50 protein-coding genes, 2 rRNA genes and 1 pseudogene (1 of these 53 running past the window's edge) are annotated in these 57671 nt (G+C 49.8%); 31 read left to right on the top strand and 22 right to left on the bottom strand.

Annotation, left to right across the window (positions count from 1 at the left end):
- Positions 1-146: the start of a methionine aminotransferase gene (locus tag M2404_RS13390; RefSeq protein WP_259240256.1), read on the bottom strand. The gene continues 1000 nt to the left of window position 1, outside the view; 146 of the gene's 1146 nt are visible here — the first part of the coding sequence; it begins with the start codon at positions 144-146; its stop codon lies off the left edge, out of view.
- Between the two features lie 105 nt (positions 147-251).
- On the opposite strand from M2404_RS13390, the gene M2404_RS13385 reads away from it, so the two are divergent.
- The 5 genes from M2404_RS13385 (at position 252) to M2404_RS13365 (ending at position 3937) form a co-directional block, all read left to right on the top strand.
- Positions 252-884: a methylthioribulose 1-phosphate dehydratase gene (locus M2404_RS13385; RefSeq protein ID WP_259240255.1), complete on the top strand. Its 633-nt coding sequence runs from the start codon at positions 252-254 to the stop codon at positions 882-884.
- 3 nt (positions 885-887) lie between these two features.
- A complete protein-coding gene (mtnC, locus tag M2404_RS13380; RefSeq protein ID WP_259240254.1) occupies positions 888-1571 on the top strand; it encodes an acireductone synthase in 684 nt (227 codons plus the stop codon).
- Entirely contained in the window at positions 1568-2110 is a 543-nt protein-coding gene (locus M2404_RS13375; RefSeq protein ID WP_259240253.1) for a 1,2-dihydroxy-3-keto-5-methylthiopentene dioxygenase, read from the top strand. Before mtnC ends, M2404_RS13375 begins: the two co-directional genes overlap by 4 nt.
- Positions 2111-2362: 252 nt before the next feature.
- The gene (locus M2404_RS13370; RefSeq protein WP_259240252.1) at positions 2363-3247 is read left to right on the top strand and encodes a LysR family transcriptional regulator; all 885 of its coding nucleotides are present in this window, start codon (positions 2363-2365) and stop codon (positions 3245-3247) included.
- A 165-nt stretch (positions 3248-3412) separates the two neighbouring features.
- A complete protein-coding gene (locus M2404_RS13365; RefSeq protein WP_259240251.1) occupies positions 3413-3937 on the top strand; it encodes a tetratricopeptide repeat protein in 525 nt (174 codons plus the stop codon).
- Positions 3938-4308: 371 nt separating this feature from the next.
- Here M2404_RS13365 and mtnA read toward each other — a convergent pair whose 3' ends face one another.
- The gene (gene mtnA / locus M2404_RS13360; RefSeq protein WP_259240250.1) at positions 4309-5334 is read right to left on the bottom strand and encodes an S-methyl-5-thioribose-1-phosphate isomerase; all 1026 of its coding nucleotides are present in this window, start codon (positions 5332-5334) and stop codon (positions 4309-4311) included.
- 87 nt (positions 5335-5421) lie between these two features.
- Here mtnA and mtnK point away from each other — a divergent pair, with 87 nt between their 5' ends.
- On the top strand, positions 5422-6624 hold the full coding sequence (gene mtnK / locus M2404_RS13355) for an S-methyl-5-thioribose kinase (protein ID WP_259240249.1): 1203 nt from the start codon (positions 5422-5424) through the stop codon (positions 6622-6624).
- 17 nt (positions 6625-6641) lie between these two features.
- A complete protein-coding gene (locus M2404_RS13350; protein WP_259240248.1) occupies positions 6642-7556 on the top strand; it encodes an exo-alpha-sialidase in 915 nt (304 codons plus the stop codon).
- Here the strand turns inward: M2404_RS13350 and M2404_RS13345 are convergent.
- Both M2404_RS13345 and M2404_RS13340 read right to left on the bottom strand, forming a co-directional pair.
- Positions 7553-8152 carry a redoxin domain-containing protein gene (locus M2404_RS13345; protein WP_259240247.1) on the bottom strand — a complete coding sequence of 200 codons (600 nt, stop codon included), beginning with the start codon at positions 8150-8152 and terminating at the stop codon, positions 7553-7555. The two genes, M2404_RS13350 and M2404_RS13345, sit on opposite strands and share 4 nt — an antisense overlap.
- 37 nt (positions 8153-8189) lie before the next feature.
- The gene (locus M2404_RS13340) at positions 8190-10283 is read right to left on the bottom strand and encodes a protein-disulfide reductase DsbD family protein (RefSeq protein WP_259240246.1); all 2094 of its coding nucleotides are present in this window, start codon (positions 10281-10283) and stop codon (positions 8190-8192) included.
- A gap of 253 nt (positions 10284-10536) precedes the next feature.
- On the opposite strand from M2404_RS13340, the gene M2404_RS13335 reads away from it, so the two are divergent.
- From M2404_RS13335 to msrA, 3 genes are all read left to right on the top strand, one after another.
- Positions 10537-12780, top strand: coding sequence for a TonB-dependent receptor (locus M2404_RS13335; RefSeq protein ID WP_259240245.1), 2244 nt, complete (start codon positions 10537-10539; stop codon positions 12778-12780).
- 315 nt (positions 12781-13095) lie between these two features.
- Positions 13096-14178 (top strand): low-specificity L-threonine aldolase, encoded by a 1083-nt coding sequence (gene ltaE / locus M2404_RS13330; protein WP_259240244.1) that lies wholly within the window; start codon positions 13096-13098, stop codon positions 14176-14178.
- Positions 14179-14256: 78 nt separating this feature from the next.
- Positions 14257-15528: a peptide-methionine (S)-S-oxide reductase MsrA gene (msrA, locus tag M2404_RS13325; protein WP_259240243.1), complete on the top strand. Its 1272-nt coding sequence runs from the start codon at positions 14257-14259 to the stop codon at positions 15526-15528.
- Here msrA and M2404_RS13320 read toward each other — a convergent pair whose 3' ends face one another.
- The 4 genes from M2404_RS13320 to M2404_RS13305 form a co-directional block, all read right to left on the bottom strand.
- Positions 15529-16416 carry a DMT family transporter gene (locus tag M2404_RS13320; RefSeq protein WP_259240242.1) on the bottom strand — a complete coding sequence of 296 codons (888 nt, stop codon included), beginning with the start codon at positions 16414-16416 and terminating at the stop codon, positions 15529-15531.
- 123 nt (positions 16417-16539) lie between these two features.
- The gene (ppc, locus tag M2404_RS13315; protein ID WP_259240241.1) at positions 16540-19170 is read right to left on the bottom strand and encodes a phosphoenolpyruvate carboxylase; all 2631 of its coding nucleotides are present in this window, start codon (positions 19168-19170) and stop codon (positions 16540-16542) included.
- A gap of 164 nt (positions 19171-19334) precedes the next feature.
- Positions 19335-21845: a TonB-dependent receptor plug domain-containing protein gene (locus M2404_RS13310; protein ID WP_259240240.1), complete on the bottom strand. Its 2511-nt coding sequence runs from the start codon at positions 21843-21845 to the stop codon at positions 19335-19337.
- 236 nt (positions 21846-22081) lie between these two features.
- On the bottom strand, positions 22082-24997 hold the full coding sequence (locus tag M2404_RS13305) for a TonB-dependent receptor plug domain-containing protein (RefSeq protein WP_259240239.1): 2916 nt from the start codon (positions 24995-24997) through the stop codon (positions 22082-22084).
- Positions 24998-25346: 349 nt separating this feature from the next.
- On the opposite strand from M2404_RS13305, the gene M2404_RS13300 reads away from it, so the two are divergent.
- Together M2404_RS13300 and M2404_RS13295 are read left to right on the top strand one after the other, a co-directional pair.
- Positions 25347-26090, top strand: coding sequence for a LytR/AlgR family response regulator transcription factor (locus tag M2404_RS13300; protein ID WP_259240238.1), 744 nt, complete (start codon positions 25347-25349; stop codon positions 26088-26090).
- 67 nt (positions 26091-26157) lie between these two features.
- Complete coding sequence (locus tag M2404_RS13295; RefSeq protein WP_259240237.1) at positions 26158-26871, top strand: VC0807 family protein; 714 nt, start codon at positions 26158-26160, stop codon at positions 26869-26871.
- Here M2404_RS13295 and M2404_RS13290 read toward each other — a convergent pair.
- On the bottom strand, positions 26858-27694 hold the full coding sequence (locus M2404_RS13290) for an ion transporter (RefSeq protein ID WP_259240236.1): 837 nt from the start codon (positions 27692-27694) through the stop codon (positions 26858-26860). The genes M2404_RS13295 and M2404_RS13290 overlap by 14 nt on opposite strands.
- 292 nt (positions 27695-27986) lie before the next feature.
- Between M2404_RS13290 and M2404_RS13285 the strand changes: the two genes are divergently transcribed.
- The 3 genes and pseudogenes from M2404_RS13285 (at position 27987) to M2404_RS13275 (ending at position 30546) form a co-directional block, all read left to right on the top strand.
- Positions 27987-29444 (top strand): pectate lyase family protein, encoded by a 1458-nt coding sequence (locus tag M2404_RS13285; protein ID WP_259240235.1) that lies wholly within the window; start codon positions 27987-27989, stop codon positions 29442-29444.
- 409 nt (positions 29445-29853) lie between these two features.
- Positions 29854-30060 (top strand): annotated as a pseudogene (locus tag M2404_RS13280) (glyoxalase superfamily protein).
- A gap of 249 nt (positions 30061-30309) precedes the next feature.
- Positions 30310-30546, top strand: coding sequence for a hypothetical protein (locus M2404_RS13275; protein WP_259240234.1), 237 nt, complete (start codon positions 30310-30312; stop codon positions 30544-30546).
- 259 nt (positions 30547-30805) lie between these two features.
- Here M2404_RS13275 and M2404_RS13270 read toward each other — a convergent pair whose 3' ends face one another.
- Positions 30806-31978, bottom strand: coding sequence for a cystathionine beta-lyase (locus M2404_RS13270; RefSeq protein ID WP_259240233.1), 1173 nt, complete (start codon positions 31976-31978; stop codon positions 30806-30808).
- A gap of 216 nt (positions 31979-32194) precedes the next feature.
- Here M2404_RS13270 and M2404_RS13265 point away from each other — a divergent pair, with 216 nt between their 5' ends.
- The 5 genes from M2404_RS13265 to M2404_RS13245 all read left to right on the top strand — a co-directional run bounded on the left by M2404_RS13265 (position 32195) and on the right by M2404_RS13245 (position 37878).
- On the top strand, positions 32195-34690 hold the full coding sequence (locus tag M2404_RS13265; protein ID WP_259240232.1) for a TonB-dependent receptor plug domain-containing protein: 2496 nt from the start codon (positions 32195-32197) through the stop codon (positions 34688-34690).
- Positions 34691-34906: 216 nt separating this feature from the next.
- Positions 34907-36397 (top strand): 4-hydroxy-3-polyprenylbenzoate decarboxylase, encoded by a 1491-nt coding sequence (ubiD, locus tag M2404_RS13260; RefSeq protein WP_259240231.1) that lies wholly within the window; start codon positions 34907-34909, stop codon positions 36395-36397.
- Positions 36394-36672 (top strand): 2Fe-2S iron-sulfur cluster-binding protein, encoded by a 279-nt coding sequence (locus tag M2404_RS13255; protein WP_259240230.1) that lies wholly within the window; start codon positions 36394-36396, stop codon positions 36670-36672. Before ubiD ends, M2404_RS13255 begins: the two co-directional genes overlap by 4 nt.
- A 26-nt stretch (positions 36673-36698) precedes the next feature.
- Positions 36699-37406 (top strand): NAD(P)H-flavin reductase, encoded by a 708-nt coding sequence (gene fre / locus M2404_RS13250; RefSeq protein WP_259240229.1) that lies wholly within the window; start codon positions 36699-36701, stop codon positions 37404-37406.
- 61 nt (positions 37407-37467) lie between these two features.
- Positions 37468-37878: an acyl-CoA thioesterase gene (locus M2404_RS13245; RefSeq protein WP_259240228.1), complete on the top strand. Its 411-nt coding sequence runs from the start codon at positions 37468-37470 to the stop codon at positions 37876-37878.
- On the opposite strand, the gene M2404_RS13240 is transcribed toward M2404_RS13245, so the two are convergent.
- The 8 genes from M2404_RS13240 to cyaY form a co-directional block, all read right to left on the bottom strand.
- Positions 37879-38604, bottom strand: a complete 726-nt coding sequence (locus M2404_RS13240) for a hypothetical protein (RefSeq protein WP_259240227.1) — start codon at positions 38602-38604, stop codon at positions 37879-37881.
- A 76-nt stretch (positions 38605-38680) separates the two neighbouring features.
- Positions 38681-39199, bottom strand: coding sequence for a DNA-deoxyinosine glycosylase (locus M2404_RS13235; RefSeq protein ID WP_259240226.1), 519 nt, complete (start codon positions 39197-39199; stop codon positions 38681-38683).
- A 6-nt stretch (positions 39200-39205) separates the two neighbouring features.
- The gene (locus tag M2404_RS13230; RefSeq protein WP_259240225.1) at positions 39206-40285 is read right to left on the bottom strand and encodes a heme biosynthesis HemY N-terminal domain-containing protein; all 1080 of its coding nucleotides are present in this window, start codon (positions 40283-40285) and stop codon (positions 39206-39208) included.
- A complete protein-coding gene (locus M2404_RS13225; RefSeq protein ID WP_259240224.1) occupies positions 40282-41418 on the bottom strand; it encodes a uroporphyrinogen-III C-methyltransferase in 1137 nt (378 codons plus the stop codon). The genes M2404_RS13230 and M2404_RS13225 overlap by 4 nt, the downstream gene beginning before the upstream one ends.
- Positions 41415-42182, bottom strand: a complete 768-nt coding sequence (locus tag M2404_RS13220) for a uroporphyrinogen-III synthase (protein ID WP_259240223.1) — start codon at positions 42180-42182, stop codon at positions 41415-41417. Before M2404_RS13220 ends, M2404_RS13225 begins: the two co-directional genes overlap by 4 nt.
- Positions 42179-43108 (bottom strand): hydroxymethylbilane synthase, encoded by a 930-nt coding sequence (gene hemC / locus M2404_RS13215; protein ID WP_259240222.1) that lies wholly within the window; start codon positions 43106-43108, stop codon positions 42179-42181. Before hemC ends, M2404_RS13220 begins: the two co-directional genes overlap by 4 nt.
- A gap of 1 nt (position 43109) precedes the next feature.
- Entirely contained in the window at positions 43110-43790 is a 681-nt protein-coding gene (locus M2404_RS13210) for an alpha/beta hydrolase (protein ID WP_259240221.1), read from the bottom strand.
- 26 nt (positions 43791-43816) lie between these two features.
- On the bottom strand, positions 43817-44134 hold the full coding sequence (cyaY, locus tag M2404_RS13205) for an iron donor protein CyaY (RefSeq protein ID WP_259240220.1): 318 nt from the start codon (positions 44132-44134) through the stop codon (positions 43817-43819).
- A 71-nt stretch (positions 44135-44205) separates the two neighbouring features.
- On the opposite strand from cyaY, the gene lptM reads away from it, so the two are divergent.
- Genes lptM through xerC form a run of 5 tightly spaced genes read left to right on the top strand, consistent with a single transcriptional unit; the run spans position 44206 to position 48055 of the window.
- Complete coding sequence (gene lptM / locus M2404_RS13200) at positions 44206-44394, top strand: LPS translocon maturation chaperone LptM (RefSeq protein ID WP_215398829.1); 189 nt, start codon at positions 44206-44208, stop codon at positions 44392-44394.
- Positions 44381-45637: a diaminopimelate decarboxylase gene (gene lysA / locus M2404_RS13195; protein WP_259240219.1), complete on the top strand. Its 1257-nt coding sequence runs from the start codon at positions 44381-44383 to the stop codon at positions 45635-45637. The genes lptM and lysA overlap by 14 nt, the downstream gene beginning before the upstream one ends.
- 12 nt (positions 45638-45649) lie before the next feature.
- Positions 45650-46480, top strand: a complete 831-nt coding sequence (dapF, locus tag M2404_RS13190; RefSeq protein ID WP_259240218.1) for a diaminopimelate epimerase — start codon at positions 45650-45652, stop codon at positions 46478-46480.
- The gene (locus tag M2404_RS13185) at positions 46477-47133 is read left to right on the top strand and encodes a DUF484 family protein (protein ID WP_259240217.1); all 657 of its coding nucleotides are present in this window, start codon (positions 46477-46479) and stop codon (positions 47131-47133) included. The genes dapF and M2404_RS13185 overlap by 4 nt, the downstream gene beginning before the upstream one ends.
- Positions 47120-48055 (top strand): tyrosine recombinase XerC, encoded by a 936-nt coding sequence (gene xerC / locus M2404_RS13180; protein ID WP_259240216.1) that lies wholly within the window; start codon positions 47120-47122, stop codon positions 48053-48055. Before M2404_RS13185 ends, xerC begins: the two co-directional genes overlap by 14 nt.
- Positions 48056-48059: 4 nt before the next feature.
- Here the strand turns inward: xerC and M2404_RS13175 are convergent, their stop codons facing one another.
- Complete coding sequence (locus M2404_RS13175; RefSeq protein ID WP_259240215.1) at positions 48060-48389, bottom strand: hypothetical protein; 330 nt, start codon at positions 48387-48389, stop codon at positions 48060-48062.
- 109 nt (positions 48390-48498) lie between these two features.
- Complete coding sequence (locus M2404_RS13170; protein WP_259240214.1) at positions 48499-48945, bottom strand: DoxX family protein; 447 nt, start codon at positions 48943-48945, stop codon at positions 48499-48501.
- Positions 48946-49104: 159 nt separating this feature from the next.
- Between M2404_RS13170 and M2404_RS13165 the strand changes: the two genes are divergently transcribed.
- The 6 genes from M2404_RS13165 (at position 49105) to M2404_RS13140 (ending at position 57233) form a co-directional block, all read left to right on the top strand.
- The gene (locus tag M2404_RS13165) at positions 49105-50019 is read left to right on the top strand and encodes a LysR family transcriptional regulator (protein ID WP_259240213.1); all 915 of its coding nucleotides are present in this window, start codon (positions 49105-49107) and stop codon (positions 50017-50019) included.
- A 5-nt stretch (positions 50020-50024) separates the two neighbouring features.
- The gene (locus M2404_RS13160; RefSeq protein WP_259240212.1) at positions 50025-50723 is read left to right on the top strand and encodes an HAD-IA family hydrolase; all 699 of its coding nucleotides are present in this window, start codon (positions 50025-50027) and stop codon (positions 50721-50723) included.
- Between the two features lie 20 nt (positions 50724-50743).
- Positions 50744-51979 carry a multidrug effflux MFS transporter gene (locus M2404_RS13155; RefSeq protein ID WP_259240211.1) on the top strand — a complete coding sequence of 412 codons (1236 nt, stop codon included), beginning with the start codon at positions 50744-50746 and terminating at the stop codon, positions 51977-51979.
- 83 nt (positions 51980-52062) lie between these two features.
- On the top strand, positions 52063-54234 hold the full coding sequence (gene uvrD / locus M2404_RS13150) for a DNA helicase II (protein WP_259240210.1): 2172 nt from the start codon (positions 52063-52065) through the stop codon (positions 54232-54234).
- Complete coding sequence (locus tag M2404_RS13145) at positions 54235-56334, top strand: tRNA(Met) cytidine acetyltransferase TmcA (RefSeq protein ID WP_259240209.1); 2100 nt, start codon at positions 54235-54237, stop codon at positions 56332-56334.
- Positions 56335-56423: 89 nt separating this feature from the next.
- Positions 56424-57233 carry a hypothetical protein gene (locus M2404_RS13140; RefSeq protein WP_259240208.1) on the top strand — a complete coding sequence of 270 codons (810 nt, stop codon included), beginning with the start codon at positions 56424-56426 and terminating at the stop codon, positions 57231-57233.
- Positions 57234-57354: 121 nt separating this feature from the next.
- Here M2404_RS13140 and rrf read toward each other — a convergent pair.
- Positions 57355-57469, bottom strand: a 5S ribosomal RNA gene (rrf, locus tag M2404_RS13135).
- A gap of 126 nt (positions 57470-57595) precedes the next feature.
- Positions 57596-57671: ribosomal RNA gene (locus tag M2404_RS13130) — 23S ribosomal RNA — on the bottom strand; the annotation flags it as partial.

Raw genomic sequence — 57671 nt, 5'->3', positions numbered from 1 at the left:
TCACTCAGGTACTGCAGCAATAAATTGTCGGGGGCAAAATCGGGAAACCCCTGAGATAAATTAATAGCTTGTTGCTGCGCAGCCAGTTGCGACATCTGGCTGAAGATAGTAGTACCAACGGTTGGCAGTTTGCTTTTGAATGTCATGCGGGCAAGAAAAAGTTGCTAAAACCGGCTTGAATGCTATCATTTAGCCCGTTTTATGTATAGACATCTAAACGTTCAAACGTGTAATAACCAGGTCTGAGAATAATGAACGACTCTGCGCAGCAGCATCAGCTTAACCCCAATGCCATCGCTTTATGCACGTTAGGCCGGTGGATCGCCAACCGGCACTGGGTGCCTGCTACCGGCGGCAATTTCTCTGTTCGCAGTACCGGGCACAGTGCCCTGATTACTGCATCAGGCAAAGACAAAGGCGAGTTAAGCCCGCACGATTTACTTCCTGTTAGCTGGCTAAATGGCCAGTTAACCTGCCCGGGTACCCCCTCTGCCGAAACAGCCCTGCATGCACAGCTTTATCAGCTGGACAGCCGGATTAAAGCCGTGTTGCATACACACTCCGTGCACGCTACCGTGTTTTCGCGGCTAATAAACCACGACAACTATGACTTTCAGGGCTACGAAATGCAAAAAGCCATTAGCGGGAATAGCAGCCACGAAACATCCTGCCCGCTGGCGCTGTTTGACAATACCCAGGATATCCCGGCACTGGCACAACAAGTGGCTAAGCGCTGGCAACAGCAACCTCTGAATTTTGCTTTATTAGTGCGTGGCCATGGCCTCTATGTTTGGGGTTACAGCCTGGAACAGGCAAAAAGGCATTTAGAAGGCTGGGAGTTTCTTATAAACTGCGAGCTGGAACGATTAAAGCTAGCAAGGTAAACCGTGAAGTATTCCGCCATTATTACTGATATTGAAGGCACTACCAGCCGGATAAGTTTTGTCACTGATATACTCTTCCCCTATGCCGCACGCGAATTGCCCGCCTTTATCCGGGCTAATGCTACACAGCCAGATGTTGCAACGGCACTGACCGCCTGCCGCGAGCTGATGCAGCAACCTGCCGCTGGCACAGAGCAAATTATTACCAAGTTGCTGCAATGGATAACCGACGATAAAAAAGTGACGCCACTAAAAGCTTTACAGGGTATGGTATGGCAGCATGGCTACCAAAGTGGGGCTTTTACCGGTCATTTGTATGCCGATGCGGCCACGCAGTTGCAATACTGGCATAGCAAGGGTATTAAGCTTTATGTCTATAGCTCAGGCTCCGTGCAGGCACAGCAATTATTGTTTCAGTACAGCGATTATGGCGATTTAACAACATTATTTAACGGCTATTTTGACACCCGTATTGGCGCCAAGCGTGAGATTTCATCTTACGCCGCTATTTTGCAGCAATTGCAGCTACCGCCGAAACAGGTGTTGTTTTTGTCTGATGTTGTAGCCGAACTTGATGCTGCCAGAGCACTGGGTATTGCCACAGTGCAGTTAATCCGCGAGGGCCAGCCTACAGCCAATCACCCTGTTGCCCATAGCTTTGATCAGATCCGGGAGCAAATGTCATGAGCCGCCTCACCGTTTATAGTAGCGACAACGCTGCTTACCCATTGTTTGACAGCAACAACAGCCAGCATATCAGCACTGAGCTGGCCAAAGCCGATATCCGCTTTGAACAATGGCAAGCCGGCGCCCTTGTAACCGCACACAGCAGCAATGAAGACATCCTGCAGGCTTATGCGGCAGATATTCAGCGGCTAAAAGCCGAACGGGGTTATGTTACGGTTGATGTCATTTCACTTAGCGCTAGCCACCCTGATAAAGCTGCGCTCAGGCAAAAATTTCTGGCAGAGCATACCCATAGTGAAGACGAAGTGCGCTTTTTTGTCCGTGGCCAGGGTCTGTTTTGTCTGCATATTGCCGGTAAGGTCTATCAGGTATTGTGCCAACAAAACGATCTGATTAGCGTACCTGCCGGTACCCCACACTGGTTTGACATGGGCAGCGAGCCGGAATTTACCGCCATCCGGCTGTTTAATAATGCCGACGGCTGGGTAGCAAACTTTACCGGCAGTACCCTAGCCAGCAACTTTCCGTTACTGACATAAATCAGCGCCAGCATACTGATTTAAACAACAATTTATCTACATCTTTTATGGCCAGCAGCTGCATTTTAATGCAGCCGCTGCGCTAAACTGGCGCAATCAGCAACCATCGCAAATCACTAAACTATGATTTTACTGATGATCCGCTTTGGTGCAGTTTATGCAGTATATTAAGCAGGAATTCAGTGTTGTTAATGATAATGCAACCTTCATCTACTAAAACCAGCGATACCAAATGAGATCGAGTGCCACATAATGCCAATGCATACACCCATGCGCGGCCTGCGTTGTTTTTGTGTCGCAGCAGACTGTTTAAGCTTTAAAGAAACAGCAAAACGGCTGTACCTGACACCCTCTGCAGTAAGCCACCAGATTAAACAGCTGGAAGACAACCTCAACCTGCAGTTATTTGAACGCCAAACCCGCGCCATAGTGCTGACAGAAACCGGAACGCGCTTTTATCAGTCTATTCAACCTCTTATGCAGCAACTGGCGGCTACAATAGGCGAGTTCAGCCAGGCACAGCGCATGCAGGAAGTCAGCATTTCGATGCCGGAATTTTTTGCCAGCGAATTGTTTGTGCCGCGGCTTATTGGCTGGTCAGAGCAATATCCCAACATTAACCTGAAACTGGAGACGGTAAAATCACGCCGCGACAGCCAGAAATATACTGATTTGTCGATTATCCTGTCGGGCAAAAAGCCAGAAGAAAACATCGCCTACGACTTATTCCCCATAAGCTATGTGCCAGCCTGTAATGCCCAGCAGTACCAGCAGTGGCACAGTAAAGGTTATCGCATTCTGGAAAAGGTACCGCTGCTATTGCATCAGGCCCGCCCCTACGCCTGGCATCGCTGGGCAGAGCACGTCGGTTACCACAATTTCAGGCCAAAACAAATTATTCAGCTGGACAGTATGTTCAGTGTCGCCCGCGCAGCACAACAGGGCTTAGGCGTAGCGCTAATCCCGCTGCCTATCAGCAACGGCTGGTTTACCAACGGCAGCCTGCAGCGCTTATTCGAGCAAGAATTGCTTAGCAGAGACCGCTACTATCTGGTTCGCCACGATAACGATCCTACCCGCGATGAAATTCAGTTATTAATTGACTGGATCCTGCAGAGTTTTCATTTAGATAAGTAAATCCCTGCCATCTCAGGCTGTATGACAAACATTAGCGACTCATAGGTGAATTTTTTTCACCTGTCGCATTTTTTTTTATCGTTTGTCAAGTTTAGTGCTTTTGCTCAAACTTACATCTGCAGACCGATAGCGGCTGCCTGGATGGGAAATTGGGAGCAACACACTATGAAAGCGAGATCAGTTAAATTAGGCAGTTCTTTGGCGTTGATGCTGATGGCCTCGGGTTCATTTCTCGCATCAGCCAACACCAATGGCTATAAAATGGTACTTATTGAAGATACTCCTGGCGTAGCCGCCTTACAGGCTGGTCAATTTGATCAGGGTATCAGCGAAACCTTAAACAGCAATGCTGAAGTGGATAACTTCTCACGCCAGATGAGCCTGTGCGTTGGCTTTACCAAAAGCGGCAAACTGGAGCAGGCATCAGGTGCATGCGACAAAGCGGTATCAGCAGCTCAACAGTTTAATCACGTTAGCAGCAGCGACAAGCGCGAAATGCGTGCTTACGCTCTGACTAACCGCGGTGTACTGCGCCTGTTGCAAAACAACAACCTGGCCGCACTGTCTGATTTTAGCCGCGCAGCTGAGTTAAGCCGTAGCGACGTTAACCTGCACAACCTGCAGCGTTTAGAGTTAGCACTGAACAAAGCCAACAATGGTTTAGACATCGCGATGGTGTCAGCAGAGTAAGTAACTTCTGCGATGTAACAGCAACAAAGGTTATTGCAGAGTAAGCGCCTGCATTAACCTGTAAGGAACCCCGGCAGTAAACAGAGTAAGCGCCTGTTCACTGCAACAACGATTACACTCCCCCGTGTATGCAGAGTTACTACTCCCCGGTGTAACTCTGCTTTTTTTGCGTCGGAATTTACGCGATAGCGAACAGCTGGAACCTCGAATTGGGCGTCACAGAATGTCTGAGTGAGCGCGCCAGCGCGAGCGACAAATTCGTCGGGAATGAATTTGAACAGCTTTAGCTGGCTTGCGTAGGGCAGGAAGCCCGAAGTAGTTGCTGTGACGAGCCAAGGCGAGTGTTGTAGCTGTTGCTGTTGTTTCTGTAATTAAGCAAACTGCTTTAACACCCCAGCGGCGATATCAGCTTGTGAATATACGCCGGTATCCAGCACCCAGCCTGTTACCAACGCTGCGGGCGTTACGTCAAACGCCGGGTTAAATACCGCCGCATCTTCCGGTGCCCAAATCGCTGTGCCAAAAGCCCCGCTAACACCGCGAACTTCATCAGCATGGCGCTGCTCAATCGGTATGGCACTACCATCTGCGCAGGCTAAATCTACCGTGGTGTGGGGTGCAACCACATAAAATGGCACTTTATGATAGTGCGCCAGCACAGCCAGCGAGTAAGTGCCGACTTTATTGGCAAAATCACCGTTGGCAGCGATGCGATCTGAACCGACAAAAATGCAATCAACCTGACCTCGGGCCATCAGCATCGCCGCCATATTGTCGCAAATAAGCTGATAAGGAATACCCAGTTGCCTACATTCCCATGCAGTTAAGCGCCCGCCCTGTAACAGTGGCCGGGTTTCATCTACCCAAAGGCGGATATTTTTGCCCTGCTGATGAGCCAGATTAACTACTCCAAGCGCTGTACCTACACCTGCTGTGGCCAGGCCTCCGGTATTGCAGTGCGTTAACAACTGTTCGCCATCCTGTACCAGTGCGGCACCATGGTGTGCCATATTCAGGCATAGCTGCACATCTTGCGCAAACAGTTGCCCGGCACAATCAATGGCGGCCGTTTTAAAATCGGCTTGTTGCAGTGCCGCTATCATGCTGTCAAGGTTATTCATCAGGTTAACTGCCGTAGGCCGGGCTGCGCGCAGCACTTCGGCATCAAGCAGCAGCTGCTCACGGCTGTCGCCCATGCTGGCGCGATATGCCAGTAACAAGCTTGCACCTATACCAATGGCTGGGGCACCACGTAACTGTAACGCTTTAATCATGGCAACCATGTCTGTAACTGTCTGGCAAGGCAGCCATTTTTGTTGTTGTGGCAGTAAAGTCTGATCCAGCACATACAGCTCGCCCTGTATCGTTTTCAGGCTCAGTGCTGTTAAGTTTTTCATAGCTTATTCCTGTTTGGCGTTGCAGACGTCTATAAGGTTTGCGATTATGCAGCCCTGCTATTTTCAACACAAGCAATGAGAACCAGGATGACAGACTACCGTACCTTTACCACTGACGATGCAATACACTTTGCCGATGAGTACAGCGGCTTGTTTGGCGATCACAGTAAATTAAGCTGTGAAGAATTCGGTGATGGTAATCTGAACCTGGTATTCCGGGTTGAAAATGACAAAGGCACCAGCCTTATTGTGAAACAGGCGCTGCCCTATGCCCGCTGTGTAGGCGAAAGCTGGCCGCTGACTGTAGACCGGGCCCGTATTGAAGCCGAAGTGTTGTTAGAACACCGCAAACTGTGCCCTGATCATACTGTGGAAGTACTGCATTACGACGCTGGTCTTGCCGCAATCCTGATGGAGGATTTAAAAGACTACCGCATTGCGCGTGCTGAGCTGATAGCTGGCAACCAATTTCTACACCTGGCACCACAACTGGCAACCTATCTGGCAAATACACTTTACTACACCAGCGATTTCGCACTCACAGGCCCGAATAAGAAGCAGCAGGTTGGCCAGTTTTTAAACCCGGAACTGTGCCTGATTACCGAGGATTTATTCTTTACCGATCCATACTGCAACCACGAGCGCAATAATATTCACAGTGAAATACGTAACGATGCTCTGCAACTATGGCATGACGAAGCCCTACAAGCCGAAGTAGCGCAGCTAAAAGCCGGTTTTCTGTCTAAGCCCCAGGCGTTACTGCATGGCGATGTGCACACCGGCAGCATTTTTATTAACGATGATAATTGTAAACTGATCGACGCTGAATTTGGTTTTTATGGCCCTATTGGCTTTGATGTTGGTAGCCTGATCGGTAATTTGTTGCTTAACTACCTTGGTCATTTTGGCCTGACACAGGATACCGCCGCACGCCAGCGACATCAGGACTACCTGCTATCACAGGTGCAAACCCTGTGGCAGGAGTTTGAGAAACAGTTTAAACAACTAATGAGCAATGAATGCCGCGAACCCACGCTGCAAAACAGCCTGTATCAGCAACACTTTATACAGCAGGTATTTACCGATACTCTGGGGTATGCCGGGTGTGAGCTGATCCGCCGCACTGTTGGCCTGGCACATGTTGCCGATTTAGACAGTATCAGCGACGATACCCTACGCGGGCAAAGCGAGCGCAAAGCGCTGAAACTGGGCCGCGAACTGATTTTGCAGCGCAACGAGCTTGCCGGTATAGAGCAAGTGCTTACACTGGTACGATACCAGCAAAACTAACCCGCGGAGCCAGCCAGATGACATCGCTTATGCTGCAAAGTGTTAAAAACATCTGGCAACAGGCAGCACACAATGCCTTTACGGATCTTATAGCCTTTAACGGCGCGCTGTGGTGCGTATTTCGCGAAGGCAGCGACCATGTCTCGCCCGATGGTGCTTTTCGCATTTTACAAAGTACCGACGCTGTTCAGTGGCATAGTGTTGCACTTATCAGCATGCCAAACGCCGATTTACGCGATGCAAAATTCAGTGTTAGCCCGGCAGGCTCTCTGTTGCTGTTGGGTGCAGCAGCCTTACATGATAAAACCCGCTGCAGCCATCAGTCATATATCTGGCAATCTGCCGATGGTATTTACTGGCCTGAGCCGCAAGCGGTAGGTGAGCCCAATATCTGGCTATGGCGCATGGCATGGCAGCAAAAGCTGTATGCAATAGGTTATAAGGTGGGCCAGCCCCGTTTTGTCCGGTTGTATAATAGTATGAACCACAAAAGCTTTACTGCCGTTAGTGATATATACAGCGGCAGCTATGCCAACGAAAGCGCACTGTTATTTGAAACCGATGGCACGGCACTGTGCCTTCTGCGCCGTGATCCGGAACATGGCCTGTTTGGCATCAGCCAGCCGCCCTACACCCGTTGGCACTGGCAAGACAGTGGCTGTCGTATTGGTGGCCCGCAGTGCGTACAACTACCCGATGACCGACTGCTGGCCTGTGTGCGTTTATACGATAACAAAGTACGCACCAGTTTATGCTGGATTGACCGGCAAACCGGCAAGCTGAGTGAGGCCCTGGCGCTGCCCTCCGGCGGCGATTGCAGTTACGCCGGTATGGTACTGCAGGGCAATACACTGTATGTCAGTTATTATTCGTCACATGAAACAACCACAGCCATTTATCTGGCTGTGGTTACCGTGCAGGCTGCTAATTAGTACTTAATACTACAACCATAAGGCTTGGTCACAGCCGGGTCGGGTTTTTCACCGGCCAGCACAGCTTTGGCGGCATTGGCAAAGTAAGGCGTTGCTTTGCTGATATCGTCCACTTTGGCCGACGGAATACTGTCAATTCCGCCCATATATTGCAGTACACCGGCTTTATCGATGACATACATATGCGGCGTGGTTTTGGCGTCATAGGCTTTGCCTACCACACCGCTTTCATCAAATACCACAGCCGTAGGTGCTGCATCGCGGCTGGCAGTAAGCTCATCTGCTTTAGCCTGGCTAACGTGGCCCTGCTTGCCCGGTGCCGATGAAATAACAGTAAGCCATACCACATCCTGTGCTGTCAGGTCACCCTGCAGTGTCTGCATATTGCCGCTGTAATGTTTTACGACAAAGGGGCAATCATGGTTAGTCCATTCCAGCACCACATTTTTGCCGGCAAAATCTTTTAAACTATGGCTGTTACCTTTGGTGTCCACTACGATAAAGTCAGGGGCCGGTGCACCCACCTGCGGTGCAGCGCTTAAGCCCAGCGACAATAAAGCTGCCGAGGCAGCCAGTACCAGATGACGTAATTTCATAGTGTTTACTCCTTTATTATACGGGCCTGCAGGGCCTTTAAGGTTGACTACTTAGCTGCGCTAACGTCTGCGGCAAAGTGTCTGGGGTTAAAATCTGTGGCAACACTTGTGGTGGCTGCCCCGGCCAGTACAGCACATACAATGGCACACCATCGCGCTGATACAAGCGTAAGTACTCGGTTATGGCGCTGTCACGCAGTGTCCAGTCGCCTTTTAAGTAAGTAACATCGTACAGCGCCAACGCGGCTTTACTGCTGTCGGTATTAAGCGCCACCCGCTCGTTTACCAGGCAGGTAATGCACCAGTCGGCTGTCATATTAACCAGCACCGGCTTACCCTGCTCCCGCAATTGCTTAAGTGTAGCGGCAGACCACGGCTGCCAGTGCTGCGTAGCGCTGCTTTGCGCCTGCTGTGTTGCCGGTTTGGGCGCCAGTACAGGTAACGCCAGTGCCAGCAATACCAGTAATAACGCTATACCTGCACCAACCCGGCCCGCCTGAGCCAGTTGCTTGCGGCCCCATAACCAGCATGCGCCGGCCACACACACCAGGCCAATTAACAGCAATGCCTGAGCATCAACACCGGCCTGGCGACTATAAACCCACAACAACCAGACAGCGCTTAAATATAACGGATATGCCAGTACCTGCTTTAAGGTGTCCATCCAGGCACCGGGCTTGGGTAAAATGCCGGCAAAGCCCGGTATAAACGCCAGCAGCAAGAACGGCAATGCCATACCCAGCCCCAGGGCAGCAAACACCAACAGTGCCACTGGTGCACTTTGGGTTACCGCATAACCCAAAGCTGAGCCCATAAAAGGAGCCGTGCATGGGCTGGCGACTATTACTGCCAGTACACCGGTAAAAAACGAACCTTTGCTACCTTTAGCCGTGGCAAGTGCGCCGCCGGTATTCATCAGCCCCAGGCCAAACTGCACAACGCCGGATAAACTTAACCCCAGCGCAAACAGCAAATACACCAGCAACGCCACCATATACGGGCTTTGTAACTGAAAACCCCAGCCAATCGCGGCTCCGGCGGCACGCAGCATAATAAGCAGCAGCGCCAGGGCAACAAAACTGAGTACCACACCAGCACTGTAAAATAATGCATCACGCTTTTGCTGTGCCTGTTGTGTGCTGTTGGCGGCAATAGTCAGCGCTTTTAGCGACAGCACCGGAAATACGCACGGCATTAAGTTTAAGATCAGGCCGCCGGCAACTGCCATCAGTAAAATTAACCATAGCGGCGTGCTACTTTGCTGGCCCTGGGTTACCAGAATTTCAGCTGCAGTTTTCCCATTACCTGCCGGTTGTACGCTTTTTGTCAGTTGCACGCTGTAGGCAGTATCTGCACTTACCAATACCAGTTCAATTTGATCAGCCACACCGGAAAAATAGGTATTCAGCGGTTGCTGCAACAACAACTGTGTCCCCTGCTGGCTGATTTGCTGTGCAGCCGCATGATCAACCAACTCTGTTGCAGCCACAAAAAAAGCGCTTATACCTGTCGGCTGCTGCCAGTTAATCAGCGCAGAAAAAGCCCCGCCAGAGGTATCAAACTGGCCGCTGATATTCAGCGGCTGTGGCAGTTGCTGCTCTGCCCGGCGAAATAAAGCGCTTTGCTCATCGGCTAAAATAGCGTCGCTGCCTACGGCTAGTGTCAGGCTAAATTGTGCTTCAGCCGGAATACAGATTTCTTCACATACCAGCCAGTCGGCCTGCAACTGAATAGCGATAGTGTCCAATGCATAATCAGCTGCAATGCTAAGATCTGACAGCAAAACCGTGCTGCCTTCAAAGCCATAATTTACCAACGGCGGTATGGCAATAGCGTGCGGGGTTGGCCATTGAATATCGCCAACTGTTACACCATCGGGTAGTTGCCAGCTTAAACTGGTCGCCAGGCCGGAATCGCCGGGGTTTTGCCAGTAGGTATGCCAATGTTCATCCGGCACAAAACGCAGCGCCAGCCGCACCGTTTGCCCTGGCGTTACCTGCTGATACTCACTGACCAGTTCAGCTTTAAGGTGTTTTGCCGTTTGCCAGCCAGTGGTTGCTGCATGCCCGTTTGTTAGCATACTGCTGATCAGTACACTACAGTAAAACAACAACAAAACTACCCTGCGCATAATGTTCTCTTGCATAGCTCTCTCATATATATCGCTCTCACATAGTGCATCTGTGTATCGATACGAGCCTACACGGCTTTTGCTCAAACTGCCGACAAATTAACCGCCAAACTACGCTAAGTTGAGTATTTTTTGCGACAAAATGCTATATTAAGCCGGTATAAACGCAACAAATGCTGTGGTCACTCCAGCAAAGTGTTCGTTACAACACGCATACAAAACAATCGTAATCCTCAATAAAAGGTTCACCTTAATGAAGCTATTTACTAAGTCGGTATTGTCAGCGGCCATTCAGGCCGGCCTGTTTAGTGCAGCTGTTGGTTTTTCTCCTGTGTTACTGGCACAGGAAAGTGACAAAGACCAAGGCGGCAAACAACAGGAACTGGAAACCATTACTGTTACCGCGCAAAAGCGCAGCCAGAGTATTCAGGAAGTGCCAATCTCTATTGCCACCCTGTCCGGCGAAAAGTTTGACACCATTTTCTCTTCCGGTGATGACATTACCGCGCTGGCCATTAAGGTGCCGGGCCTGTATGCCGAAACCTCTAACGGCCGTGCTGCACCACGTTTTTATATCCGTGGTTTAGGTAATACCGATTTTGACTTAGCTGCATCACAACCGGTATCCATTATTATGGATGACGTGGTGATGGAAAACGTGATTTTAAAAAGCTTCCCGCTGTTTGACGTGCAGCAGGTAGAAGTGATCCGCGGCCCGCAAGGTACACTGTTCGGCCGTAATACGACGGCCGGTATTATTAAATTTGACAGCGTAAAGCCAAGCCAGGATTTTGATGCCTATGTGAAAACCACTGCCGGCACCCTCGGCCAGTTTAACCTCGAAGGAGCGGCCGGTGGCGGTTTAACCGACGAACTCTCTGCCCGTATTTCTTTGTTATCCCAACACCGTAGCAACTGGGTAAGCAACAGCTACACCGGCGAAAGCGACGTTATGGGTGGCTACAATGAGCGCGCCGGCCGGTTGCAGTTTTTATATGAAACAGCCGACTTCGATGCGCTGTTAAATGTACACTCCCGTAACTACGATGGTACCTCCAGCCTGTTTCGCAAAAATATACTGACACCGGGCAGCGACAAGTTAAACGAAAATTACGATCGCGATACTGTGGCTTATGATGCGCCCGGCTACAACCGCCAGAGCTACGACGCCTGGGGTGCTTCACTGAAGTTTGACTTCCGCTTTGATGGCATGACACTTACCAGTATTTCAGCGCTGGAACGTGCAGATGGTGGCGGCATCGGTGATATTGACGGCGGCAACCCCGGTCAGGCCGGTGCTGCTAACCCTGATAACGCAGTAACTGAAGATCAGTTAAAAGATTTAAAGCAGTACACGCAGGAAATACGGCTGGCCAGCGACACAACAGGCCCGTTGAGCTGGCAAGCCGGTGGTTTTTACTTCGATTCAACCTTTGGCGTAAACAGTATTGACGGTTTCTTTGGTGCCACCGAGGTGTTCCACGGCAATACCAGCTGGGCGCTGTTTGGCCAAACCACCTATAAATTTACCGATAAACTGGACGTTACTGCCGGTATCCGTTATACCGACGATGTAAAAACCTTCTCGGTAGGCCAGCAGAACGTTGACGGCTTTGCTCTGGTTATTGGTGCTGCACAAATTCAGCAGTATGACCCGATCAAAGTATCTGACGACCAAATAAGCTGGGAATTAAGCGCCAACTATCGTTTAACCGATAAAACCAGTTTATTTGCCCGCGTAGCTGAAGGCTTTCGCGCCCAGTCTATTCAGGGCCGTGACGTGGCATTTGAAGCACCGCCATCAGTCGCCGATTCAGAAACCATCACCTCCTTTGAAGTGGGTGCTAAATCAGACTTACTGGACAACACCCTGCGTCTGAACGGCGCGGTGTTTTATTACACCATTGACGATATTCAGTTATCTGCCATTGGTGGTGAAACCCAGGGCAACCAGCTGATTAACGCCGACAAAGGTGTAGGCTATGGCTTTGAGGTTGACTTTGATTACCGCGTACTGGCCAACCTGAGCCTAGGCGGTGGTTTTAGCTACAATAAAACTGAACTGAAAGACGACAGTTTAACTGTAGCACCGTGCGGCTCTGGCCTGTGTACCGTGCTGGACCCACGTAACGCGCAGGATTTAGCCTTAATTAACGGTAACCCCTTCCCGCAGGCGCCAGAAACTATTCTGACGTTAAACGCACGCTATGATTTCCCGGTACAGGGTGGTGAGATTTATATTTACGGCGATTATCAGTTACAGGGTAAAACCAACCTGTTTTTGTATGAGTCAGCCGAGTTTAAATCAAACAATAACTACGAAGCCGGTTTACGCATAGCCTATGTTAATTACGACAGTAATTACGAAGTAGGCCTGTTTGGCCGCAATATTACTGATCAGGACAACCTGAAAGGTGCTATCGACTTTAGCAACCTTACAGGGTTTGTTAACGAACCACGAACCTTTGGTGTCGATTTTAAAATCAGCTTTTATTAATTGCTGAGTTAGTACGAATCGACTTGCTCTAAGTCAACCGTTGAAGGCAGGGATGCTGACAAATTCGTCAGGAACGAATTTGAACAGCTCCGCTAGCCCGCAGGGTGAACTTCAGGATGAAGTTCATAGTCGAGCCCCCACGGAAGGGTTTACGGCGCGTTGACGTGGGCAAGCCGGTTCGTACTATTCTTTCTGGCTTGCTTCTGCTTTTAGTCACTCCTTTCCGGCGAAAAAACCTGCGCTTTAACCTGTTCTGATTGCACAAGCGGCAGCATCGTTTTACGCTGAGCATCTTCTGTTACCGCGGAGCATAAAATGCCGGATTTTCGCAGCGATACCGTAACCCAACCCTCCCTTGCCATGAAAGAGCGTATGTTTAACGCGGCTTTAGGCGATGACGTATTTAACGACGACCCCACCACACTGGAACTACAACGTTACGCTGCCGACATGCTTGGCTTTGAAGCCGCACTGTTCGCGCCCAGTGGCACCCAAACTAACCTTATTGCCATGATGAGCCATTGCCAACGTGGTGATGAGGCCATTGTTGGCCAGCAGTGGCATACCTACAAATGGGAAGGCGGTGGTATGGCCGTATTGGGCTCTATTCAGCCGCAACCGCTGGAACTGCAAAACGACGGTACCTTGTTGCTAAGCAATATTACCGCAGCCATAAAACCTGACGATCCGCATTTTGCCCGCACCCGCTTAATTGTTATCGAAAACACCGTTGGCGGTAAGGTATTACCGCTTAGCTATATGCGCAGTGTGGCAACACTGGCAAAAGATAAAGGCCTGGCCTGCCATATAGACGGGGCCCGGTTGATGAATGCCGCTGTAGTGCTGGCACCGCAACATAATGTAACGCCACAACAAATGGCGCGCGAGCTGTGCACGGGGTTTGATTCGGTATCGCTATGTTTATCTAAAGGTTTAGGCTGCCCGGTAGGGTCGTTATTGCTGGGTTCAGCTGATTTTATCGCACGGGCAAAACGGGTGCGCAAAATGCTGGGCGGCGGTATGCGCCAAACCGGCATTCTGGCCGCCGCTGGCCTGTATGCGCTGGAAAACAATATTAACCGGCTGGCAGACGATCACGCCAATTGCCAACGCCTGGCCGATGGCCTGGCCGTATTAGCAGCGCAGCTACCGGCACTGCAGGGCCAACTTCGCGTGTTGCCGGTACAGAGCAATATTTTATTTACCGACATCAGCCTTGAACTGGCAGATCGGTTGCTACCCTATCTGGCAGAGTGCGGCATCAGGCTTACCAGCAGCAATTACCAAAGTACCAACGGTGCTATTAAACGCGTACGCTGGGTGTGCCATTTACAAATAAGCAGCGACGATATTGAACAAACCCTGCAGCATGTTACCGATTTCGCCAGACTGACTTAACCTCCAATCTGAAAGCAAATGCACCTTTTGCCTGTCTGTTACGTAAGCAGTAAAACGTAACAACAGGCAGAGGTAATTATGGCCCGATCCACGTTATTAAAACTCTTTACAGCGTTAATGCTGCTTGGCAGCACCGCACAGGCGCAGGATAGCACTGTACCGGCCACAAACCACAGCGACACTATCGTTGTGGGTGCCGGCTGTTTCTGGGGCGTAGAAAAACGCTTTGAAGCTATGGAAGGCGTAATAGATGCCGTATCCGGCTATGCCGATGGTAATGGCGTACAGCCCACCTACCGCGCCATTACCCAAAAGCGCAACCAGCATAACCCCAACAACCATGCCGAAGTGGTGCAAATTACCTTTAACCCGGCCGTAATCAGCCTGAATACTTTGCTGCAACACTACTTTGAAATGCACGACCCCACGCAGCTAAACCGCCAGGGTAATGATATTGGCACCCAATACCGCTCTGTTATTCTTACCAATAGCCAGGCACAGGCTGACACCGCAACACAGGTGCAAGCCGCGTATCAGTTATTACTGAGCATAGCCGGTTACGGTGCCATTACCACGCAAATAAAACCGCTACGTGAATTTTTCCCGGCCGAGCAGTATCACCAGGACTATATCGCCAAAAACCCCAACGGCTACTGCCCCGATCACTCAACCGGCGTACGTTTTGCCAGCGACAATAACAGCCAAACTGCCGCGATGGATAACAGCGCTTTGCTCAGCGGCAAACACATACTGGTAATAGATTCTGAAAACTATTGCCCGTACTGTGAAAAATTTAAGGCTGAGGTAGCAAACCATTATCAGGGTGATATCCCGCTGCATTTTCGCTATGCTAACGCCGTCAATGGCTTAACGCTAACAACCCCAACCTGGGCTACACCTACTATTATTTTGCTGCAAGATGGCAAAGAAGTATTTGGCCGCCAGGGCTACTTAAGCCCGGACGAGTTTTATTTGTTACTGGGTAAGTTTAAGCTGGGCGACACCGAGGCTTTTGATGTCGCGTTTGATAAAGGCACCGACAACCGCTTTTGCCAGCAATATGAAATTTTTAAAAATACGCCAGATGGTATTTTTACCGATAAGCTAAGCGGCGCGGCTCTGTTCGACACCCGCGACCGTTTTGATTCCGGCACCGGCTGGCTGTCCTTTACCAAAGCAGTAAACGGCGCAGTAATTGAGAAACCGGACAACAGCTACGGCATGCACCGCACGGAAATTCGCGCCAAAGTGTCGGGTATTCATTTGGGCCATGTATTTAACGACGGCCCAAATGGCAGGGCGCGCTATTGCATTAACGCAACGGTATTGGATTTTGTGCCACGCAGCTAATTAAAGCCGGATAGCCTCAGCAGCAGCCACTACCGCCTTAGCTGGCTTATGCCGCAGTGCCAGTGCTAAACCGGTAATAATAATCAACAGCACACCGCCAAGTTGCAGTGTGCTTAAACTTTCGTTAAACAGCCACCAACCGGCCAGAATAACCGTAACCGGCTCCAGATAAGCCAGCGTAGCATAAACACGGGTGGGTAAATGCTGTAGTGCAATGATGGCACAGTAAATAGCAATAAAACCGGGGAAAATACCGGCCAGGGCTATCCAGATAATATCATCCGGCTTGGGTAAGCTTATGCCGGTAAGAAGTGGTAGCACACAACAGGCCCCTATCATCAGCTGGTAAAACGTGCGCTGCAATTGTGAATGCGCAGGCAAAGCGCGGCGGTTTAGTAGTAAAAAACCGCTGTAAGCAAATAGCGACAGCAAGCCAAAAATAAGGCCCGGCAGCTGAGCGGCGTCTAACACCAGATCAAATTTAAATTGCTGCAACATGGCAAAACCAAAAAATGACAGCACAATCAGGCTGCTGTCGGGTAAATCGAGCCTTTCCTGTAGCAACCAGTGGGCAATAAAAGCCGACAAGGGTGGCGCCAGGTACACCAGCATAATGGCATTAGCCAGGCTGATATATTCAATAGCCGTTAAAAAGCTCAGCATAAAACCAGCCAGCAGCACGCCGTTAACCGCCATACGCCAGTCGGGCTTGCCTTTTAGTGCAGCCAGCTTGCCGGTAAACGTAACAAACAGCAATAAACACAAGCCGCCGACAAATAGACGATAAAAAGTCAGCTCTGCTGCAGCTAAGCCACTAAAGCGGGCAATAATACCGCTGCTGGCCATCGCTACTGCTGATACCAACGCGAGAAAAACGTATAAACCCATCGTAACGACAACCTGTTGCTTGGGAGGGATAAGATTTACGGCGTGTCAGTGTGAGTAAATGTTATCCCTGAGCTAAAGAAACCGGCAGATTATGCCGGTTTTTCTGGTAACACACGAGAGTCTCTAGCCTGAATTTCGCATACCGGCGGCAATGCCAGCGATAGTCACCATTAACGCCCGGCTAATCATCGGGTTTACCCGCTCAGGCTGGTGCCGCACGCGGTGCAGCAGTTCAGCTTGCAGAATATGCAGCGGGTCTACATAAGTATTTCGCAGCATGATCGACTCTCTAATCCAGCTTTCTTTTGCCATTAACGTATCACTGTGAATAAGCTTGAGCAGCAACTGGCGATCATCAGCCAGTTGGCTGCGCAGGCTTTGGCCTAAATGCTTCAGATCGTCTGGCACCAGCACTTTGTCATAATAAGCTGCTATTTCACTGTCGGCTTTTAAAAATACCATTTCCAGCATCGACATACGGGTAGCAAAAAACGGCCATTGTTGTTGCATTTCATCCAGCAAAGCGGTTTTATCCTGCTTGGCAGCGTTGGCTAAAGCCCCGCCCGCACCTAGCCAGGCGGGCAACATTAAGCGGTTTTGCGACCAGGCGAAAATCCACGGTATGGCCCGCAGGCTTTCCACACCGCCGCTAGGGTTACGTTTGGCCGGGCGGCTGCCAAGCGGCAATTGGCCCAACTCCTGCTCGGGCGTGGCAGCACGGAAATAGGGCACAAATTCTTTATTATGCCGTACCACACCGCGGTAAACCTCGCAGGAGTCATCTGCCAGTTGCTGCATTAAATCGCGCCAGCTTTGTTTTGGCACCGGTGGCGGCAATAACATACCTTCGAGCACGGCGCTGGCGTACAACGCCAGGCTGCGTTCAGCTAATTTGGGCAGGCCGAACTTAAAGCGAATCATCTCGCCCTGCTCGGTTACCCGCAAGCCTCCGGCCAGTGACCCCGGCGGTTGCGATAAAATAGCGGCATGCGCCGGGCCGCCGCCACGGCCAATAGTACCGCCACGGCCGTGAAACAACGTAAGCTGCACCTTGGCTTGCTGGCAAATAGCAACCAGCGCTTCCTGAGCACTGTACTGCGCCCAGGCTGCAGCGAATACCCCGGCATCTTTGGCTGAATCGGAGTAGCCAATCATCACTTCCTGTTTGCCGTTAATATAACCACGGTACCAGTCGATGCTGAGCAGCTTGCGCATACAATCCGGCGCATTTTGCAAATCGCTTAACGTTTCAAATAATGGCGCTACCGGCATCGGGAAGCTTATACCGGCTTCTTTTAACAGCAGTTGTACTGCCAGCACATCTGACGGTTTACCGGCCATAGAAATAACATAGGTGCTTAGTGCTTCGCTGCCATGGCGGGCAACAATGTCGCAGGTATCCAGCACTTCCTGCACATCAGCTGACGGCTGCCAGCTTTTCGGAAACAACGGCCGCCGATTTGCCAGCTCGGCCAGCAAGAACGCCTGACGGGCGCCTTCATCCCAGGCGGCATAATCCCCCAGCCCCAGGTGCCGGGTTAATTCAGAAAACACCTGTGCATGACGGCCTGCATCCTGGCGGATATCAAGTTTCAGCAGGGTTAAGCCAAAAGCATAAGCACGGCGGATGGTATCAAGCAACCGGCCGTTAGCGATAACCGCCATACCGCAGTCAAGTAATGACTGGTAGCACAGCAGTAACGGCTCAAGTAATTGCTGATTGTGCCAGATTAAATCCTGCGGCCGCTGTAAACGGTCATGTTTTAATGCTTCGGTTAACCAGTCACGGCTGTGCAGTAAACCAGCCCGCAGTTTATTCAGGATATAACGATAAGGCTCACTGGCCTCGCCTGCAGCTTCGCGCAGTGCCGGGTTAGCCTGGTACATAGACAGCTCACTACCAAGCATATCCAGATCTTTAGCGAATAAGTCTGCCGCTTTCCAGCGGCTGAGCAACAGCACCTGCCGGGTAACTTTTGCGGTAACAAAAGGGTTACCGTCACGATCTCCGCCCATCCAGGACGAGAATTTTACCGGTGCTGCATCCAGTGCCAAACCTTTGCCGGTGGCATCGACTAATTTGGTATCCAGTTCACGCAAAAAGTCCGGTATGGCCTGCCACAATGAACTTTCAATCACGGCAAAGCCTGATTTGGCTTCATCTACCGGCGTTGGCCGCTGCTCGCGAATTTCATTAGTGTGCCAGGCCTGGGCAATCAGCTCACTTAAACGCAGTTCTACTTTTTGCTGCTGCGCTGTGCTTAATTCTTGCTCCAGCTGCGTTAAACAGGCGGCGATTTCGGTAAGTTTATGAATAAGGGTACGGCGCGATACTTCGGTCGGGTGTGCAGTAAGCACCAGTTCTATTGATAAGCTGGCTACGGCCTGCTCAACTTTGGCCTGGTCCAGCTGCTTTTGCTGCAGCAGGCTGAACAACTCATCCAGTGGCTCTGGCTTTTCAATGCTGGCATGGCCAATACGGCTGACAGTATAGTGTTGCTCGGCCAGGTTAGCTAAATTTAAAAACTGCGCAAAAGCCCGCGCAACCGGCAATAGCTCGTCATCAGTTAGGCTGCGTAGTACCTGTTTAAGTTTATCTGCCTGCGTTTCATCGCCCTGGCGCGCTGCCTTAGATAATAACCGGATCTGCTCTACCCGCTCCAGTACAGCCTCGCCCAGCTGACCACGAATAGTGTCGCCCAGCTTTGTTCCCAGTAAGCCAACATTGGCTTTCAGTGCTGCGTAATGATCCATTCTCGTTGCCTCTGTTACCCATGTTGCACCACCCTAGCGCGTTATGTTCAGGTACTCAACAATGATTGATTACAAAATGGGCTACGAAATTGGTAATACCAAATAACCACAAAGTTAAAAACAAAAAACCCGCCATCACGGCGGGTTCAGTATTACAACAAAACTTAGAACTTGTACGTTACGCCACCGTAGATCTGACGACCGATAGTGTCGAATACTTCCGGCACGGTGCCACCATCGCTGCCGTTGGCAACGCGTGATGGCTCTTCGTCGGTCAGGTTTTTCACACCCAGCGACACACTCAGGCCATCAGTAATAAAGTAGCTGGCAGCAATATTGTGATACAGCACGGCATCAATACGTGAACCGTCGGCTAAGTACTCTGTTTTACCGATATAACGGTTAAAGTAAGTTACGCTCCAGTCACCCTGGCCTGCCTGAATGCTGAAGTTATTACGCAGTTCAGCATAGCCACCGAAGTTACCATCGATAGTATTGGTGTAATCCAGACCATCTTGCTTAAACTTCAGTAACCAGGTGGTGTCGTTATTGATATTCCAGGTTAAGCCTAAACCTTCAAAACGATAGGCAATGTTTACGTCTATACCGCTGGTATCCTGATCACCTACGTTGGTTAACGGGTTAGTGAAGTTAGATAAATCGCCCTGTGGCGTAATCTTAAAGGTTTCACAGGCAGTAACGTCACCGGCAAAACAGTTATTTAAACCGGCTTGTGCATCTAAACGCGTAATAGCGTTTGATACTTTAAAGCGCCAGTAATCTACTGTCATTGACAGGCCTTCAATTTGCGCAGGTGATAACACCACACCGGCAGTGAAAGATTCTGACTCTTCCGGTTCAATGTTAGCATCTGAGGTGTAGTTCACCAGAATTTGCGGGTCTTGCTCGTTGCCCCATGGGTCGTCCAGGTAATCATAAGAACCTGTGTTACCACCAAACAGCTCGCTAACGTTCGGTGCGCGGAAACCGGTAGCGGCTACACCACGGAACATAATTTCGTCAGACAGTTCATAGGTTAAACCTACTTTCCAGGTGCTGGCTTTACCGAAAGTAGAATAATCATCAAAACGCAGCGCAAATTCACCGGTTAGTTTTTCAGTGAACGGTACACTCACTTCCTGATAAAACGACACAACATCGTAGCTGCCATTGGTAGGATCTTGCTGAGCCGCAGTACCTTCACCAGCCACAATTACCGGGTCTGGGTTGTAGTAGCCGCTGTCACGGCGGTACTCCGCACCAACAGCAAAACCCACAGCACCAGCGCTTAAATCAAATAAATCGCCGCTTAATACACCGGCAACGATATGCTGTTTATTACCGCCGTTGGCCTGCTCCAGATAACCAATTTCGTCAACAATTGCCGGCGTTAATGGCGCACCGCTAAACCAGGCAGCCTGATTAGCATAAACAGAATCAGCCATATTTACAGCGTTAATTGAATTGGCTACTGAGGTGTCGGCTTTGTTCTTACCAAAGGTGTAAGATACATCCCAGTTCATACCGGTATGTACGTCAAGCGTACCGGCTAAACCGGCAGATAAACGCAACGTGTCAGTGTCTTGCTCATATACGCGTGGGCCAACATCATTAGTACGGCGGCGGTAATTAATACGGCCGGTTTCGTCTGCTGCCAGGCCACCTGCAGTCATCGCGGGTGTCAGTGTAATACATTGCACCAGATCAGCACCCGGCGCACCGCATACATCCAGCATAATATCGCCTGGCTGAGGAGCTAGTTGCTGGTCTGATTTACGTTTGGTATACAGCGCATCGGCAGTAAACACCAGGTCGTTCCCCAGCTCTTGCGTAGCGTTAGCAAACAAGCTGTAACGCTTGCTTGGTGTTTGATACCAGCTGTCTTGAGTAAAATCATAGCCGGTGCTGCGATCTACCCACTGGCCCTGGGCATTCTGCACTTTGCCACCTAAAGTACCGGTAGGAATAAATGAACTGCTACCTGCTTCAGTCCAGTCGCGATCTGCCTGAATAACACCTTTACGATCTGAATACGCCGCACCAAAGGTATAGTTACCACGGTCAGTGCTAAAACCATATAACGCACTTAGCTCGCCGGTTTCGCCGTCGCCTTTGTCTGTGCTGCTGCCGTTTAAATCTACCTGAAAGCCTTCAAAATCTTTTTTGGTAATAATATTTACCACACCGGCAATGGCATCAGAACCATATACCGCAGAAGCGCCGTCTTTTAAAATTTCAACCCGGGCGATCATCGCAACCGGAATTGAGTTTAAGTCTACTGCGCTATCAGCGCCTGAACCTGAGTTAACCATACGGCGGCCGTTCAGCAATACCAGCGTGCGCTGTGAGCCCATACCGCGTAAGTCTACCTGAGCAACACCGTCAGCACCGTTGTTGGTGGTTGAACCTACTGCAGCGCCCGCCATAGAGGTTTGCGCCTGTAATAATTGGTCAACCGACGTAAAACCTTCCATACGGATAGCCGCAGCATCAATTACCGTAACAGGTGATGCCGTTTCCATATCCTGACGCTGAATGCGCGAACCGGTTACTTCAATACGTTCAACCTTGGCAGTTTCTTCCTGCGCTACGGCAGCAGAGCTAAAGCCTACGGCAGATACTGGCGCAGCCAGCAAAGCAAAGCGTACTGCTTTGCCAATGATAGATTTTTGCATGTTATTCCCCCTGGAAGCCTTCGCTGAGGCTACCGTTGTTATAAGTGGTGGTTTTTCCGGCGCTGACGCTACTGCGCTTTTGTTGCCAATACCAGCACAAATACGCGGCAGTCATGCATTAAGGGTTAAGCGGAGGGTAAGCAGTATTTTGCGGTATAAACTGTATTTATTTGTGCAAGCCAGTAAAAAGGCTTCCGCAGGGAAGCCTTTGTTTTGAACATTAAAACCACAGCTGATTAGAAGCTGTAATTAACGCCTACGGTTAACCGGCGGCCTAACGAGTCGTAGTAACCATTGCTGTTGTTAAAGGCAAATGGTGACGTTGGCGGTACACGGTCAAACATATTCAACACACCCAGCCTTAGCTGTAAATCGTCAGTCACATTGTAGCGACTGGTTAAGTCGAACTGCGTGTATGAAGCAATGTCGTTGTAATTGTTTTGGCTCGGTGTCCACTCTCTGTCATTAACGGTACTGCTGCGGTGCGTTACTGTTAATACTGCAGAGAAATCTCCGTAATTGTAGCTCGTGGTAAAGCGATGACGCCAACGCGGACGGCCTTGCTCACCGGTAGACACGACTAAATCTTCTGCCACACCGGTGGAATTGAATTCACGCTTTTCCAGATAGGTGCTGATTAAACGGAAATCCACTTTACCAATGGATGAATCAAAGCCATAAGCAGCTTCAATATCAACACCAGAGGTTCTGCTGCTGGCCGAGTTGATTGGCGATTCAAAGTAATTGTCTATTTCAAATGTATCAGTATTACGCTCTATCAAATCGCAATACAGGTTATTAATGCTATCTCCCTGGTGGCAGTAACGCACTACGTCCGGCCCGGTAAAACTTTGGATCATGTCATTAATATCAAACTTCCAGTAGTCGACAGTGATACTTAAGCCATCAATATAGGACGGTGTGTAAACAAAACCAACGGTGATATCATGTGCCGTTTCGTTAAATAAGTTCTCATTACCGCGAATGTAACCAGAGTTATTTGATTGCTTCCAGGTATCTGACGGTTCCCAGTCTGTTGGAATGCCCAGCGCCGCACAATTAGCAACAATATTGGCTTTGTAAGTGGCATTAGCGGTAGCAATCTCGCTGGCTGCACATGGATCTCTGAACGCGCGGAAGGTTTGGCCTGGTGGCGCATACAGTTCGCTGATGTTTGGCGCACGTACTGATTTTGATTTGCCGACACGAACACGCAAGTCATCATTTACTGCCCAGTTTAAACCTAGTTTCCAAGCGTTGTCGGAACCAGATGTGGAGTAGTCCATGTAGCGAATGGCCGCATCTAAAGTCAGTTGATCAACCAGATACACGCCTTCGACTAATGGTACCGAGAACTCAGCAGAGATTTCAGCAACGTTAAAATCACCATCCAACGGCTCTGAGCGGTTACCAAACAACTCGCCTGCACGCATTGCCGGGTCAGGTAAGGTTGAAGCACGCTCGTCACGATATTCAGCGGTAAATGCTGCTGACATATAACCTGCTGGCAGTTCAATAATGTCACCGCTTACTGAAGCACCAACCACAGTTTGACCAATCGAAGAACGGCGTGACGCATCAGTAGAGATGGCAGCATAAGCCTCTTCGCTATATAAACCTTGGCCAAAGATATTCAATGGCGTGCAACCGGCTTTCGCGCCGACTACATCACCCTTTTTGTAATTAACTGTTTCACCGTCAATTTCGCGGCTAAAGTCAAAAGCAGCACGATCAGCACATACGATATTGCCGTTCAGATTTACAGCATCAATTGCATCGTAAAAGCGCTGCTCATATAACTCACCATACCAGGTAGAATCGGCTTGTACACGTGCAGTAGTAAGGTAAGCGTCGTAACTCCATGAATCGTTAATAGCACCCTCAAAACCTACGGCCACACGTGCCAGAGTGCGATCCTGATCGTATACCCGGTTACCAAAATCTGCCGCAAGATAGTTAAAGTTAACACTCTTATTGTCGGTTGAGTTGATCAGATCACGGGCATCCTGCGGTAAAAACGCATTTTCTCCCGAAACAGAAAACGCCAGAAACGCCGGAGAGCTTTCACCGTAGGCACGGGTGCGGGAGAAGTTAACATCGACCGTCATACTATGGTCTTGGTTAAACTCATAATTAGCAACGGTAGCAAAATTTAAGCGCTTTAATGGCGTTCTCAGGTAAGTATGCGAAATGCTATCATAGCCGTCACCGTCACGGCCTAAATAGTTGTTTTGGTTGGTCGTTCCCGGAATGCCCGCAGGAGGCAGCTCACCTTCAGCAAACGGCTTCAGATTACCGTCTTTATCAAAAGTATAGCGCTGGCCGGCAACTGCAAAGTTACCAGTCTTACTCCAGTTACGGATTGAGGTAGTACCGGTGCGCCAAACAACGCGACCAGGTAATACATCATCACCGGTGTAACCGACTAACGCCGGGTTAGCAATGGTAATTGGCCCGTTTAACATAAAGTCGCGCTGATCGCCGCGTAACTGATGCTGTCGACTAATGTTTACGTTAGTAATGAAGCTGGCTTTGCCCACGTCAGAGCCAAAAGTGAAAGACGCGAACTCTTCTTCGCCACCGCTTTGTTCAGTTCTCACAGTAGAAATATCAACTTCAACACCGTCAAAACTTTTTTTGGTAATAATGTTTACTACACCCGCAATAGCGTCAGAACCATAGATAGCTGATGCACCGCCGGTTGTAATTTCCATACGCTCAATCATCGAGGTAGGAATGTTGTTTAGGTCTACTGCACTGGAGCCCGGAGCACCGGCAATAAAGCGACGGCCATTAACCAATACCAAAGTACGGTTGCTACCTAGCCCACGTAAATCAGTGTTATTTAAGCCACTGGCGAAAATAGTATTGTTGGTAGTTTCCGGCGCTAAACCTACAGAAGTGCCAGGTAACTTGTGCAGTAAGTCTGCAACGTTAGTTACACCTGACTCCACTATAGTCTGTCCGGTAATAACGGTTACTGGCGTTGGCGCCAGCTCACCAATCCGCTTAATGCGCGAACCGGTTACTTCGATACGTTCAACCTTTTGTGCTTCCAACTCAGCAGCGGCAGTCCCCGGAGTTGCGCATAATAGCAGCGGCGAAGTCATTAGGGTAATGCGCACAGCGTGTGTCAGTTTATTCGTTCTCATTTTGTCCCTCTGAATGCCTGTAAAACAGCATTTACGTAATTTATTGTTATTAATACGGAACTTTTTCAGTTCCTTGTTGACGCTAGCCTCACCAAGTACCCAAATCAACCACAATGACACAATGGCGAGCTTTTTAGTGACGGAAGGGGTTATTCACGAAACAAGAAAATGTTTTGTGTAAAAGTGTTAACTGCCATGCGATGAAACACCGTTTTTGTACTGCCAATACAGTGCAACCATCGGCATTGTTTTGCTACACTGCGCGCCCTTTAAGCCCCATGGGACAGGGAACTGACGCTTATCAACTTGGTCAGAGCTGTTCCACGCCGTTAATTTTCCCGAGTCGGATATGAAACTAAGCTGTTTAATAGTGGACGACGAACCTTTAGCCAGGGCTGGCATAAGACACCTTTTAAGTCAGCAGCAGCAATTTGAAGTTGCTGCTGAAGCAGACAACGGCACCGATGCTTTGCGCCTGGCAGAGCTGCATCAGCCGGATATTATTTTTCTGGATATACAAATGCCGGGGCTGGATGGCCTGAATGTGTTTAAACAACTGGCGAATAAACCAGCCGTTATTTTTTGCAGCGCCTATGCCGAGCACGCCGTTACCGCCTTTGATCTAAGTGCCGTGGACTACCTGCTTAAACCCTTTAGTGCCGAGCGGTTTCAGCAGGCATTGTTTAAAGCCTGTGGCAAAATTATTGATACGCTGGGCCGTAGTAGTGAAAAAGCGGAACAAAGCAACAATTACATAGATCGTATAACGATACGTGATCCGGGCAGGTTGCGTATTGTTGAAGTTGACGATATCAGTTGGATTGAAAGCGCCGGTAACTATGTCGACATTCATGTGTATTCACAGCAAAAAAGCTACCTGCTGCGCGATACTATGGCCGCGATACAAAGCAAACTTGATCCGGCTGTTTTCGCCCGTATTCACCGCTCATCTATCGTGCGCAAAAGCGATATTATCGAATTACGCCCCGGCGATAAGGGCGATGCCGAAGTCGTGTTAAAGTGTGGTACTTTGCTTACCATGTCCCGCCGCCACCGGGCAGCGCTGGCCGAACTGTTTGGTCAGATAGCCTGACAGTTTTACATCTGGCAAAGAGTAAAACCTTGCTATACTGCCGGCAACACAGATTAGGGTAAGTACAATGACTACAGAGCAGCATACAACCGCACCAGCCAGACAGAAAAAATCTGGCTTTCTTAGCAATTTATTAATTAACGTTGTGATCCCGGCGGTAGTGTTAAGCCGCCTGAGCGGTGAAGATGCCTTGGGCCCGGTATGGGCAGTAGTCGTGGCGCTGGCTTTTCCATTGCTGTTTGGTATGTGGGAGTTAAAGCAAGCCGGCAAGGTTAACTTTTTTTCAGTGTTGGGTATTGTCAGCGTATTACTGACCGGAGGCATTAGTTTACTGCAGCTCGACCCCTCTTATATTGCCATTAAAGAAGCACTGATCCCCGGTTTAATTGGCATTATTGTGCTGGTAAGCCAATACACACCCTATCCTTTAGTGAAGAAACTGCTGATTAACCCCGAGCTGCTGGATACCGACAAGCTGCAGCAGGCTTTAGCCGCGCAGAATAACAGTGCAGAGTTTGACCGGCGTATGGCACGGGCGGGTTATATTGTTGCGGCATCGTTCTTTATGTCTTCTGCGCTGAATTATGTGCTGGCCAAAGCCATAGTGGTAAGTCAGCCCGGCACCACTGCTTATGCTGAAGAGCTGGGCCGGATGACGTGGCTTAGCTACCCGGTAATAGTGGTGCCCAGCATGATTATGCTGCTGGGCTCCATCTGGTATATTTTCCGGCAAATTGGTAAATTAACCGGCCAGTCGCTGGAAGATTTTATTCTGCAGTAGGCGCTTTTAACTGCGACCGCAGCGCGATCAGTTCCTGTTGTAACTGCTGCATCTGTAACAGCAGTTGCTGCTGGGTCGCTTTATCGGCATCGTGTTCAGCCTGATGTTCTTCGTCGTGCATGCTTTGTACTGCATTAACAATTACCGCGATAAACAAATTAAGCATGGTAAAAGTAGCAATAAGAATAAAGGGCACAAAAAACAGCCAGGCATAAGGGAATTGCTCCATCACAGGCCGAGCAATCCCCATCGACCAACTTTCGAGTGTCATTATCTGAAACAGCGTATAAAGTGATGCCCCTAAACTGCCAAACCAGTCTGGGAACGTTTCACCAAACAGCTTGGTAACCATAACTGCCGCTACGTAGTACACCAGCCCCAGCACCATAGCAATTGACAACATGCCATTGAGTGATTGCACCAAAGCGCCGACAATTTTGCGCATCGACGGCACAAAAGTTAACACCCTCAGTACCCGTAGCACACGCAGCGCCCGCAATACCGAAAACGGCCCGCTGGCAGGCAGCAACGCAATAGACACCACAATAAAGTCGAACAGGCTCCAGGCATCTTTAAAAAAGGCCAGCCGGTGCACATACAACCGCAACGCAATTTCCAGCACAAAAATGCCCAGAATGGCTTTATCCAGCAGGTAAATTACCGGTCCGGCTACAGCCATTACACCCGGCATGGTTTCCAGCCCCAGTGTGGCAGCGTTGATCAGGATCAATGCCAGCAACAACCGCTGCACGGTATTGTTTTCAATAAAATGCCTACACCGCTGGCGTACCGACGGCACTGTTGTTACAACTTCGCTACTCATGCTGCACCTCAAATTTAATCGCTGCGCCATTGTATGTCAGTCAATCAACAGATCAATTACCCAATAGCCTGTATCAGCAGAAAAACTTGTCTGATAAATTTATTACATGCCAAAAATTACTTTTAATTTACCTTTTATGATCAAGGCGTTGGTTATATCACTGTAAAAAAATTCTGATATCCGCCGCAGCTTCCAGATATGGAATAGCCAGTATTAACCCCCTGTTGCAGGCTTAACACGCACTGGCGATAACTGCGGTGCTACAAAAACAAATCAACAGAGGATAAGGCAAATGCAATATGGCAAATTAATACGCTTGTCGGCACTGACTACAGCGCTGGCATTCAGTGCCCTGGCACAGGCAAATAACCTGGCAATTACCGGCCCCGGAGCCGGGGCTGATGGCTCCAGCAAAGCCAGTGGCAGTAGCTACGGCGATGTAAAAGACGCCAACCTGCAAACTTACTGGCAACCGTCAGCTAATAACGGCCAAAGAGTGTCGGTTAAGTGGAGCAGCGCTATCAGCGCTAATCAGGTAATACTGCGTGAGCAGGGTAGCAATGTAACCAGCTGGCGGCTGGTAAATAATGACAACGGCGCAGTATTGGCTACCGGTACCAGTATTGGCAGCAACAGAACGGTTAACTTCAGCACTGTAAGCACGAAAAAACTCAATCTGGAAATACTGACCGCCAGCGGTGCGCCGCGCATTGCTGAGTTTGAAGTATACCTGAATACCAATGGCGGCAACCCGCCAAATCCAACTGACCCTACTGACCCGGAACCAGGCCCGGTAACTTCTTGTGCCGCTTCACCACAGGGCTATGCCTCGCTTAACGGTGGCACAACCGGCGGCAGTGGCAGCAACGCGGTAACGGTAACAGTAAGCACCGGCGCCCAAATAGTATCGGCGCTACAAAACCGGGATTTAAACCGGCCGCTCACAATCCGGGTTAATGGCACTATCACACCGGGCAATTCCGGCGGTGTCAGCAAGTTTGATATTAAAGATATGGATAATGTCAGCATTATCGGTGTAGGCAACAATGCGTTGTTCGACGGCATCGGTATTAAAATCTGGCGGGCCAATAACGTTATTATCCGTAACCTTACAATGCGTTATGTTAACACCGGTGATAAAGACGCCATTACCATTGAAGGCCCGGCGCGTAATATCTGGATTGACCACAACGAAATCTATAACAGCCTGAATGTGGGTAAGGATTTTTACGACGAGCTTATAAGCGGTAAAAAAGACGTAGATAACGTCACTATATCCTACAACTACCTGCACGACAGCTGGAAAACCTCATTATGGGGCAGCAGTGATTCCGACAACTACAATCGCCGTATTACCTTTCACCATAACCACTGGCATAAGGTAAATTCACGCCTGCCGTTGTTCCGTTTTGGCCAGGGCCATATTTACAATAACTATTACAACGACATTCAGGACACCGGCATTAACAGCCGCATGGGCGCGGTAATTCGTATTGAAAACAATGTGTTTGAAAACGCGAAAAACCCGATAGTGTCGTTTTATTCCAGCGGTTACGGCTACTGGGACACCCGCGGTAATAGCTTTAGCAATATTACCTGGCAGGAATACCCCAGCGACGGCATTATCGCCGGGCCAAATGTACAACCAACAGCCGTGCTAAACCTGTCCTACAGCTTTAACCTGTTGCCCACCAACCAGGTAAAAGCCCATGTACTGGCCAACGCCGGCGTTAACAAATGTAGTTTCTAACCAAAGCAGCAGGCGGCAGTGCCGCCTGCTCATCACCACTCACACCCGAGCAGCTAAAATCCAGTTGATTAATGAGATGTTGTTGGCTAGCTTGATTTTATTTACAATAAGATAAAAGGAAACATTCATTGCATGAAAGCGTAGAAGCTCCAAACTATTAAGCTGTTAGGCTATTAAAATGAGTTGGACTCAATCTGGATTTGACGGATTACTTAAAGCAATGAGCCCGAATGAAGGTGGTAAGGCGGATGCGCTTGATCGTTGTATATGGACAGTTCTTACTTCTTCGGCTGATGATCTTGAGCCTTACATTGCACTTTAGTATGGCTCAGGTTGCGAAACTAACCCAAGCTCCCGAAGGTCAGCACCTTGTCGGGAGTCATTAGGTCTATGTGATATAGTAGATGGCATGGAGTTTCAGACAATCCCAACTATGTGGATTTTCGATGAAGATAAAGCCAAAGAGTTTTACCTTGGCTTTCTTGGCTTGAAGCTGTAATGGGAACATCGATTTGAAGATGGCTCCCCTATTTACATGCAAGTTTCACTTGGTAATTTTGTTTTGCACTTAAGCGAACATTCTGGTGATTGTATTCCAGGCGGTAAGGTTTTGTGAACGTCAGCGATCTTGATAAGATCGCTGCTCATATCACTTCTAAGCCATATAAATACAATAAACCCAGCATCGAAGATACGCCCTAGGGCGATCATTGCTTTACCGTGACGGCCCCATTTTCAAACAGGATATTGTTCAACGAATCTGCAGACAAATAAATCAAATTTTATCGCCAGCAAAAAGTGCTGGCTGCGCTCTTAACTGCCGTTGCGCGAAATTTGCGTAAAAACACTATTTGGGAGAAATTGCGTGAAAAATAAGTCAGAAAGGGAATTTAATGCCTTCTCACATGGCGTAGCAATGTTTTTAACATTTATTGCTGCTGGACTTACAAAAAGTATGCTGGAAGCAAGTTTTCCAATTTTGGAAGAGTTTTCAACACTAAAAGAGCTAGTGCTGCATCTGGTTCTTTTTATGACCCTCTTTCATTTTATATATAAATTCACAAATTGGCTTTACTCCGCCCCAAGGAAAGAGGATAACTAACAAATAGCTATTGCCGCTCACAGCCTCCGTTGGAGCTCCAACAAGAAGCCTCCTTTACTTCGTTAGGTATCGCAGCCTACGTATTTTTGGGTAAGAAACAATGTGGTAATCCTGCAACTGTCAGCTTAACGTTCAAACTATTCAGCGCCTTGAGAGTAGTCACAAAGGATGTAATTCAAGTCGTTTTGCAGTATTAAGCCGAGGGGATGATGCTTTTTTCTGGCCGCGTTAGCGGCCAGTTTTTGGTGCAAGCACTATCTCAGCTTGCCTGATTAAACCGGCTAAACGCTGCTTCCAAATCTGCCAGTAAATCTTCTACGTCTTCCAGGCCGATATGCAGGCGGATTAACGGCCCGCTGTATGGCCAGGTGGTGGCGCTGCGCAGGTTTTGCACTTTCATCGTGGCGGTAATTAAGCTTTCATAACCGCCCCAGGAAAAACCCATTTTAAAATGCGCCATACCTTCAACAAAGGCTTCTACCTGCTGCTGGCTACCCTGTTTTAACACAAACGAAAACAGGCCGTTGCTGCCGCTAAAATCACGCTGAAAAAGACTGTTGCCCGGGTGTGTGGGCAGTGCCGGGTGCAGTACGGTTTCAACCTCCGGCCTTTGCGCCAGCCAGTTGGCTACTTTAAGCGCACTTTGCCCGTGCTGCTTTAACCGCACCGACAAGGTGCGCAATCCGCGTAGTGCGGTGTAGGCGTCGTCGGCTGAGGCGCAGTAACCCATTAAATAGCTGTGTTCACGCAGTTGCAGCCAGTGTTTTTCATTGGCACTGGCGGTGCCCAGCATCACATCAGAATGGCCAACAATATATTTGGTGGCCGACTGCACAGAGATATCCACCCCCAACTCAAATGGTTTGCATAAAATGGGCGAGGCCCAGGTATTATCTAAAATAGTCACGATATTGTGCTGGCGCGCCACAGCGGTAATGGCCGGAATATCCTGCATTTCAAAGGTTAGCGAGCCTGGCGATTCGAGAAAAATCACTCTGGTATTGGGTTTAATTAAGCTACTAATCGCCGCACCTATTTGCGGATCGTAATAGGTTATGTCAATTCCCAGCCCGGCCAGCAGCTTGTCACACAGGCTACGTGTTGGCTCGTAGGCGCTGTCGACCATTAACAGGTGATCGCCATTTTTTAAAAAAGCCAGTAAGGCTCCGCTAATGGCTGCAGCCCCACATGGATACAGTGCACAACCGGCGCCGCCTTCCAGCTCGCAGATGGCTTCTTGCAAGGCAAAATGGGTGTCGGTGCCACGGCGGCCATAAAACGGCACCCGGTTACCACGGTTTTGCGTGGCGTGTTTTAACTGTGCAAAGGTATCAAACACTATAGTGGAGGCCCGCACCACTGGCGGGTTTACTACGCTGCCGGTATAGCTTTTGCTGCGGCCGGCATGAATAAGCCGGGTATCTTTTTTCATTTTTCTGCCCTTGTCAGTAAACCATTTCAATTTAAGCCGGGTATAAAGACTTCTGGATGTCTGCAATATAGCTGCTATATTGCCATAAGGTTAAACGCTTGTCGTCTGCTGCAGTAATTTGCTGAAGCGTGTAGCCCGCCCTGGAATTCACTAAGCCTTGTTTGACAAAGGTTACAACGACATCTAGGGTTTTGAAAATAACTAGGAGAAAAACAGATGCGCAACTTTACCCTTACACCATTAACACTGGCTATTGCTGCAGTTTTGATTACCCCGGGGTTATCTGCGCAGCAAACCGGCTCTGCCGGTGCAGAAGACGAAAAAATAGAGCAAATTGTGGTAACTGGTACCCGTGTAGCCGGCCGCTCGGTGTCCGATACTGCCGTACCTATCGATATTGTCAGCGCGGTGACACTGGAGCGTTCCGGCACTACAGAGCTGAACCAGGCGCTGTCGGTAGCCTTACCTTCATTTAACTTCCCCCGCCCCGGCCTTGCTGATGGCACTGACACTATCCGCCCGGCAACACTACGCGGCCTTGGCCCGGATCAGTCGCTGGTGTTGGTTAACTCAAAGCGCCGCCACTCGGCATCTTTGGTTAACGTAAACGGTACTGTCGGCCGCGGTTCATCGGCGGTAGATCTGAATACTATTCCGATGGGTGCAGTAAGTGCTATTGAAGTACTACGCGATGGTGCCTCAGCCCAGTATGGCTCAGACGCTATTGCCGGGGTATTAAACGTGCGCCTGCGTGAGGCCAGTGAAGGCGGCAATTTTACCGCATCTTACGGTTACCGTGAAACTAACTACACCACCCCTACTACCCCACCACCGGCTGGTGCCACCTGGAGTGCACCGGACCGGATAGAGCGCGGTGTCAGCGATGGCGAAACGGTGAATTTATCCGGCTGGAAAGGCTTTAACCTGGCCGATCAGGGCTTTGTTACGGTAGCGGTTGAATATAAAGATGCTGAGCGCACCGAACGAGGTGGTTACGATCATCGCCAGCAATACCCACTGATAAACGGTGAGTTTGACCCGCGTGAACAAACAATAGAGCGTTTTAACGCCTGGTATGGCGAGCCTGAAGTACAGCAGTTTACCCTGTTTGTTAACGCCGGAATTAATATAGGCCCCGGCAAATTTTATAGCTGGCTGAGTTATCAGGACAGAGCGGCAAAATCCGGCGGCTTCTTTCGCCGGGCGCTGGACGATCGCAACGTTATTGAAGTACACCCCGACGGCTTTCTGCCGATTATTGCCCCCGATGTCACCGATACCAGTTCAGCCATTGGTTATGAGTGGGACATGGGCGACTGGAGCTTTGATGCTTCAGTAGTATACGGCTTTAACGAAATGGAATTTACCATTGAAAACACCGTTAACCGCTCTATTGGCCCCAGCAGTGCAACTGAATTTGACGCCGGTGGCTTTAACTATGATCAGGTTGTCGGTAACTTTTCAGCCGTAACGTCATTTGATGTACCGGCCTTTGCTTCACCGGTTAACCTGGCAACAGGTATAGAACTGCGCCGTGAAAGCTACACCATTTTCGCCGGCGAGCCGGGCTCTTACATCAACGGCGGTGTATTGCTGCCCAACGGCACACCTACGCAGTCGGGTGCGCAGGTGTTTCCGGGGTTCAGGCCAGCTAATCAGGTAAATGAAAGCCGCGAGTCGGTTGGCGTTTTTGTCGATCTGGAAGCCAACCTTACTGACAACGTATTAGGTTCGGTTGCCGTACGGGCTGAAGATTACTCAGATTTTGGCAGTAACCTTACCGGCAAACTGGCGCTGCGCTATGATATTACCGACAGTTTTGCACTACGTGGTTCATTGCAAAATGGCTTTCGTGCTCCATCGCTGCAACAGCAATATTTTACCAGTACCTCAACCAACTTTATCAACGGTGTACCGTTTGATATCACAACCTTTCCGGTTAATGACCCGGTTGCTGTAGCATTAGGCGCCCGGTCGCTGGACGCAGAAAAGTCAGTTAACCTGTCGTTAGGTACCGTGTTCCGTGTTGGCGATGTATCAGTCACTATTGATGGTTACCAGATTGATATTGACGATCGTATCGTGCTGTCAGAAAACCTCACCGCAGCTAATGTGCGCGATTATCTTACTGATCAGGGTTTTATTGGCATAGGTGGCGGCCGCTTCTTTATTAACGGCGTAGACACCGAAACCAAAGGTATCGACCTGGTTGTAAACTGGGCCTTACCTACCGCAGCGCTGGGCGATTTTGATTTAACTTTCGTAGCTAACTACAACGAAACCAAAGTTACCCGTACACCGCAAACCGAAGAGCTGGCCGCGCTGGACCCGGCACCGGAGTTATTCGGCCGCGTAAACGTACTTACCTTTGAAAAAGGTAACCCGAAAGACAAACTGGGGGCCATTGTAAACTGGAGCCACGAGCGGGTTGGCGCTACCTTAAGGGCCACCCGTTATGGTGAAGTGTTAACACCGGGTACTACAGCAGCAACTGACTTTACGCTGGGAGCCAGAACACTGGTAGATATTGAAGGCCGGCTTGACGTTACTGACAGCTGGCGGCTGGCGGTAGGTATGGATAATATCTTTGATCAATACCCTGAAGCCTTCCCGGTGTCATTAAACAGCACCGGTAATACGCCGTACTCTAACTACTCGCCCTATGGCCGCTCCGGCCGGTTAATTTACGCCAAAATCAGCTACAACTTCTGATCACACAGGTTCTGACAAAACCAAGGCGCCTTCGGGCGCCTTTCTTCAAGCAGATTATAAAATACGGGCTTTCTGCCACCGCTTAACAGTGCTATTACATTCAGCCGCATAACAGGCTAAAACTGGCATGAGCAGCACAGAGCTGTATAATGTCATCATTCTGATCTAAGTGGCATTTGTGGCGTAACTATGCCCTTTTGCTATTAAAAGGCCGCTATGAAGTATAAAGATTTACGTGATTTTATTGCACAGCTGGAACAACGTGGCGAACTGGTACGGGTAGCAGCACAGGTAGATCCGGTGTTGGAAATGACCGAAATTGCCGATCGCACCCTGCGCGCCGGTGGCCCGGCTATTTTATTTGAAAACCCCAAAGGCAGTAACATTCCGGTGTTGGCTAACCTGTTTGGTACCCCGCAGCGGGTAGCACTGGGCATGGGCCAGGAAGAGGTTTCTGCACTGCGTGAAGTAGGCAAATTACTGGCTTTTTTAAAAGAGCCCGAGCCGCCAAAAGGCCTAAAAGACGCCTTTAGCAAGCTGCCTATTTTTAAGCAGGTGCTGAATATGTCGCCCAAACAGGTAAAAAAAGCCCCCTGCCAGGACGTTGTACTTAGCGGCGACGAGGTTGATTTAACTCAACTGCCTATTATGACCTGCTGGCCCGGCGATGCCGCGCCGTTAATTACCTGGGGTTTAACCGTTACCAAAGGGCCGCATAAAGAGCGGCAAAACCTTGGCATTTACCGCCAACAATTATTGGGTAAAAACAAACTGATCATGCGCTGGCTGTCACACCGCGGCGGCGCGTTGGATTTTTACGAGTTTCAAAAAGCCAGCCCTGGCCAGCGTTTTCCGGTAGCGGTGGCGCTGGGCGCGGATCCTGCCACCATTTTAGGCGCAGTAACACCGGTGCCGGATACCTTATCAGAGTACGGCTTTGCCGGCCTGCTACGCGGCGATAATACTGAAGTAGTTAAATGTATCAGCAACGATTTGCAGGTACCGGCCAGCGCTGAGTTTGTGCTGGAAGGCTACATAGAGCCAGGCGAAATGGCGCCAGAGGGCCCCTACGGCGATCATACCGGTTACTACAATGAAGTAGATAACTTTCCGGTATTTACCGTTACCCATATAACCCGGCGCAAAGATCCTATTTATCACAGCACCTATACCGGCCGGCCACCAGATGAGCCCGCAATTCTGGGCGTTGCACTAAATGAAGTCTTTGTGCCAATACTGCAAAAGCAATTTCCGGAAATTACCGATTTTTATCTGCCGCCCGAAGGCTGCTCGTACCGGCTGGCTGTTGTGACCATGAAAAAACAATATCCCGGCCACGCCAAGCGCGTAATGATGGGGGTTTGGTCGTTCCTGCGCCAGTTTATGTATACCAAGTTTGTCATTGTTTGTGATGACGACATTAACGCCCGCGACTGGCAAGACGTGATCTGGGCCATTACCACCCGGATGGACCCGGCGCGCGACACAACTTTGGTTGAAAGCACGCCAATTGACTACCTCGATTTTGCCTCACCGGTATCGGGCTTAGGCTCAAAAATGGGTATGGATGCCACCAATAAATGGCCTGGCGAAACTACGCGCGAATGGGGAGAACCCATAGTAATGGACCCGGCCGTAAAACAACGCATAGATGATATCTGGCACACACTGGGCATTACATTGCCGCTAAAGGACACATTACCGTGAGTTATCTGGTTACCATAACACCGGCGCAACTAAGCTTTGCCGTGCAGCAAGATGAAACTATCCTTGCTGCAGCGCTGCGTAATGGAATAGATTTTCCTAACCGCTGCCGTCAGGGCGTATGCACAAGCTGTGTCTGTAAGCTAAAAAGTGGTGAGGTGCGCTACAACGAACCACAACCGCTTACCGAACTGGACAAACAACAGCAGTTTACCTACTGTTGTTTAGCCTACCCAAAAACTGATCTGGTTTTACACCACCCTTTTATCCGTGGCTAAGCCGTAAGGCCATTGCGAAGAGCACTATGACAATAATTTCCTGTAACGTAGATTTAATTGAAGCCCTCACCCCAACCGTAAACCGGGTGTTATTAAGGCCGTCACAGCCAGTAAGTTTTGCCAGTGGCCAGTATTTACAGTTGTGTTTAAGCGAGAGCGACAAAAGGCCTTTTTCCATCGCCAGTATACCGGGCCAAAGCCAGTTGGAGCTGCATATTGGTGGCGCAGTGGCCGATCCTTACGCCAGCCAGGCACTGGCGCATTTGATGCAACAACATCAGCTGCAACAACCGGTGCAGGCTGAAATTGGTTTAGGTAATGCACAGTTTCGTGCCGACAGTGAGCGGCCGCTTATTTTGCTGGCCGGTGGCACCGGCTTTTCTTATATCTACAGTATTGCACAGGCTATTGCCGCCGCCGGGCTGGACCGGCCGGTATTTATGTACTGGGGCGTGCGTGAGCACAGCGCCTTATATCATGCCGATATTATGCAGGCCTGGGCTGCACAAAACAGTAAATACCGCTTTATTCCGGTAATACAAAACCCGGATGACAGCTGGCAGGGCCGCAGCGGTATGGTACACGAAGCCGTGTTAAATGATTTTGTCTCACTGGAAGCTTACGATATCTACGTAGCCGGGCCTTTTGCCATGGCGGGTGTAGTACGCAGTGCTTTTATTGAACAAGGTGCCCAGCACGAACATATGTTTGCCGATGCCTTTGCCTACATCTAAACTGGTTTGTCCAGTATGATTGTGCAACAATCCGGTATTGGCAATTACAACAGAGCTGAGCATGACACACAAAACCCTGATTAAAGTACGTGGTTACCATTTAGATATTTACCAACATGTAAACAATGCACGTTATCTGGAGTTTTTAGAGGAAGCCCGCTGGGGCTATTTAGAAGATAGCGGTGATATCGACTGGTTTGCCAAACATGGCCTGGCCTGGGTAATTGTAAACATCAATATTAACTACCGTGTGGCAGCGACGATGGGCGATCAGTTGGAAGTATTCACCCGCTTTAGCAAAGTCGGCGGCAAAAGTGCGGTAGTAACACAGGAAGTGTGCATTGCCGGTAAAGATGCTATTGCCGCTGATGCACAGGTTACTTTTGTTTGCCTGGATCAGAAAACCGGTAAAGCAGTGGCCATTGAAGGTGAGCTGAAAGCCCGTTTAGAGCAACATATCGCAGAGCAATAATCACCGTTTCAGATGTTTCTCCAGCGCCTGTTTAAGCAGGTCGCTGGTATTTGCTTCATCGCCGCATGGCACCATCCTTGCGGCCATCAGGCCGTCAAAACCATCTTTAGTTGGATCAGCGATACGACAACCGCCCTTGGTACGAATAAGTTGTTTGCCATCATCTAATTGCGCCACTATCTGCTGTGCCGGATCAGCGTTCAACTCCTGATGCCGCTTTTCTACTATCATTTTCGGCTGTTGCTGTGCCTGTAAAAACTGCTGGTAACTGGCCGCTGCGGCATCCTCTATAGCACGGGCAGACGGCGTTGCTGCAGTGCTTAATGCACGTTGAGCCAGCCCGCTGTTGTGCTGCTCCGGCTCTGCCACAGAAGGTACTACAAGCGTTGCAGGCTGTTTTTCGCTCAAAACATCGGCCTTAGTAACTGGGTTAGCTACGCTGGCCAGCGCAGAAACTTCCGGCTTTGCTGCTGCGGATAGTTCAGTAGGCAACGCCGCAGGCGCTGGCTCAGGTGGAGTATTTTCGGCTTGCGCTGCAACAGCTGGTACTGGTGGTGGCTGATATAAATACGACACTACCGGCTCAGCAGGTTTTGGCAGCGGCATTTGAGTAAATTCAAGCCGTAACAAACAGGCCATCAGCAATGCATGCAGCAGCAAAGCCAACAGCGCAGCACCGGCATAATCGGCAGCCCAGCGTTTTATAGCAGAAGTAACACCTGACAAAAATCAGCCGTCCGTACAGCAGTGGTTAAGTTAATATCAGACCCGGTAGGCAATAATTAATTCCGAGGCAAAAGCGTTAATTTACGTTAAGCAAAAAAGGGCTAAGCTGGTGCCATTGTTGTAGTTTTTCAGTAAAACCCAGCGCTGCATGAGCCGGGCTGGTAGAGGGAAGCGTAATCAACTTAATACCCGCAGGTACAATCTGTAACGGTAAAACATGGCGCTTAAAACTTTGCCAGGCTTTACCGCCATTAAAACCTATTGCAGCTAAATTGGGCTGGCTAGCAAAAAAACCGGCAAAGTCATTTACCTGCTCATCACGGATGGCGCTGTCGAGGCTACCTGCGCGCTGGCAACTGGCGATCACATCCCATAATGCAATGCCGCTGGCGTTAAGCGCATGCACTTTTTCCTGATACGGCAAGTCAGCAGAAAACCCGGCCAGCTCTGCCATTATCGGCCAGAACAGATTACGCGGGTGGGCATAGTATTGTTGCTGCGCCAGCGAGGCGGCGCCAGGCATACTGCCCAGCAGCAATACCCTGGCCTGTGGTGGGCTGAGTGCAGCCAGCCCGGTGATAGCTTCGTCAGCCATTAGCGATCAGCCAAGTTTGGGCTCATACTGCCGCGCTTTTTGCAGCGCCAGCCCGGCTTGCTCCATCTCACCTTCCTGCTGTGCCAGGTAAGCCAAAAGCGCATATAAATAGCCATTGCTGCCGTGATCACGCAACCAGCTTTGGGTTTGTTTACGTAATTTCAGCACCGACTTACCCAGCGGTATTTGTCGAATGTAAGGCAACAACTGCGGCAACTCTGCCAGTTGTAAATGGCTTAGCAGTAGCTTTTCAGCCGCGTCATTCTGGCCACTTTGCGCCAGGGCCCAGGCGCGGCCAATATTCGCGGCGGTAGACTTGCGCTCTTTGACTGGTAAATTTTGCCAGTACTCTGCGCTTTCATCAAAACGCTGTTGCTGGCTTAGCTGGCTTATTGCTGCCGGATAAATATTAAAGCGCTGCTGCTGCCATTTATCTTTATCAAACCATTGCTGATTAATTGCCGCCGGTACCATTTGCAATAATTGCTGCCACTGCCCGGCTTGCTGCAGTGCATATAAATACAGCTGGCCCAGGCCTTTATCTTCAGTATCTGCCGTTACTTTTTCGGCCAGTAGCACACATGCCTGCGCGGCCTGGCCTTGCTGCAACAATAAATCTGCCTGAATAAAAACCGTACTGCTGTTGTTTTCATCCATGGTTTCAATATGGCTGTTGGCCAAAGCGACATTACCGGCATAAAACGCAGCATAAGCGGCCATCAGGCGTTTCTCACTATGCATAAAATCATCGGCACAGGCTTTGCCTAAATGCTGGCTGGCCAGTTGCCACTGCTGCTTGGCATAGGCCTGCAACCCCAGTTCAAACGCCTGTTGAGCTTTGCGTTGGCGGCGCCAGCGCAAAAAATTAAACGACAGATGCTGCAAGCGCAATATTTTGCGCAGCAGCATGCTTAACAACCACACGGCTATACCAGCCAGTAACAGCGCAACAACTAAACCCAGCGCGGTCATTTCAAATACCCGCCCGACCAGAATCACTTTGATATAGCCGGGGTTGTTTACCAATGCAGGCCCCAGCAACATTGCGGCTGCCAGCACCAGAATAAGCAATAGCCAGCGGATCATAAGCCGCTCTCCGTCAGTTGCTGCTGATATTGCTGTAGTTGCGCCAGGCTGGTTAAAGGCGATGCCTGCGGCACGGCAACGTCAACTGCAGCCAGCGAGGCCAGTTGCCGGCTTAACTGCACAACAGCTTCATCTTCACTGCTAAAATAACGCTGCAGCTGATCACTGGCTTGCTGCAATGCTGCAGCGTAGACCTGCGGCTGCCTTTGCATTGCCGCCAACTCTGCCAGCAGCAGTTGCTGGTTTAAACTTACCCGCAGCATCAGTTGTTGTTCGGTGGTTAAACTAAAGTAATCCTCAGGTACCGCTGAGCGTACCTGAATTAATTTGCTCCAGCTTTGCTGCCAGTAATAGCTCAGTGTCTGGCGCCAGTTTTGGATATCGGTGTCGGGTTTAAGCTCTGGCTGGGCGGCTTTATCCTGCTGTTTTAACGGCAACGCCATGGTTGCTTTACGCATTTGCTGCAGCTGAATATGTACTTTGGTTAAATCCGGCAAGGTAATATGACTTAGTTGCTCGTTGTCTGCCGCTATAGCCTGGCGTACAGGCAGCAGTGATGGGTCGTCCAGGTTAGCCAGCTTTTCATCGGCGCTGGCTAATAATGAACGGGCGGTGGCGAAATCCTGCTCTAACCAAACCTTCTGAGCTGCGAGCTGCAGCAGATATTCTACTTCTGCCAATAACCAGTGCCTTGGTGGTGCACTGTCGCGTTCTTGCACTAACTGGCGCAATGCCTGAATTTGCGCCTGACTCTGTGCTGCCAATTGTTGCTGTTGTTGTGTCAGATTTTGCTCAAGTTGGGCCAAACGCTGCTGTTGCTCTGTTTGTAACTGCTGTTGCCACTGCTTGCTGCTGTCTTGTTGTTGCTGGCCTTGATCAGTTAAACGCTGCTGATTTTGTTGCAACATATGAGTTTGCTGCTGCAAATTTTGCCATTGCGGCCATGCCCAGTAGTAACCGCCTGCAGCTAAGCCGCCCCCCAGTGCCAGTACCAGCAATAAACTTAAACCACCAGTAAAGCTACCCTTGCTGCGCACTGTAGGCTCGGTTTCTATTTGTTGCTTTAACTGCTGCAATGGCGCGTCCATTTCTGCTGCGCGCTCTTCTGTTGCACGCTCTAAGGTGTCACTCATTGATATTCCCTCTTAAGCTGGCTTATTGCAGCCAGTAAAGCACAGTCATTGGCATTATCGGCAAGCGTAATACGCTCAGCAGCAATACCAAGCGCTAAAGCGCTGTCTTGCATGCGTGGGCTAACCAGCACCCAATCACACTGTTGCAACCAATGGTGATGCACTGCACTGATCACACTGAATAACTGCTGTAAAATCTCATTACTGGTAGCCACAATACATCGAATGCCAGCCAGCTGCCACTGCTGGCACAGTAAAGCACCGTCCAGCGGCAACGGCACACGCTTATAGCTTTGCACATAACGTACCGTTGCACCACGGGCTAGCAGGCCCTGTTTAATCAGTTCGCGCCCGGCATTGCCACGCACAACCACTATTTGCTTGCCCGCCACCTGCTGCAACTGGGATAATTGCAGCAAGCCTTCACTGCGCTGATCTTCAGGTACTATTACTTCACGCCCCAGCCATCGTTGTAAAGCTGATGCGGTAGTTTGGCCTACGGCAAATAACGGTGCTTTAAGCAAAGCGGTATCAGTTTGGTTTTGCAGACAACTTACTGCACTAACACTGACAAAGATCAGTATATCAGCGTGTTGTAAAAACTGTTGATCCTGCTGTTTCAACGCTACCTGCGCGGTGGTTATCAGCGGCTGATACAAATAGGCAATACCGCTTTCATCCAGCGTGGCCAGCAGATTATCTGCCTTACCGGCCGGGCGGGTAATTAAAAATGGTATGGCCTCTGTTGCAGTATGCTCCGTCATGGCGCAGCCTGATATACCGCCTGTAAAATACGGTCTGCACCTTGTGACAGCAGGTACTCTGCCAGTTCGGCACCTATTTGCTCGCCGTGTGCAACCGGACCACGCAACTGATGGCGGATAATTTCGCTGCCATCCACCGCGCCTACCAGGCCTCGCAGCCACAGGCTATCGCCTTCTATCACGGCAAAAGCGCCAATAGGTACCTGACATCCGCCCTGTAGTTTGCGGTTCATGGCCCGCTCAGCCAGCACGCAACTGCGGGTTGGCGCGTGCTCCAGCGGTGCCAGCAGTTGCTGCACGGCTATATCATCGCTGCGGCATTCAATACCCACTGCACCCTGCCCATTGGCTGGCAGGCTGGTTTCTACCGGCATTAAGCTGGCTATCCGCTGCTCAAACCCCAGGCGGATCAAACCGGCTGCGGCCAGAATAATAGCGGCAAATTCACCGTTATCCAGCTTCGCCAGCCGGGTATTAACATTCCCGCGCAAATCGCGCACGGTTAGATCGGGCCGCATGGCTTTTATCTGGCACTGCCTGCGCAGGCTGGATGTACCTACCACAGCACCCTGTGGCAGCTGCTCTAAGCTCTTAAACTGATTAGAAACAAAAGCATCCTGCGGGTTTTCCCGCGGGCAAATAGTGTGCAACATCAGGCCGGAGGGAAACTCCACCGGCACATCTTTCATACTGTGCACAGCAATATCGGCGCGCCCTTCCAGCATGGCCTGCTCCAGCTCTTTAACAAACAAGCCTTTGCCACCAATTTTGGCCAGCGGGGTATCAAGAATTTTGTCGCCCTGCGTCGACATGGGCACCAGCTCAACTGTCAGCTGCGGATGATGGCGCAACAGCTCAGCTTTAACATACTCAGCCTGCCACAGCGCCAGCGCACTTTTGCGCGTTGCGATACGAATGTTGTTCATATTAACCTGCTATCGGGTTCAGTAAACGCCGCTGAATAAAGCTGCTGATATCAGCTACTTCCTGCGGACATACGCTGTGCGGCATCCGGTATTCGTGCCAGTTGACGTTAAAACCGGCGTTTTTCAGCGTATGAAATGCCTGCTGCCCTGCCGCCATAGGCACTACCGGATCCTGGCTGCCATGCGCAATTAAAACCGGAGTAGCTTTATTAATGTTGTTGGCTTCTTCTTTTAACTTTTGCGGTACGCACATATAGGTAGATAACGCCATTACACCAGCCAGCTTGTACGGCAAACGCGGTAATAAATGCAGAGCTATAACGCCGCCCTGGCTAAAACCGGCCAGTATAATACGCTCGCTGCTGATACCATCACTAATCAATTTATCCAGCAATTGCTGTACTGCAACGGCCGACTCACGCACGCCATCTTCGTCGGCGCGATTAGTTAAATCCATGGTTTTAATATCGTACCAGGCTCGCATTCGCATGCCGCCGTTAACAGTAACCGGGCGCTCTGGCGCGTGCGGAAATAAAAACCGCACACCGGCATCTGCCGGTAACCGCAGCTCGGGTACTATAGGCGAAAAACCATGGCCGGAATCGCCCAGGCCATGCAGCCATACTACAGCAGAGCGGGTATCGCCCTGCGCTTTAACATCAACAAAAGGAAGTAACGCCATTACACCATTCCAAAACGTCGGCGCGCTTAGGGCGCCAGATCAAGAGGCTTACCCGCCTGCTTAGCAGCGGCATCATTCAGCAGTTGCCAGAATTCCGCACCGGTACGGTTATCAATCCACTTATCGCCATGCCATTCAAAGTGATGGCCATTAAATTTAGTTGCTACCCATAACTGGTGCAACGGCGGCTGTTTATTGATAATAATTTTGCTGTGATCAGCAAAGCTGATACTAAGCAAGCCACCATGCGATTCATAATCCAGATCAGCATCGGCATCTTCTACTGCCTGCTCTACTGCCAACAAGGTATTGTCGGCCAATTCATCATATTCTAGGTCATTCATCTGCTTCACCTGTTTGCTTTTATCGCTAAGGATGCGATTATAGAGCGCAATCACCATAAAAAAATAACATCATGCACGCTTTTACAACCAAAGGTCCGCTGTTAACTGTTGCTGCCGCTATTATGCTGTGCAGCATGCTGAGTGCTTGTGGTCAAAAAGGCCCGCTTACCTTACCACAACCGGCACCTGAAGTGGCAGAACCTCAGCAAAACAACGCTAATCCAACCCAACAAACGGATGAACAACGTGGACCATTTTAATTATCAGCAAAACCGCCTGTTTGCGGAACATCAACCTTTAAGTAGCATTGCCGCCGAATTTGGCACGCCCTGCTATGTCTACTCACGCGCTACCATTGCCCAGCACTATCAGGCCTTTGCCAGTGCAGCATCAAAGCATCCGCACAGCCTGGTATGCTACGCGGTAAAAGCTAACAGCAACCTGGCTATTTTAAACCTGCTGGCCAAACTGGGCAGCGGCTTTGACATTGTATCCGGCGGAGAGTTGCGCCGGGTGATTGCCGCCGGTGGCGATGCGAAAAAGGTGGTGTTTTCCGGTGTAGCCAAAACAGAAGACGAAATGCGTTTTGCGCTGGAGCTGGGTATTAAATGCTTTAATGTAGAATCTATTGCTGAGCTGGACCGCCTGCAACTGGTCGCCAGCCGCATTGATAAAAAAGCGGCCATTTCTATCCGGGTTAACCCGGACATTGATGCTAAAACCCATCCGTATATTTCTACCGGTTTAAAAGCCAATAAATTTGGTATTGATATACTGCTGGCCCGCGACATTTACCGCAAGGCCGCCAGCTACAGCCACCTTGAAGTAGTCGGTGTAGATTGCCACATTGGCTCGCAGTTAACTGAAACCCAACCGTTTTTAGACGCACTGGAAAAGCTGCTGACATTAATTGATGATTTGGCCAGTGATGGTATAGCGTTAAAGCATATTGATATCGGCGGTGGCCTTGGCGTGACTTACGACAAAGAAACCCCACCCTCGCCAGCCGATTATCTGGGTAAAGTGGTAGAACGGCTAAAAAGCTACCCACATCTTGAGCTGATTATGGAGCCAGGCCGCGCCATTATGGCCAATGCCGGTGTATTGCTAACCAAAGTAGAATTTTTAAAGCCGGGGCAGGAAAAAAACTTCGCCATTGTTGATGCCGCCATGAACGATTTAATCCGCCCTGCGCTATACAGTGCCTGGCAGGCGATAGTGCCGTTGGAAGTAAACACCGCAGCAGAGCCTGCGTTGTACGACATTGTTGGCCCGGTGTGCGAAACCGGTGATTTTCTTGGTAAAGACCGCGAGCTGGCGATAGCCCAAGGCGATTTGCTGGCGGTGCGCTCAGCCGGTGCCTACGGCTTTACCATGAGCTCTAACTATAACAGCCGCCCACGTGCCGCCGAGGTACTGGTAGACGGCGAAAAAGTGCATTTAATCCGCGCCCGTGAACAATGGCAGGATTTATGGCGTGGCGAACAGATCATTACCGACTAACTAAGGGCGCTGATGTTGCTACATTTCACCAAAATGCACGGCCTGGGTAACGACTTTATGATGGTCGATGCGGTAAGCCAGAATGTATTTCTGACCAAAGAGCAGATTAAAGCATTGGCGAACCGCAATACCGGCATTGGTTTTGATCAACTGTTAATGGTTGAACCACCCTATGATCCGGAGCTGGATTTCCACTACCGTATTTTCAACGCCGACGGCTCGGAAGTAGAACAATGCGGTAACGGCGCACGTTGTTTTGCTAAGTTTGTCCGGGCCCGGGGTTTAACCAATAAGCATAAAATTGGCGTTAGCACCAAATCCGGCAAAATAATGCTGTATGTTGAGGCCGATGGCCAGGTTACCGTTAATATGGGCGTGCCGCAGCTGGACCCGGCACGAGTGCCGTTTAAAGCGCAAAAGCAGGAAATAACCTACATACTGCGCGCAGAAGAACACACTATTCTTTGTGGCGTAGTATCAATGGGTAACCCACATGCGGTAGTCGAAGTAGAGGATGTCGGCACCGCGTTGGTGCACCAGCAGGGGCCATTGTTTGAACGCCATGAACGCTTCCCCGAGCGGGCTAATATCGGGTTTATGCAAATAGTCGCCCCTGGCCATATTAAACTGCGGGTATGGGAGCGTGGTGCTGGCGAAACCCTGGCTTGCGGCACCGGCGCTTGTGCTGCCGTGGTGGTAGGCCAGTTACAAAAAAAATTACAGCAGCAGGTACGGGTAGATTTACCCGGCGGCAGCCTGCAAATTCGCTGGAACGGCCCGGGCCAACCGGTAAAAATGACCGGCCCGGCAGAACATGTTTATGACGGACAAATACAGCTATGACAGATAGCCTTACCAAGGACAAAGACCTGCTGGCCGCCCATGTGGTGTACGACTACCTGCAGGATCACCCGGAATTTTTTCAGCAATACCCGCAACTGCTGGCCAGTTTACGCCTACCACATCAGCAACGTGGCAGTGTGTCGCTGGTAGAGCGGCAACTGGAACTACAGCGCGAAAAAATCCAGGCGCTGGAAGACGACATTACCCGGTTAATGTCAGTAGCACGGCAAAATGAACAGATATTTCTGGCGTTTAACCAGCTGCAGGCGCAGCTGCACCAGGCCACCAGCCTGCAGGACGCCGAAAGCAGCCTGCAACAATTTACTGCCGCTATGCCTTATGTACACGAATGCCGCTTATTGCGTTTTAGTGATGAGCAAAGCCGCAGCCCGTTTCAGTTATTGCTATCACGCCGGCTAAACCAGCACGGCATTTATTTGGGCCGGTTAAACAAAGAAGAGCAACAGGGTTTATTTGCGCCACATATCCACTCAGTAGCACTGATCCTGGTTAGCAGTCAGCAACAACCGCTGGCTCTGCTGGCCTTTGGCAGCGAGCAGGACGACCACTTCCAGCCATCAATGGACAAGCTGTTCATCAGCCACCTGGCCAGCATTTTAGCCCAGCTGTTACCAGGTTATGACGCAGCCTGACACCCCGCTAGCGCCGCAGTGGCAACAGCCGCTGCAGGCGTTTTTACAGTATTTACAGTTTGAGCGCGGCTACAGCAGCAAAACGCTGGACAGCTATCAGCGCCAGTTACAACAACTGGCGCTGAGTATCGCTGATGCAGGTACACATTGGCTTAATCTGACAGAAGATCAGTTAAAACAACATATTGTCGGCCTGCGCCGCAGCGGTGCCAAACCTCGGACCATAGCGTTAAAAGTGGCAGCGCTACGCAGTTTTTACCGCTATCTGCAGGCGCAGGCTAAACGCAGCGATAACCCGGCGCAGTATTTATCGGTACCCAAGGCCGCACGCAGCCTGCCAAAAAACCTTAATGTGGACCAGCTCAACCACCTGCTGAGTTCCGACAGCAATGACGATATTCTCGCCTGCCGCGATAAAGCCATGCTGGAGCTGTTTTATTCTTCCGGTTTACGGCTGGAAGAACTGGTTAATGCCGATGTCAGCGATATCGACTGGCAACAGCAACTGCTGCGGGTAACAGGTAAAGGCAGTAAACAGCGGATTGTGCCCGTGGGTAAAATTGCGCTAGCAGCATTAAAAGACTGGTTAAAACAGCGGCCAGCGTTTACGGCAAAGCTACCGGAAGAGGATGCCAATGCGCTGTTTATCAGCAAACAGCATAAACGCATCAGCACCCGCCATGTGCGCGAACGGGTACAGTTATGGGCCAAGCAGCAGGGTTTAAATCAGCATGTACACCCGCATATGCTGCGCCACTCGTTCGCCAGCCATATGTTGGAATCCAGTCAGGATTTACGCGCTGTGCAGGAACTGCTCGGCCACGCCAACCTGAGCACCACCCAAGTGTATACCCATCTGGATTTCGCCCATCTGGCCAAGGTATACGATAGCGCTCATCCGAGGGCTAAGAAAAAAAGCTGACGTTTTACGGTTCAGAGACTTCAGCCACTTTAAACCCGGCAATAATCCATATCAGAATAAGGTAAATAAATACTGGCGGAGCAACTCCAGCGAATACTGCCGCTATAATTGTCGACACCTTTTTGTCTTCGGTTTCAGAAATCACGTTATGCAAAAAATCAATCCGCTGATCCCGCTCGGCAAAAGTTTTTTCTTCAATCAACAGAATTTGCTGCTCATATTTCTCAATATTGTTACTTAACTCATATACATCTTTGTATGCCCCAATTGCTACATAACTGACCCAGGTCAGAGCCAGAACACAACAAATTCGCTGCCATCCATTTAGCTTCATAAAACTGCTTCCTTTTCCGAAACTCGCTTTATGTTACATGATGCTTACAAAAGGATCGAATAACAATAGCCGCCCGGCAGAACCGGGCGCTTTTGTTTGTTACTTAGTCTTAGTTAAAACGCTTAGCCAGTAAGTTATCTACCGAAGCTTTACCGGCGCCGCTAAACAGCAGTGATACGCTGGCGGCTAACAGGGCTAAACCAAATTCGTAGCCGTTATTGCTCATAAACATACCGTTTGGCAGATGCACGGCCACTATTGCTACCACCATAGCAATGCTTAGTGCCAGTGCTGCCGGGCGGGTTAACAGGCCCAGCACCAGCGCGATACCACCGAAAAACTCTGCGGCACCGGCTAAAAACGCCATCACGATACCTGGCGATAAACCTATGCTGTCCATCCAGCCGCCGGTACCCGCCAGGCCATAGCCGCCAAACCAGCCAAACAGTTTTTGTGCACCATGTGCGGCAAAAATAATACCCACCGGAACCCGCAGTGCCAGAGCGGCAACACCGGCGTTTGAGCTTAAAATTTTCTGTACGATTGAAGTAGCCATAATATCACCTGTCAAATTGTTTAAAGTTAAGTTTACTGCCTCTCGACAGCATACTGTGCGTCGATGTAGTTACTATAGCCAAATAATTTTTACGGCAAAAGCGCAATGATTTGACTACACTATTCAAAATATTTGAATTTAGTTTTAAATGAGCCTGCTATGCATAACGTACTGAGTTTAGACGCTTTACGCGCACTGGATGCCATAGAGCGCAAAGGCAGTTTTGCCGCCGCAGCTGAAGCGCTGTATAAGGTGCCTTCAGCCCTGAGTTACACCATTGCTAAACTGGAGTCAGATTTAGGCGTAGCTTTATTTGACCGCAGCAAGCAGCGGGCGCAGTTAACCCCGGCCGGGCAGTTGCTGCTGGAGCAAGGCCGCACCTTGCTGCATGCCGCTAACCAGCTGCAAAATGCGGTAAAGCAGCTGGATACCGGCTGGGAAACCCAGTTAATGATTGCCAAAGACAGCATTATTCCCAATGCACCGTTGCTGAATGTGATTAGTCAGTTTTTGCAACTGGGTAAAATTACTCAGGTATCCGTAAAAGAAGAGGTAATGGCTGGCGGCTGGGAAGCATTACAAACCGGCCGTGCTGATATTGCAGTAGGAGTATCCGGCGATTTACCCAAGGGCCAGTTTAACCTGCTACCACTGGGCGAAGCAGAGTTTGTATTTGCAGTGGCGCCGCTTCATCAATTGGCAGCACTGGATCGCATCGTCAGTATTGAAGATGTACAGCAATATGCCGCTATTGTTGTAGCTGACTCCGCGCTGGACGCGCCCAAGCGCTCGTCCGGCTTATTCGACACCCGCCAGCGCGTTATTGTCAGTAATATGCAGGCAAAAATAGATGCGCAAAAGCAAGGCCTGGGTATTGGCTTTGTACCGCGCCATCTGATCACTGAAGAGCTGGCGCGCGGTGAACTCATCGCCAAAGCCTGCAGTATACCCAGAGATAAAGTTCCGGTGTATCTGGCCTGGCAAAAGCAAAGTCAGGGCCAGGCTTTAAATTGGTTCAGTCAGCATTTAGCGGCTGTAAACTGGCAGCAGGTGTTTCAACCAACAATATGGTAGCGAATATGCAGTTATTTAAAGCATTAAGCCCGGTTAATGTTTTGTCGTTTGATTTAGACGATACGTTGTACGATAACAAACCGGTTATCGACGCAGCCGAACAGGCTATGCTGAGCGCTTTGGCACAACAAGCCCCAGCCAGCAAAGCCACAGACAGTAAGTTTTGGTGGCAACAGCGATTAAAGCTGGCCAGTATTGAACCTGAGATCCGCCATGATATTGGGCGCTGGCGTTTACTTGGTATTGAGGCTGGCCTGCTTGAATTGGGTTTACCCCGCTCTGAGGCGCGGCGCATTGCTGAATATGGTTATGCAGCTTTTCTTGATGCCCGCACCAGGATAACCGTGTCACCCGACGTAACGCAGCTACTCTCTGCGCTGGCAAAACAGTATCGTTTAATCGCCATTACCAATGGTAATGCCTGTATTCACAAAATGGGTATTGGTGAGCTGTTCGAATTCAGCCTGCAAGCCGGGCCTGATGGCCGGATGAAACCCTATGCTGATTTATTTACCACCGCCGCAGAACGCCTGCAGGTAGCGCCTGGGCAAATACTGCATATTGGCGACAGCCACCGCGCCGATGTAATGGGCGCGATAAATGCCGGCTGCCAGGCAGCATGGCTGGATCATTATCAAAGTGCGATTACGGTATTACCACATATCCGGCTGACTAATGTGCAGCAATTATCTGCGCTGTTGTGATTTAACAAGGAATACAGTGAATGTCTGACTATTCTGCCCACGCGCCACAATCGCGCATTTCTACCGGTGAGTTTTCCTTACTGGTTGCACTTATGATGTCTGTTGTTGCCATTTCTATTGATGCCTTACTGCCTGCACTGGATGCTATTCGCGCTGACATTGTGATGAATAATCCGAATCAGGCGCAGTTGGTGGTTAGTGCGTTATTTTTTGGTATGGCTATAGGCCAGCTGATTTGCGGCCCTTTGTCAGACGCTACCGGCCGCAAGAAAGTGTTAAATGGCGGTATAGCGCTGTTTTTAGTGGGCACAGTGGTTTGTTATTTTGCCAATGATATTAACACCTTGTTATTCGGCCGCTTTATCCAGGGTTTAGGCGTTTCAGGCCCTTATGTTTCGGCTATCTCTATCGTTCGCGACAAATATTCCGGCAATGATATGGCGCGTATTATGTCGCTGGTGATGATGATTTTTGTCATGGTGCCGGCTTTAGCGCCAAGCCTGGGACAGGTAGTACTATGGGTTGGTTCATGGCGTGATATTTTTCTGCTTTATGTGTTTTATGCACTGTTAATAGTGCTGTGGATTTTTTGGCGTTTAGAAGAAACCCTGCCTAAACCACATCGTATCCCAATGAGCAAAAAAGGTTTTGCCGAGGGCTTTAAAGAAGTTATTAGCAATGTACCCACTGTCTGTTACGTGATTTGTATGGGCTTATTTTTCGGCAGTTTTATTGGTTATCTGAATTCGTCACAACAAATTTTTCAGGACTTATTTAAAACGGGCAAGCTATTCACCTTGTACTTTGGCTTGCTGGCTATTGTGTTTGGCGCAGCCTCGTTGGTTAACTCGCGTCTGGTACAAAAGTGGGGTATGCAGCGTTTATCCGGCAGCGCGGTATGGGGTATTATCGCCAGCTCAGCACTGTTTTTAGTGCTGCATCTGGCCGTTGAAATACAACTGTGGATGTTTTTAATCTATGCTGCAGTGCTGTTTTTTTGTTTTGGCCTGGTGTTTGGCAATATCAACGCCATGGCGATGGAGCCAATGGGTCATGTGGCAGGCATAGCTGCCGCTATTATCGGCTCTACCTCTTCCATTATGTCGATGTGTATAGGTACAGTTATAGGCCAGATGTATAACGGTACTGTTATTCCGGTAACTGCAGGTTTCTTTATTTTTGGCTGTATCAGTATGGCAATTCTAACTTTTGCTAATACCTATCAGGAACAGCGTGCAACGGCCTCGCCTGACTAACTGGTTATATATCCACTAACTACGCTTGGCCTGCGCGGCAGGGCTGCTATAATGGCAGCCATTATGCTTAGCGAGACTCTCTGATGGATGTATCTTACCTGCTGGACGGGCTAAACGATAAACAACGCGACGCGGTGGCAGCACCACCGCAACATATGCTGGTACTGGCCGGGGCCGGTAGCGGCAAAACCCGCGTACTGGTGCATCGCTTAGCCTGGTTAATGCAGGTAGAACGGGTAGCACCTTACAGCTTGCTGGCGGTAACCTTTACTAACAAAGCCTCGCAGGAAATGCGCGGCCGGATTGAAAGCACCATAGGCGTGAGTTTAAACAACTTATGGATGGGCACCTTTCATGGTTTGTCGCACCGTATGCTACGCGCACATTATCAGGAAGCTGGCTTGCCACAGGGCTTTCAAATTATTGACAGCGACGATCAGTACCGGCTGGTAAAACGGGTATTAAAAACGCTGAATCTGGACGAAAAACACTGGCCGCCAAAGCAAATTCAGTGGTTTATTAATGCCCGTAAAGACGATGGCCAACGCCCTGGCATGATAGATGCCGCAGGTGATTTCAGCCTGCAGCAGATGGTTAAAATTTATGCTGCTTATCAGGATATGTGCGACCGTGCCGGTTTAGTCGACTTTGCCGAAATACTGCTGCGCAGCTTTGAGCTGTTAAAACAAAACAACGAAGTACGCGGCCATTATCAACAACGCTTTCGCCATATCCTGGTAGACGAATTTCAGGATACCAACGCTATTCAATATCAGTGGCTGCGTCTGTTAGCTGGCAGCACAGCTAAAGTCATGATTGTGGGTGATGACGATCAATCTATTTATGGCTGGCGTGGTGCGCGGGTAGAAAACATTCAAACCTTCTTAAAAGACTTTCCCGACGTAGAAACCGTGCGGCTGGAGCAAAACTACCGCTCTACTGAAACCATTTTAAAAGCCGCCAATGCGGTAATTGCCAATAACACCGATCGCCTGGGTAAAGACTTATGGACCGACGGCGCACAGGGCGAAGTAATATCGCAGTACACTGCTTTTAACGAGCTGGACGAAGCACGCTTTATTGTCGGCCGTATCCGTGACTGGCACAAACAAGGCGACCGTTTAAGCGAAGCCGCTATTTTATACCGTAACAACGCCCAGTCACGGGTACTGGAAGAGGCGTTAATTCAGGAAGGCTTGCACTACCGTATTTATGGTGGCCTGCGCTTTTATGAACGCCAGGAAATTAAAGATGCCCTGGCCTACCTGCGCCTGCTGCATAACCGCCAGGATGACGCCGCGCTGGAGCGCGTTATTAATACGCCGGTGCGCGGCATTGGCGATACTACTTTAAATAAAGTACGCGAACATTCGCGAGCGCAGCAACAAACACTGTGGCAAAGCCTACAGCAAATGCTGGCGCAAAAACAGCTTACCGGCCGCGCGGCCTCTGCTATTGATAACTTTATGCAGTTAATTGAGCAGTTAGATACCCAGGTAACAGAGTTACCACTACATGAGCAAGCCGAACATGCCATTAAGCAATCCGGTTTGTATGCTATGTACCAGGCAGAAAAAGGCGAAAAAGCGCAAACGCGGATTGAAAACTTAAACGAGCTTATTACGGCCTGTCAGAATTTTGATGAGCGCCGCGCTGAGGATATGACGCCGCTGGCAGCGTTTTTATCCCAGGCTGCACTGGAGGCTGGTGAGTATCAGGCAGAAGAGCATTCCGACGCGGTACAGTTAATGACGCTGCACAGTGCCAAAGGACTGGAGTTTCCGCTGGTATTTATTTGCGGCCTGGAAGAGGGCATGTTTCCCAGCCAGCAAAGTGGTGACGACCCCACCCGGTTAGAAGAAGAGCGTCGGCTATGTTATGTCGGCATGACACGGGCAATGAAAAAACTGTATTTAACCCATGCCGAAAACCGCCGTTTATACGGGCAGGAGCAATATCATAAGCCGTCACGTTTTATCCGTGAAATTCCGGCTGAATACGTAGAAGAAATCCGCCTGACTACTCAGGTTAGCCGGCCAACCCAGTTTAACCGCTTTGGCAGTGCTGCCTCGCATGTCGCCTTTGAAAATACCGGTTTTAAACTGGGCCAGCGTGTACTGCACGATAAGTTTGGCGAAGGCACAGTACTTAACTATGAAGGTACCGGCAGCCAGTCGCGCATTCAGGTTAACTTTGATGAATTGGGCAGTAAATGGCTGGTAACGGCTTATGCCCGGCTACAGGCAGTTGGCTAAATGCCGCTAACTGTGCTGCTGGCTCAGCTACAGCAATGGCAGCAACAAGCCGCGCAGTTGCACATCCGTTTGCCGGTTATCTGGCAGGGCATGGAAGAAGCCCTGCTGTCACACACCGCAGCACTACTCAATACTGTTAGCTACGATAAGCTATATTGGCTTGGCGCTAAAGCGCCTGCCGATGCCGTTAACTTCACCGGCAAGCAAAATTATCAGTTGTTGGGCAGCGAATGCGATATTTTAGTGATCAACGCGTTCAGCGGTTTTAATGCTGATCTGGTGGCCGCTTCAGCTGGCTGCGTTAAAGCCGGTGGTGTCTGGCTTCTGCTCTGCCAACCCTTTGCAACATGGCAACAACAAGCGAATCCGGCACATAAAAGTCTGTTGCCTTACCCTTTAGATGCCAGCAATCATCAGGGCAACTTTTTATCGTTCCTGGTAACGCAGTTACGGCAACAAAACGCCTGTTTTCTTAATGAACTGCACATCGAAAAGGCGCTGGACTGGCCAGCTCCGGCCAAACCATATAAGGCATCGGCACCTTGCCTGACAACAGAGCAGCAAGAAGCGGTTGAGGCGATTTTACGCGTTGTTAGTGGCCACCGCCGCCGCCCACTGGTATTAACTGCGGATCGTGGCCGGGGAAAATCAGCAGCACTGGGCATTGCCGCGGCACAACTGGCAGCACAAAATAAAAAACTGCTGATAACAGCGCCTTCGCCACAAGCTGCAGGGACAGTCCTAACGCATTTTTTACAGCTTGCTTCACCATCACAACATAATAATCTGCAGTTTATTCCTTTTGACGAGCTGTTACGCAGCACTAAAACTGCCGACCTGTTGTTAGTCGATGAAGCGGCCGCTATACCCACACCGGTGTTGCAACACTTACTACAACGCTTTAGCCGCATAGTATTTGCTACCACTGAGCATGGCTACGAAGGCACCGGCCGCGGCTTTCAGCTACGCTTCCAGCAATATCTTAATCAACAATGCCCCGGCTGGCGCAAACTACAAATACAGCAGCCAATCCGCTATCAACCGGCTGATCCACTGGAGCAATTAATCTTTAATTGTTTTCTGCTACGGCAAAATATTAATGAACCGGCATATTCGCCGAACGATAAAATCAGCATGCTGACTTATCAGGCGAAAGATTGGCTGAATAATGCCAACAAGCTGCAACAGGTATTTGGCTTGTTAAGCCTGGCACATTACCAGACTCAGATTAAAGATCTGGCTGCGCTGCTGGATAACCCCCGGCTGCAGGTCGTTACAATAGAGCAAGATAGCCAGGTGCTGGCTTGTGTGTTAATCAGCACTGAGGGCGATATTCCGCCAGAACTGGCGTATCAGATATACCTTGGTGAACGACGCGTACAAGGCCATTTATTGGCACAAAGCCTCGCGTTTCACCTCGCTCAGCCTGAACTTGCCAGTTTAAGCTTATGGCGCATCATGCGTATTGCTGTGCAGCCCACATTACAAAAGCAAGGCCTCGGAACAAAACTATTGGAGTTTGTTAGCCTGCAGGCCAAACAGCAAAATATTCGCTATCTTGGCACCAGCTTTGGGCTTAGCAGCGAGTTATTGCAGTTCTGGCAACGTAATGGCTACCAGGCTCTTCGCCTCGGGATCAGCTCAGATAAAGCCAGTGCAGAATATTCCATACTGATGCTAAAAAGTGTGACCGCAGATAGTGATGCAGGTAGCGAGAGAGTACAACAGCTTAACCGGCAGTTTGGCTATAACCTGTTTCTGACATTATCAGGCCAGTATCCGCTGCTAAATGCCAAACTTGCACTGCAGCTGGCTACACCCTTGCCAGATATCCCGCCTCTAACAGAGGCTGAATTGCAGCAGTTGGCTCTTTTTTGTCGTAACCAGCGGCCTTATGAGCTGATTGAGCCTATTTTGCAACGCTGGTTTTGCAAACATTACTATGTATTACCGCCGCAGTTAGCAGCACCACTGTGCAGCCTTTACTGGCAACATATCAGTTGGCCTGACTTGCTAACAAAGTATGGTTTTAGCAAAAAAAATGCTGTTTTTACACTGTTTCGCCAACATATCTCAGAACTGATATCTATAACAACCTAGCCACGACAGCTAATCGACCCTGCCATTACTTTCTTTTTTCGGCTAATCAGGCTAAGGTGCAACCATTCTGTAATGGGTACTTATTCTGTATGATCGCTATTATTCCGCTGCTGGGCGTTTTATCCATGCCTGTCGCTACATCAGGCTTTTCTGGTTCAGAGCGCAGAACACTGCAATCCGCTATCAGCAGTGCACTTTATCTGGAGGAAATTAACCGTTTCTACCAGCAGTGCCGGCAAGCTGATGCGGATCTGGCAGCTGTGATAGCAAACCCGGATAATGAGCGTTTAAAATTACAGCAGCTACTGCAACAAAAAGTAAGTAGTACAGATATCCAATATTTACTTGATGCAGACCCAAAGCTAACAGCAGATCTTGAGCAAAACATAGCAAAGCTAAAAGATTGTGCTGACGTAGCAGCATTTCAAGCGCTGCAGGATAGCTATGACTTAGCCTTATTTTCACTTGAAATAGCCACGCCACTGAGTAAACCTCTTCGTGATAAAAGCTCGGTTAGCGCTTCGCAAGCCAAGCAGGCACAACAGCAAATACAGGCTCTGATAGAAAGCAGCCATGCCATTGCCTGGGTCAATGTCGCGGACAGGCAGCAATTGAGCGCAGTGCAACAGGCTAACTACCTGCACCCCGACTATCAAGGCCGCTATGTTTTTAAAGTGCAGCACGGGTGGCGTGGTAATATTGGCCACTATCTGGGCATGCATATTTCTGTCAGCAATGCTGATATTGAGAAAACAACCAGGCAGTGGCTGATCTTTTTAGACAAAAATGGCCGCTTTATTAATGCATTAGAGGAAGAACAAGCTTCTGCCCATCTGGAAGCCTTGCAAAGTGCCGATTGGCGCTACGATGTACACGGTAATTTGCAGCGTAATCAGTAATAGTTACGGTAAAAACCAGCTCGCGTAATGCGGGCTTTTTATTGCAGGCTATTTACATAAATCGGAAGATATTTATAAGCAAAAAGCCCTTCTCATTGAGAAGGGCTTTGTGTAATGAGGAGCCTGGCGGTGAACTACTCTCGCATAGCGAATGCTACACTACCATCGTCGCAGCTGCGTTTCACTTCTGAGTTCGGAATGGGTTCAGGTGGTTCCACAGCGCTATTGCCACCAGGCAAAAACGTGTCAGGAACAACATTTAATTAAAACTGTCGTTCCATCTTTAATTTGGCAGGCTGATGTAACTCTTACACACTGTACTTTTCTTAGCGCTTTCTCGCGCAAAACATCTTGGGCGTTGTATGGTTAAGCCTCTCGGGCAATTAGTATGAGTTAGCTTAACACGTCACCGTGCTTCCACACCTCACCTATCAACGT

Origin of the sequence: Rheinheimera pacifica, from assembly GCF_024809855.1 — a bacterium.
GTDB lineage: Bacteria > Pseudomonadota > Gammaproteobacteria > Enterobacterales > Alteromonadaceae > Alishewanella > Alishewanella pacifica_A.
Note: the sequence above shows the minus strand (reverse complement) of the source record. Positions and strands in the feature narration are given on the sequence as shown.

What these genes read in the sequence shown, in the direction of transcription:
- M2404_RS13170 (WP_259240214.1), bottom strand. Translation starts at nt 48,945, where the DNA reads ATGGCTACTTCAATCGTACAGAAAATTTTAAGCTCAAACGCCGGTGTT.
- ppc (WP_259240241.1), bottom strand. Translation starts at nt 19,170, where the DNA reads ATGGATCATTACGCAGCACTGAAAGCCAATGTTGGCTTACTGGGAACA.
- lptM (WP_215398829.1), top strand. Translation starts at nt 44,206, where the DNA reads ATGCACGCTTTTACAACCAAAGGTCCGCTGTTAACTGTTGCTGCCGCT.
- M2404_RS13335 (WP_259240245.1), top strand. Translation starts at nt 10,537, where the DNA reads ATGAAGCTATTTACTAAGTCGGTATTGTCAGCGGCCATTCAGGCCGGC.
- M2404_RS13300 (WP_259240238.1), top strand. Translation starts at nt 25,347, where the DNA reads ATGAAACTAAGCTGTTTAATAGTGGACGACGAACCTTTAGCCAGGGCT.
- M2404_RS13320 (WP_259240242.1), bottom strand. Translation starts at nt 16,416, where the DNA reads ATGGGTTTATACGTTTTTCTCGCGTTGGTATCAGCAGTAGCGATGGCC.
- cyaY (WP_259240220.1), bottom strand. Translation starts at nt 44,134, where the DNA reads ATGAATGACCTAGAATATGATGAATTGGCCGACAATACCTTGTTGGCA.
- M2404_RS13145 (WP_259240209.1), top strand. Translation starts at nt 54,235, where the DNA reads ATGCCGCTAACTGTGCTGCTGGCTCAGCTACAGCAATGGCAGCAACAA.
- M2404_RS13305 (WP_259240239.1), bottom strand. Translation starts at nt 24,997, where the DNA reads ATGAGAACGAATAAACTGACACACGCTGTGCGCATTACCCTAATGACT.
- M2404_RS13285 (WP_259240235.1), top strand. Translation starts at nt 27,987, where the DNA reads ATGCAATATGGCAAATTAATACGCTTGTCGGCACTGACTACAGCGCTG.
- M2404_RS13210 (WP_259240221.1), bottom strand. Translation starts at nt 43,790, where the DNA reads ATGGCGTTACTTCCTTTTGTTGATGTTAAAGCGCAGGGCGATACCCGC.
- M2404_RS13185 (WP_259240217.1), top strand. Translation starts at nt 46,477, where the DNA reads ATGACAGATAGCCTTACCAAGGACAAAGACCTGCTGGCCGCCCATGTG.
- M2404_RS13295 (WP_259240237.1), top strand. Translation starts at nt 26,158, where the DNA reads ATGACTACAGAGCAGCATACAACCGCACCAGCCAGACAGAAAAAATCT.
- M2404_RS13340 (WP_259240246.1), bottom strand. Translation starts at nt 10,283, where the DNA reads ATGCGCAGGGTAGTTTTGTTGTTGTTTTACTGTAGTGTACTGATCAGC.
- mtnK (WP_259240249.1), top strand. Translation starts at nt 5,422, where the DNA reads ATGACAGACTACCGTACCTTTACCACTGACGATGCAATACACTTTGCC.
- fre (WP_259240229.1), top strand. Translation starts at nt 36,699, where the DNA reads ATGACAATAATTTCCTGTAACGTAGATTTAATTGAAGCCCTCACCCCA.
- msrA (WP_259240243.1), top strand. Translation starts at nt 14,257, where the DNA reads ATGGCCCGATCCACGTTATTAAAACTCTTTACAGCGTTAATGCTGCTT.
- M2404_RS13385 (WP_259240255.1), top strand. Translation starts at nt 252, where the DNA reads ATGAACGACTCTGCGCAGCAGCATCAGCTTAACCCCAATGCCATCGCT.
- M2404_RS13225 (WP_259240224.1), bottom strand. Translation starts at nt 41,418, where the DNA reads ATGAGTGACACCTTAGAGCGTGCAACAGAAGAGCGCGCAGCAGAAATG.
- M2404_RS13370 (WP_259240252.1), top strand. Translation starts at nt 2,363, where the DNA reads ATGCCAATGCATACACCCATGCGCGGCCTGCGTTGTTTTTGTGTCGCA.
- M2404_RS13350 (WP_259240248.1), top strand. Translation starts at nt 6,642, where the DNA reads ATGACATCGCTTATGCTGCAAAGTGTTAAAAACATCTGGCAACAGGCA.
- ubiD (WP_259240231.1), top strand. Translation starts at nt 34,907, where the DNA reads ATGAAGTATAAAGATTTACGTGATTTTATTGCACAGCTGGAACAACGT.
- dapF (WP_259240218.1), top strand. Translation starts at nt 45,650, where the DNA reads ATGTTGCTACATTTCACCAAAATGCACGGCCTGGGTAACGACTTTATG.
- M2404_RS13165 (WP_259240213.1), top strand. Translation starts at nt 49,105, where the DNA reads ATGCATAACGTACTGAGTTTAGACGCTTTACGCGCACTGGATGCCATA.
- M2404_RS13155 (WP_259240211.1), top strand. Translation starts at nt 50,744, where the DNA reads ATGTCTGACTATTCTGCCCACGCGCCACAATCGCGCATTTCTACCGGT.
- M2404_RS13235 (WP_259240226.1), bottom strand. Translation starts at nt 39,199, where the DNA reads ATGGCTGACGAAGCTATCACCGGGCTGGCTGCACTCAGCCCACCACAG.
- M2404_RS13310 (WP_259240240.1), bottom strand. Translation starts at nt 21,845, where the DNA reads ATGCAAAAATCTATCATTGGCAAAGCAGTACGCTTTGCTTTGCTGGCT.
- M2404_RS13230 (WP_259240225.1), bottom strand. Translation starts at nt 40,285, where the DNA reads ATGATCCGCTGGCTATTGCTTATTCTGGTGCTGGCAGCCGCAATGTTG.
- M2404_RS13365 (WP_259240251.1), top strand. Translation starts at nt 3,413, where the DNA reads ATGAAAGCGAGATCAGTTAAATTAGGCAGTTCTTTGGCGTTGATGCTG.
- M2404_RS13175 (WP_259240215.1), bottom strand. Translation starts at nt 48,389, where the DNA reads ATGAAGCTAAATGGATGGCAGCGAATTTGTTGTGTTCTGGCTCTGACC.
- M2404_RS13270 (WP_259240233.1), bottom strand. Translation starts at nt 31,978, where the DNA reads ATGAAAAAAGATACCCGGCTTATTCATGCCGGCCGCAGCAAAAGCTAT.
- hemC (WP_259240222.1), bottom strand. Translation starts at nt 43,108, where the DNA reads ATGAACAACATTCGTATCGCAACGCGCAAAAGTGCGCTGGCGCTGTGG.
- M2404_RS13220 (WP_259240223.1), bottom strand. Translation starts at nt 42,182, where the DNA reads ATGACGGAGCATACTGCAACAGAGGCCATACCATTTTTAATTACCCGC.
- M2404_RS13345 (WP_259240247.1), bottom strand. Translation starts at nt 8,152, where the DNA reads ATGAAATTACGTCATCTGGTACTGGCTGCCTCGGCAGCTTTATTGTCG.
- uvrD (WP_259240210.1), top strand. Translation starts at nt 52,063, where the DNA reads ATGGATGTATCTTACCTGCTGGACGGGCTAAACGATAAACAACGCGAC.
- M2404_RS13140 (WP_259240208.1), top strand. Translation starts at nt 56,424, where the DNA reads ATGATCGCTATTATTCCGCTGCTGGGCGTTTTATCCATGCCTGTCGCT.
- xerC (WP_259240216.1), top strand. Translation starts at nt 47,120, where the DNA reads ATGACGCAGCCTGACACCCCGCTAGCGCCGCAGTGGCAACAGCCGCTG.
- ltaE (WP_259240244.1), top strand. Translation starts at nt 13,096, where the DNA reads ATGCCGGATTTTCGCAGCGATACCGTAACCCAACCCTCCCTTGCCATG.
- M2404_RS13265 (WP_259240232.1), top strand. Translation starts at nt 32,195, where the DNA reads ATGCGCAACTTTACCCTTACACCATTAACACTGGCTATTGCTGCAGTT.
- mtnA (WP_259240250.1), bottom strand. Translation starts at nt 5,334, where the DNA reads ATGAAAAACTTAACAGCACTGAGCCTGAAAACGATACAGGGCGAGCTG.
- M2404_RS13160 (WP_259240212.1), top strand. Translation starts at nt 50,025, where the DNA reads ATGCAGTTATTTAAAGCATTAAGCCCGGTTAATGTTTTGTCGTTTGAT.
- M2404_RS13290 (WP_259240236.1), bottom strand. Translation starts at nt 27,694, where the DNA reads ATGAGTAGCGAAGTTGTAACAACAGTGCCGTCGGTACGCCAGCGGTGT.
- M2404_RS13375 (WP_259240253.1), top strand. Translation starts at nt 1,568, where the DNA reads ATGAGCCGCCTCACCGTTTATAGTAGCGACAACGCTGCTTACCCATTG.
- M2404_RS13245 (WP_259240228.1), top strand. Translation starts at nt 37,468, where the DNA reads ATGACACACAAAACCCTGATTAAAGTACGTGGTTACCATTTAGATATT.